This window comes from Curtobacterium sp. 1544 (genome assembly GCF_040544915.1).
Taxonomy (GTDB): domain Bacteria; phylum Actinomycetota; class Actinomycetes; order Actinomycetales; family Microbacteriaceae; genus Curtobacterium; species Curtobacterium pusillum_C.
This window is the reverse complement of the sequence record NZ_JBEPKX010000004.1, coordinates 56,468-112,905: the sequence shown is the minus strand read 5'-3', so window position 1 is coordinate 112,905 and position 56,438 is coordinate 56,468. Positions and strand designations below refer to the sequence as shown.

55 protein-coding genes, 1 tRNA gene and 1 riboswitch (2 of these 57 running past the window's edge) are annotated in these 56,438 nt (G+C 70.9%); of the genes, 25 read left to right on the top strand and 31 right to left on the bottom strand.

What is annotated here, in order from left to right:
* Positions 1-632 carry the 3' portion of a phosphate ABC transporter ATP-binding protein PstB gene (gene pstB / locus ABIC61_RS04145; RefSeq protein ID WP_144753013.1) on the top strand. Its footprint begins 148 nt before the window's first position, so the window shows 632 of its 780 coding nt (coding positions 149-780); the start codon falls outside the window, past its left edge; it ends in the stop codon at positions 630-632.
* 177 nt (positions 633-809) lie between these two features.
* Here the strand turns inward: pstB and ABIC61_RS04140 are convergent, their stop codons facing one another.
* From ABIC61_RS04140 to ABIC61_RS04130, 3 genes are all read right to left on the bottom strand, one after another.
* Positions 810-1,706, bottom strand: a complete 897-nt coding sequence (locus ABIC61_RS04140) for an anti-sigma factor (protein ID WP_354028917.1) — start codon at positions 1,704-1,706, stop codon at positions 810-812.
* Positions 1,703-2,302, bottom strand: a complete 600-nt coding sequence (gene sigK / locus ABIC61_RS04135) for an ECF RNA polymerase sigma factor SigK (protein WP_144753019.1) — start codon at positions 2,300-2,302, stop codon at positions 1,703-1,705. Before sigK ends, ABIC61_RS04140 begins: the two co-directional genes overlap by 4 nt.
* Before the next feature lie 466 nt (positions 2,303-2,768).
* The gene (locus ABIC61_RS04130) at positions 2,769-3,398 is read right to left on the bottom strand and encodes a DNA-directed RNA polymerase subunit beta (RefSeq protein WP_144753022.1); all 630 of its coding nucleotides are present in this window, start codon (positions 3,396-3,398) and stop codon (positions 2,769-2,771) included.
* A gap of 126 nt (positions 3,399-3,524) precedes the next feature.
* Between ABIC61_RS04130 and ABIC61_RS04125 the strand changes: the two genes are divergently transcribed.
* From ABIC61_RS04125 to ABIC61_RS04110, 4 genes are all read left to right on the top strand, one after another.
* Positions 3,525-3,686 (top strand): DUF2207 domain-containing protein, encoded by a 162-nt coding sequence (locus ABIC61_RS04125; protein WP_144753026.1) that lies wholly within the window; start codon positions 3,525-3,527, stop codon positions 3,684-3,686.
* Positions 3,687-3,740: 54 nt separating this feature from the next.
* Positions 3,741-3,813, top strand: a tRNA-Lys gene (locus ABIC61_RS04120).
* Positions 3,814-3,938: 125 nt separating this feature from the next.
* Positions 3,939-4,751 (top strand): SGNH/GDSL hydrolase family protein, encoded by an 813-nt coding sequence (locus ABIC61_RS04115; protein WP_354028916.1) that lies wholly within the window; start codon positions 3,939-3,941, stop codon positions 4,749-4,751.
* 164 nt (positions 4,752-4,915) lie between these two features.
* Positions 4,916-5,236, top strand: a complete 321-nt coding sequence (locus ABIC61_RS04110) for a hypothetical protein (RefSeq protein WP_144753031.1) — start codon at positions 4,916-4,918, stop codon at positions 5,234-5,236.
* A 264-nt stretch (positions 5,237-5,500) separates the two neighbouring features.
* Here ABIC61_RS04110 and ABIC61_RS04105 read toward each other — a convergent pair whose 3' ends face one another.
* Together ABIC61_RS04105 and ABIC61_RS04100 are read right to left on the bottom strand one after the other, a co-directional pair.
* Positions 5,501-6,433, bottom strand: coding sequence for an aldose 1-epimerase family protein (locus tag ABIC61_RS04105; protein ID WP_354028915.1), 933 nt, complete (start codon positions 6,431-6,433; stop codon positions 5,501-5,503).
* The gene (locus ABIC61_RS04100; protein ID WP_354028914.1) at positions 6,430-7,299 is read right to left on the bottom strand and encodes a DeoR/GlpR family DNA-binding transcription regulator; all 870 of its coding nucleotides are present in this window, start codon (positions 7,297-7,299) and stop codon (positions 6,430-6,432) included. Before ABIC61_RS04100 ends, ABIC61_RS04105 begins: the two co-directional genes overlap by 4 nt.
* A gap of 64 nt (positions 7,300-7,363) precedes the next feature.
* Between ABIC61_RS04100 and galT the strand changes: the two genes are divergently transcribed.
* Positions 7,364-8,461: a galactose-1-phosphate uridylyltransferase gene (gene galT / locus ABIC61_RS04095; RefSeq protein WP_354028913.1), complete on the top strand. Its 1,098-nt coding sequence runs from the start codon at positions 7,364-7,366 to the stop codon at positions 8,459-8,461.
* Entirely contained in the window at positions 8,458-9,597 is a 1,140-nt protein-coding gene (gene galK, locus ABIC61_RS04090; protein ID WP_354028912.1) for a galactokinase, read from the top strand. The genes galT and galK overlap by 4 nt, the downstream gene beginning before the upstream one ends.
* Positions 9,598-9,608: 11 nt before the next feature.
* Here the strand turns inward: galK and ABIC61_RS04085 are convergent, their stop codons facing one another.
* From ABIC61_RS04085 to glyA, 4 genes are all read right to left on the bottom strand, one after another.
* Positions 9,609-10,091, bottom strand: a complete 483-nt coding sequence (locus ABIC61_RS04085; protein ID WP_354028911.1) for a hypothetical protein — start codon at positions 10,089-10,091, stop codon at positions 9,609-9,611.
* A complete protein-coding gene (locus tag ABIC61_RS04080) occupies positions 10,088-10,540 on the bottom strand; it encodes a hypothetical protein (protein ID WP_144753048.1) in 453 nt (150 codons plus the stop codon). The genes ABIC61_RS04085 and ABIC61_RS04080 overlap by 4 nt, the downstream gene beginning before the upstream one ends.
* Positions 10,541-10,758: 218 nt before the next feature.
* Entirely contained in the window at positions 10,759-11,670 is a 912-nt protein-coding gene (locus ABIC61_RS04075) for a tetrahydrofolate dehydrogenase/cyclohydrolase catalytic domain-containing protein (RefSeq protein ID WP_354028947.1), read from the bottom strand.
* Between the two features lie 17 nt (positions 11,671-11,687).
* Entirely contained in the window at positions 11,688-12,971 is a 1,284-nt protein-coding gene (gene glyA / locus ABIC61_RS04070) for a serine hydroxymethyltransferase (protein ID WP_313957238.1), read from the bottom strand.
* A gap of 56 nt (positions 12,972-13,027) precedes the next feature.
* Positions 13,028-13,113: riboswitch (ZMP/ZTP riboswitch) on the bottom strand.
* 37 nt (positions 13,114-13,150) lie between these two features.
* Here glyA and clpS point away from each other — a divergent pair.
* From clpS to ABIC61_RS04025, 9 genes are all read left to right on the top strand, one after another.
* Positions 13,151-13,450: an ATP-dependent Clp protease adapter ClpS gene (gene clpS / locus ABIC61_RS04065; RefSeq protein WP_144753051.1), complete on the top strand. Its 300-nt coding sequence runs from the start codon at positions 13,151-13,153 to the stop codon at positions 13,448-13,450.
* Entirely contained in the window at positions 13,447-13,917 is a 471-nt protein-coding gene (locus ABIC61_RS04060; RefSeq protein ID WP_144753054.1) for a DUF2017 family protein, read from the top strand. The genes clpS and ABIC61_RS04060 overlap by 4 nt, the downstream gene beginning before the upstream one ends.
* Positions 13,918-14,018: 101 nt before the next feature.
* The gene (locus ABIC61_RS04055) at positions 14,019-14,444 is read left to right on the top strand and encodes a MarR family winged helix-turn-helix transcriptional regulator (RefSeq protein WP_354028910.1); all 426 of its coding nucleotides are present in this window, start codon (positions 14,019-14,021) and stop codon (positions 14,442-14,444) included.
* Positions 14,445-14,448: 4 nt separating this feature from the next.
* Positions 14,449-15,870, top strand: a complete 1,422-nt coding sequence (locus ABIC61_RS04050; RefSeq protein ID WP_354028946.1) for an MFS transporter — start codon at positions 14,449-14,451, stop codon at positions 15,868-15,870.
* 72 nt (positions 15,871-15,942) lie between these two features.
* The gene (purU, locus tag ABIC61_RS04045; RefSeq protein ID WP_354028909.1) at positions 15,943-16,821 is read left to right on the top strand and encodes a formyltetrahydrofolate deformylase; all 879 of its coding nucleotides are present in this window, start codon (positions 15,943-15,945) and stop codon (positions 16,819-16,821) included.
* Between the two features lie 8 nt (positions 16,822-16,829).
* Positions 16,830-17,228: a YrdB family protein gene (locus tag ABIC61_RS04040; protein ID WP_144753066.1), complete on the top strand. Its 399-nt coding sequence runs from the start codon at positions 16,830-16,832 to the stop codon at positions 17,226-17,228.
* Positions 17,225-18,406, top strand: coding sequence for an N-acetylglucosamine-6-phosphate deacetylase (gene nagA, locus ABIC61_RS04035; RefSeq protein WP_354028908.1), 1,182 nt, complete (start codon positions 17,225-17,227; stop codon positions 18,404-18,406). Before ABIC61_RS04040 ends, nagA begins: the two co-directional genes overlap by 4 nt.
* Positions 18,407-18,456: 50 nt before the next feature.
* Positions 18,457-18,675: a hypothetical protein gene (locus ABIC61_RS04030; protein ID WP_144753072.1), complete on the top strand. Its 219-nt coding sequence runs from the start codon at positions 18,457-18,459 to the stop codon at positions 18,673-18,675.
* Entirely contained in the window at positions 18,672-19,580 is a 909-nt protein-coding gene (locus tag ABIC61_RS04025) for an alpha/beta hydrolase family protein (protein ID WP_354028907.1), read from the top strand. Before ABIC61_RS04030 ends, ABIC61_RS04025 begins: the two co-directional genes overlap by 4 nt.
* A gap of 65 nt (positions 19,581-19,645) precedes the next feature.
* Here the strand turns inward: ABIC61_RS04025 and ABIC61_RS04020 are convergent, their stop codons facing one another.
* Positions 19,646-20,374, bottom strand: a complete 729-nt coding sequence (locus tag ABIC61_RS04020) for a G5 domain-containing protein (protein WP_354028906.1) — start codon at positions 20,372-20,374, stop codon at positions 19,646-19,648.
* Positions 20,375-20,700: 326 nt separating this feature from the next.
* Here ABIC61_RS04020 and ABIC61_RS04015 point away from each other — a divergent pair, with 326 nt between their 5' ends.
* Complete coding sequence (locus tag ABIC61_RS04015) at positions 20,701-21,888, top strand: MalY/PatB family protein (RefSeq protein WP_354028905.1); 1,188 nt, start codon at positions 20,701-20,703, stop codon at positions 21,886-21,888.
* A gap of 19 nt (positions 21,889-21,907) precedes the next feature.
* Here ABIC61_RS04015 and nagB read toward each other — a convergent pair whose 3' ends face one another.
* Positions 21,908-22,693, bottom strand: a complete 786-nt coding sequence (nagB, locus tag ABIC61_RS04010) for a glucosamine-6-phosphate deaminase (protein ID WP_354028904.1) — start codon at positions 22,691-22,693, stop codon at positions 21,908-21,910.
* Positions 22,694-22,752: 59 nt separating this feature from the next.
* Here nagB and ABIC61_RS04005 point away from each other — a divergent pair, with 59 nt between their 5' ends.
* Entirely contained in the window at positions 22,753-23,232 is a 480-nt protein-coding gene (locus ABIC61_RS04005; protein WP_354028903.1) for an NUDIX hydrolase, read from the top strand.
* Between the two features lie 165 nt (positions 23,233-23,397).
* On the opposite strand, the gene ABIC61_RS04000 is transcribed toward ABIC61_RS04005, so the two are convergent.
* The 4 genes from ABIC61_RS04000 to ABIC61_RS03985 are packed head-to-tail and all read right to left on the bottom strand — an operon-like array spanning position 23,398 to position 27,414.
* Positions 23,398-24,468, bottom strand: coding sequence for an ABC transporter ATP-binding protein (locus ABIC61_RS04000; RefSeq protein ID WP_144753087.1), 1,071 nt, complete (start codon positions 24,466-24,468; stop codon positions 23,398-23,400).
* Positions 24,465-25,301: an ABC transporter permease gene (locus ABIC61_RS03995; RefSeq protein ID WP_354028902.1), complete on the bottom strand. Its 837-nt coding sequence runs from the start codon at positions 25,299-25,301 to the stop codon at positions 24,465-24,467. Before ABIC61_RS03995 ends, ABIC61_RS04000 begins: the two co-directional genes overlap by 4 nt.
* Positions 25,298-26,263, bottom strand: coding sequence for an ABC transporter permease (locus ABIC61_RS03990; protein WP_354028901.1), 966 nt, complete (start codon positions 26,261-26,263; stop codon positions 25,298-25,300). The genes ABIC61_RS03995 and ABIC61_RS03990 overlap by 4 nt, the downstream gene beginning before the upstream one ends.
* 5 nt (positions 26,264-26,268) lie before the next feature.
* Positions 26,269-27,414: an ABC transporter substrate-binding protein gene (locus tag ABIC61_RS03985; RefSeq protein ID WP_354028900.1), complete on the bottom strand. Its 1,146-nt coding sequence runs from the start codon at positions 27,412-27,414 to the stop codon at positions 26,269-26,271.
* A gap of 194 nt (positions 27,415-27,608) precedes the next feature.
* Between ABIC61_RS03985 and ABIC61_RS03980 the strand changes: the two genes are divergently transcribed.
* Both ABIC61_RS03980 and ABIC61_RS03975 read left to right on the top strand, forming a co-directional pair.
* The gene (locus tag ABIC61_RS03980; RefSeq protein WP_354028899.1) at positions 27,609-28,046 is read left to right on the top strand and encodes a YdeI/OmpD-associated family protein; all 438 of its coding nucleotides are present in this window, start codon (positions 27,609-27,611) and stop codon (positions 28,044-28,046) included.
* Positions 28,047-28,248: 202 nt separating this feature from the next.
* The gene (locus ABIC61_RS03975; RefSeq protein ID WP_354028898.1) at positions 28,249-28,866 is read left to right on the top strand and encodes a TIGR00645 family protein; all 618 of its coding nucleotides are present in this window, start codon (positions 28,249-28,251) and stop codon (positions 28,864-28,866) included.
* Between the two features lie 15 nt (positions 28,867-28,881).
* On the opposite strand, the gene ABIC61_RS03970 is transcribed toward ABIC61_RS03975, so the two are convergent.
* From ABIC61_RS03970 to ABIC61_RS03935, 8 genes are all read right to left on the bottom strand, one after another.
* Entirely contained in the window at positions 28,882-29,847 is a 966-nt protein-coding gene (locus ABIC61_RS03970; RefSeq protein ID WP_354028897.1) for a hypothetical protein, read from the bottom strand.
* A gap of 366 nt (positions 29,848-30,213) precedes the next feature.
* Entirely contained in the window at positions 30,214-33,324 is a 3,111-nt protein-coding gene (locus ABIC61_RS03965) for an alpha-mannosidase (RefSeq protein WP_354028896.1), read from the bottom strand.
* Between the two features lie 37 nt (positions 33,325-33,361).
* Positions 33,362-34,261 carry a carbohydrate ABC transporter permease gene (locus ABIC61_RS03960; RefSeq protein WP_144753110.1) on the bottom strand — a complete coding sequence of 300 codons (900 nt, stop codon included), beginning with the start codon at positions 34,259-34,261 and terminating at the stop codon, positions 33,362-33,364.
* The gene (locus ABIC61_RS03955) at positions 34,261-35,211 is read right to left on the bottom strand and encodes a carbohydrate ABC transporter permease (protein ID WP_097181192.1); all 951 of its coding nucleotides are present in this window, start codon (positions 35,209-35,211) and stop codon (positions 34,261-34,263) included. The genes ABIC61_RS03960 and ABIC61_RS03955 overlap by 1 nt, the downstream gene beginning before the upstream one ends.
* A gap of 113 nt (positions 35,212-35,324) precedes the next feature.
* The gene (locus ABIC61_RS03950) at positions 35,325-36,680 is read right to left on the bottom strand and encodes an extracellular solute-binding protein (protein WP_144753113.1); all 1,356 of its coding nucleotides are present in this window, start codon (positions 36,678-36,680) and stop codon (positions 35,325-35,327) included.
* Between the two features lie 275 nt (positions 36,681-36,955).
* Positions 36,956-37,798: a PhzF family phenazine biosynthesis protein gene (locus tag ABIC61_RS03945; RefSeq protein ID WP_354028895.1), complete on the bottom strand. Its 843-nt coding sequence runs from the start codon at positions 37,796-37,798 to the stop codon at positions 36,956-36,958.
* 149 nt (positions 37,799-37,947) lie between these two features.
* Positions 37,948-40,329 carry a lamin tail domain-containing protein gene (locus ABIC61_RS03940; protein WP_354028894.1) on the bottom strand — a complete coding sequence of 794 codons (2,382 nt, stop codon included), beginning with the start codon at positions 40,327-40,329 and terminating at the stop codon, positions 37,948-37,950.
* A gap of 200 nt (positions 40,330-40,529) precedes the next feature.
* A complete protein-coding gene (locus ABIC61_RS03935) occupies positions 40,530-41,771 on the bottom strand; it encodes an ROK family transcriptional regulator (protein WP_354028893.1) in 1,242 nt (413 codons plus the stop codon).
* A gap of 98 nt (positions 41,772-41,869) precedes the next feature.
* Here ABIC61_RS03935 and ABIC61_RS03930 point away from each other — a divergent pair, with 98 nt between their 5' ends.
* Genes ABIC61_RS03930 through ABIC61_RS03920 form a run of 3 tightly spaced genes read left to right on the top strand, consistent with a single transcriptional unit; the run spans position 41,870 to position 43,996 of the window.
* Complete coding sequence (locus ABIC61_RS03930; RefSeq protein WP_144753125.1) at positions 41,870-42,328, top strand: GNAT family N-acetyltransferase; 459 nt, start codon at positions 41,870-41,872, stop codon at positions 42,326-42,328.
* Positions 42,325-42,660, top strand: a complete 336-nt coding sequence (locus ABIC61_RS03925; RefSeq protein WP_354028892.1) for an MGMT family protein — start codon at positions 42,325-42,327, stop codon at positions 42,658-42,660. Before ABIC61_RS03930 ends, ABIC61_RS03925 begins: the two co-directional genes overlap by 4 nt.
* Before the next feature lie 37 nt (positions 42,661-42,697).
* Positions 42,698-43,996 carry a cytochrome b/b6 domain-containing protein gene (locus tag ABIC61_RS03920; RefSeq protein WP_354028891.1) on the top strand — a complete coding sequence of 433 codons (1,299 nt, stop codon included), beginning with the start codon at positions 42,698-42,700 and terminating at the stop codon, positions 43,994-43,996.
* A 47-nt stretch (positions 43,997-44,043) separates the two neighbouring features.
* Here the strand turns inward: ABIC61_RS03920 and ABIC61_RS03915 are convergent, their stop codons facing one another.
* The 8 genes from ABIC61_RS03915 to sucC form a co-directional block, all read right to left on the bottom strand.
* Entirely contained in the window at positions 44,044-44,469 is a 426-nt protein-coding gene (locus ABIC61_RS03915; RefSeq protein ID WP_354028890.1) for a DUF805 domain-containing protein, read from the bottom strand.
* Between the two features lie 121 nt (positions 44,470-44,590).
* Positions 44,591-46,399 (bottom strand): ABC transporter ATP-binding protein, encoded by a 1,809-nt coding sequence (locus ABIC61_RS03910; protein ID WP_502908781.1) that lies wholly within the window; start codon positions 46,397-46,399, stop codon positions 44,591-44,593.
* 92 nt (positions 46,400-46,491) lie between these two features.
* The gene (locus ABIC61_RS03905; RefSeq protein WP_354028888.1) at positions 46,492-48,315 is read right to left on the bottom strand and encodes an ABC transporter ATP-binding protein; all 1,824 of its coding nucleotides are present in this window, start codon (positions 48,313-48,315) and stop codon (positions 46,492-46,494) included.
* Positions 48,316-48,994: 679 nt separating this feature from the next.
* Complete coding sequence (purH, locus tag ABIC61_RS03900; RefSeq protein ID WP_354028887.1) at positions 48,995-50,632, bottom strand: bifunctional phosphoribosylaminoimidazolecarboxamide formyltransferase/IMP cyclohydrolase; 1,638 nt, start codon at positions 50,630-50,632, stop codon at positions 48,995-48,997.
* A complete protein-coding gene (gene purN, locus ABIC61_RS03895) occupies positions 50,629-51,222 on the bottom strand; it encodes a phosphoribosylglycinamide formyltransferase (RefSeq protein WP_079237315.1) in 594 nt (197 codons plus the stop codon). The genes purH and purN overlap by 4 nt, the downstream gene beginning before the upstream one ends.
* 42 nt (positions 51,223-51,264) lie before the next feature.
* Positions 51,265-53,202, bottom strand: coding sequence for a cell division protein PerM (locus tag ABIC61_RS03890; protein WP_354028886.1), 1,938 nt, complete (start codon positions 53,200-53,202; stop codon positions 51,265-51,267).
* A 104-nt stretch (positions 53,203-53,306) separates the two neighbouring features.
* Positions 53,307-54,194 carry a succinate--CoA ligase subunit alpha gene (gene sucD, locus ABIC61_RS03885; protein ID WP_354028885.1) on the bottom strand — a complete coding sequence of 296 codons (888 nt, stop codon included), beginning with the start codon at positions 54,192-54,194 and terminating at the stop codon, positions 53,307-53,309.
* A gap of 15 nt (positions 54,195-54,209) precedes the next feature.
* Positions 54,210-55,379 (bottom strand): ADP-forming succinate--CoA ligase subunit beta, encoded by a 1,170-nt coding sequence (sucC, locus tag ABIC61_RS03880; protein ID WP_354028884.1) that lies wholly within the window; start codon positions 55,377-55,379, stop codon positions 54,210-54,212.
* Positions 55,380-55,756: 377 nt separating this feature from the next.
* On the opposite strand from sucC, the gene ABIC61_RS03875 reads away from it, so the two are divergent.
* Together ABIC61_RS03875 and ABIC61_RS03870 are read left to right on the top strand one after the other, a co-directional pair.
* Positions 55,757-56,179 (top strand): ester cyclase, encoded by a 423-nt coding sequence (locus tag ABIC61_RS03875; protein WP_354028883.1) that lies wholly within the window; start codon positions 55,757-55,759, stop codon positions 56,177-56,179.
* A gap of 31 nt (positions 56,180-56,210) precedes the next feature.
* On the top strand, positions 56,211-56,438 hold the 5' portion of the coding sequence (locus tag ABIC61_RS03870; protein WP_144753159.1) for a hypothetical protein. The gene runs 57 nt beyond the window's last position; only the first 228 of its 285 coding nucleotides appear in the window; its start codon is at positions 56,211-56,213; its stop codon lies beyond the right edge, outside the window.

Genomic DNA, 56,438 nt, shown 5'->3' with positions numbered 1-56,438 from the left:
TGAACCGCATGCACGAGGTCATCCCCGGCGCCTACGTCGAGGGCTCGGTCAAGATCGACGGCGACGACCTGTACGGCGCCGGCGTCGACCCGGTCATCGTCCGCCGCCAGGTCGGCATGGTCTTCCAGCGGCCGAACCCGTTCCCGACGATGTCCATCAAGGACAACGTGCTGGCCGGTGTGAAGCTCAACAACAAGCGCGTGTCCCGCTCCGAGGCCGACGACATCGTCGAGCGCTCCCTGCAGGGTGCGAACCTCTGGAACGAGGTCAAGGACCGCCTCGACAAGCCCGGCATGGGCCTGTCCGGTGGCCAGCAGCAGCGTCTCTGCATCGCGCGTGCGATCGCGGTGCAGCCGGACGTGCTCCTCATGGACGAGCCCTGCTCGGCGCTGGACCCGATCTCGACCCTCGCGATCGAGGACCTCATCGAGGAGCTCAAGAAGGAGTTCACGATCGTGATCGTGACCCACAACATGCAGCAGGCCTCGCGCGTGAGCGACAAGACGGCGTTCTTCAACATCGCGGGCACCGGCGCTCCGGGCAAGCTCATCGAGTACGACGACACGGCGACGATGTTCTCGAATCCGTCGGTGCAGGCCACCGAGGACTACGTCTCGGGCCGCTTCGGGTGATCGGCGCACGCTCCGTCCGCTGACCCGGAACGACAAGACCGACGTCGTACGACAGCGGAGTTGTCGTTCCGAGTCCGCGCGGGGCAGCACGCACCGCCACCCGCCAAGCACGCCCCGCGGCACGACGAACTCCCCGCCCGCGGACCGTGCCACGCGAGCGGGGAGACGTGAACCGCGTCAGGCGGTGGGGACCGCCATGATCGGCGTCGTCGTCGGCTGCTCCGAACCGCCCTCGGGCTCCACGGTCATGCCGATCGTCACACCGTGCGACCGCGTGCCCGTGAGCACCGCCGAGTGCACGCCGTCCGCGACACCGTCCATCAGGCCTGCCGAGCTGATCTTGCCGCCCGTGCCCTCCGAGCCGATGTACCAGAGTTCATACGTCTTGCCCTTCGGTGCTGCGGCGACACCGTCGAGGATCACGGCGGACTTGCCGAGCGAGTTCGACCACACGACGGTGGCCGTCCCGCCACCGGAGACCTTCGCGGTGCTCCGCTTGAAGTCCGACGCAGCGTAGATCCGGTCGAGTCCACTGCTCGCCTGCGTCGTGCCCGGACCCGGCTGGTTCGAGGGCGTGAACGCCGTGCCCACGCCGAGACCGACACCGAGGAACACCACGGCGACCGCGGCTGCGGTGGACAGGACGGCTGCCGGACGCTGGAACCACCGACGCTGGGCGGCGGCAGTGGCGCTGCCACCTGCACGGGTGCGGCGCGTGGCGGGGGTGAACCGTGCCTCCTGGCCGGCATCACCGTCGGCGTCCGGAACGGAAGCCGAAGGAACGGAAGCCGAAGGAACGGAAGCAGCAGGAGCGGAACCCGAAGCAGCCAGCGGCGCCGCCTGCGGCGTCGACGCGATCTGCGCCATGAGCGACGCCTTCATCGAAGCAGGAGGCTCGATCGGGTCCACCGCGTAGGCCAGCTGCAGCGCGGTCTCGCGCAGCGAGTCCGCCTCAGCCCGGAGCTCGGGAGAGTCGGAGAAGGTGGCCTCGAGCAGCTCGCGCTCGTCGTCCGACAGGGCATCGAGAGCGTGGGACCCGGTGAGCAGGGCAGGGTCGTCGTGGCGTTCGGTCATGACGTCACCCCCATCTCGTCGCGGAGTCTGATCATCCCGTCACGGAGACGGGTCTTGACGGTGCCGATCGGGACACCGAGGTGTGCGGCCATCTCGCTGTGCGAGTAGCCGCCGTAGTAGGCGAGCTGCACGGCCTGTCGCTGGAACTCGGTGAGTTTCGCGAGGGCCCGGCTGACACGTTCGTGTTCGATCCGGATCTCGACGGACTCGGAGACGTCGTCGACGCCCGCCTCGAAGTCGCGGATGCCGATCTTCGTGTCCCGGTCGTGCGAGGACTGCGATGCCCGCACCCGGTCGACCGCTCGGCGGTGGGCCATGGTGAGGACCCAGCTGGAAGCGGTCCCGCGCTGCCGGTCGAACCGTGCGGCCTGTTGCCAGACCTCGAGGAAGACCTCTTGTGCGACCTCTTCCGACTGCGCTCGATCCCGCAGGAGGCGCGTCACGAGGCCGAGCACCCGGCCGGACAGGACGTCGTACAGATCGGAGAAGGCCGCCTGATCGCCGGTCGCCACCCGGGCGAGGAGGTCATCAGGCGACGCCGGAGCGGGCTCGGTCGAGCTCCAGGCCTCGGTGTCGCGTTCCACGATGGCAAGCATTGCAGGTTTCCCTCCTCTCGGTTGCGTTGTGGCCTGACGCACAGGTTCGGTTCACCCGTGTCGGAGCAGGACGAGGGCCCGCGTGACCCGCAGGGAATTGACCGCCAGGGAGCGGACCGGGTCGCGCGGGACCCTCGCTTCGTGACGAGCGGTTCGCCCGTCACGGTGATGATTCGGCACCCTCGCCCCGTCGGATTGGAGCGGTTCTCATCCCTGTTCGGGTCACACGCCCGGGACCTGGTCTGTCCACCGAGAGTGAACACGGTCGTGCGCACGGCAGACGTCTCGTAGACTCGGTGTCGCCGGGCCGCAGCAAGCCCCGGGCTCCAAAATTCGCCGCTTCGAGCGGCCTCGCGCCGAGAGGCGCTTCTGCGGCCCGGTTTTTCTGTGCCCGGTTTCGGCCTGTCGTGTGTTCGGCCTGTCGTTCCGGCCTGGAGGCACGGTGCGGGTCCGCCCCGCCGGTCGCTCAGTCCAGGCTGTCGCGACGCCACAGCGCCGCCGCTTCGGTCAGGTCGGCCGCCAGTTCCGTCAGGCGCAGGGCACGCGTCGTCAGCTCGGCGGCGCGGTCGTCCGCCGTGAGGTCGGACTCATCCGCCACCGCCGTCGCGCCGGCCGCGGTCAGCCTGCAGAACGCGGCTCCGCGATCGAGCGCCACCGCCAGGTCGCCCGTGTACAGGCCGTGCAGGATGCGGTCCGCGAGGGTGAGGATCTCCGCTGGCCCCGTCGGCTGCTCGGCACCCGCGACGGCCTCGTCGATCGTGCCGATGCGCTCCGTGCCGCGCTCGAAGAAGTACGCGATCTCCTCCGGGTTCTGCCGGATCACGACCCGGACGAGGTAGATCCGCCAGAGTGCACCCGGCAGCGTGTGCGCCCCCACACGCGCCCACAGCTCTGCGATCGCATCGATGCCGTGCACGTCCGTGTAGGTCACCAGGCGCTCGACGACCGCCGGGTCCGGGTCCTCGCGCACACGGTGCAGCAGGGCGTTCGCGGTCTCGTGCGCGACACGGTTCACGAGCGCGGGGTCCTCGCCGCCCTGGATCGCGGCGAACTCCTGGTCGGTGAAGTGGACTGGACGGTGGTGATCGCGAGGCACCGCGACAGTGTAGGCGCGTCCGATGACACTCCCGTCCCCCGTTCGCCGAGAACGCAACCGGCTCGGAACGGGTACCGTGCTCCGCCAGGGAGGCACCCCTCCCGGACGTGAAGAAGAGGACACTCCATGAACGCCCTGCTCATCATCCTGGCCGTGATCGCGGTCATCCTGCTGTTCGTCGGTGGTTTCACCGCGAGCCTGAAGTTCCTGCTGTGGGTCGGGATCGTGCTGCTCGTCATCGCGGTGATCGTGTGGCTGCTGCGGACCCTGACGGGTCGTCGCAGCTGACCTCGTCCCACACCGGACGTACTGGAGGCCCTCACCCGCTAGCCTTGCGGGTGAGGGCCTCTAGCTCAGTTGGTAGAGCACCGGACTTTTAATCCGAGGGTCGTGGGTTCGAGCCCCACGGGGCCCACCGTTCCTGAACACCGGCTTTTCATCCGAGGGTCGTGGGTTCGAGCCCCACGGGGCCCACCTGATCCCGGTCGCGTCGCGCACTCACTGACAGGCCACTCCGATGTACTGCCGTACAATCCAGGCGTGGCTCGACGAACCGACGGCGGACGGCCCGACGTTCCTCGGTCCTTCCCCACCAGACGCTTCCGCAACCGACGCACCCTCCCCATGGTGGCGCTCGGTGCGATGGCCGTCGGCACCGCCGGCCTCCTCGTGATGCTGCCCGCCGTGTCGAACGCCTGCCAGGTGGCACCGGACACCGCCCTGGTCCCCGCCGATCGCGTGCGGGACGCAATCGCTCCGGGATCGGACGTCCTCATCGTCGGCGACTCGTACACGAAGGGCAGCGGGTCGACCCGGAGCGAACACGGTTGGGCGCAGGACATCGTCACGGACCTCGGCTGGGACGCCACGATCGACGGCCTGGGCGGCACCGGGTACGTCAACACCGGCACCTACGGCTCGTCCCGCGTGACGTTCTCCGCGCGGATCGCGGCGCATCGCGACCTCGACCCCGAGCTCGTGCTCGTGCAGGGCAGCCAGAACGACTGGCTCGTCGGCACCGACCAGCTCCGGACGACCGTCGAGTCGACGCTGCGCGAAGCCGAGCGCCAGTGGCCGGATGCCGTCATCGTCGCCATCGGCCCGTCGGCCCCGCAGCCGCGCGCCGAGGTCACCGGGGGGATCTCCTCGGCGGTCGCAGCGGGGGCGAAGGCCGCGGGCGTGACCTACATCGACCCGCTCGAGCGGCAGTGGTTCACGACCATGAACAGCCCGGGGTTCGCGGCGTCGGACGGTCAGCACCTCAACGACGTCGGGTACCAGTACCTGGCGGACAAGGTCGCGGACGCCCTGGATGACCTCGCCGCGCCGTCCGACGAACCGCAGTGCCTCTGAGCGCCTGATCGGGGTACAAGCCCTCCACAGCGGACTCATGACGATTCCAGTCCACAGTTCAGTCCGCGTTCAGCAGACTGTTGGCCTGACGCCGATAGTGTCGTTCCCGGATCCGATCGACGGATCCCGCAGAACCGCATCACCAGGAACGAACGGGGTACACCGTGATCGAGCCAATCGAAGCCACGCAGACCAGCAGCACCGGGGACGCGCGCCGCATCGTCGAGCTCGCAGCAGCGACCAACACGACGATGAGCAACGAGCTCCTGCTCGACACGCTCCGCCGCAACGCGCAGGTCACGACCCGGCACATCCGCAAGGACTTCGTCGAGGTCGCGACCGGCACCGCGGTGCTCGGGTACGTGTGCCGCCAGCGCAAGGACTTCATCGCCCTCCGCGGGGACGACCCGGCATGGGCGCAGGAGGTGGGCCGCTACGCCAGCGAGTCCCTCGCGGTCGAGGCGCTGCGCATGCGCCGCGCCTGACGACACGGACGACCACGAAGGCCCCGCTGGACACACCGGCGGGGCCTTCTTCATGCTGGCCCTTCGGCAGGCCGAGCCGGCGCCACGCGAGGCCGCGTCCCGCGCGGCATCACTCCCGAGATCGCACGACGCGCCGTCGGTCATCCTCTGAGGTCGCACGTTCGGCCGCTTCGGGGCGAGCCGAACGGCAGATCGCGCGACTTCGACGCGCGACGTGGGCGCTCGCGGTAGCGCTCGCAGTAGCGGGGGCTCGGCCCTCTGTCGTCAGGACCAGACGCGGCGGATGCCCCAGGTACCCGTCCAGGACTCGTCGGGCTCGAGCCAGCGCAGGCCCTCCCCCGAGTTCAACGCGTTCGCTGGCGCGGTCATCGGTTCGACCGCCACGGCCAGCCCGGTGCCGTCACCACGGGGGAACTCGCGGGAGGTGAAGACCTGCACGTACGGGAACGACGCGTCCTGCCAGAGTTCGACACCGTCGCCCTCGGGACCGTGCATCGTCGTCCGCCGGATCCCTTCGGCATCCGGGGTGATGTCCGTGTAGGCGGTGTCGAGGTCCGAGTCTCCAGCACGTCGGCCGGCGCGGAGGTCGAAGGGCGTCCCCGACACCGGTACCGAGCCGTTCGGCACCTTCCGCTCGTCGACGGTGAAGGCGGTCGCGGCGTCCAGCGTCACGACGAGGTCCTCGGCGGGGGTGTCGCCGGCACGCAGGTAGGGGTGCGCGCCGATCGCGAACGGCGCCCGGACACCGGAACGGTTCACGACCTCGTGCGTGATGCGGATGCCGTCGTCGACGAGCTCGTGGTGCACGCGGGTCTCGAGGGTGAACGGCCACCCGTGCTGCGGGTGGATCGTGGCCTCCTGCAGGGCCGACGACTCCGTCTGGGACACCACCCGGTACGGCGAGAAGCGGAGCAGCCCGTGCGAGGCGTTGCCGTACTTCGGCTCGGAGACGTCGAGCTGCTGGCGCTTGCCGTCGAGCTCCCAGACCCCGCCGGCGACGCGGTTCGGCCACGGTGCGAGGACGATGCCGTTCGCCCCGGGCGGCTGCTCCGACACGGGGAACGGCTCGGTGAGGTCGAAGCCGGCGACACTGAGCTCCCGGATGCCGGCGGCGACCTCGGTGACGACCGCCTCGACGACCCCGTCGGGTCCGGCGTGGCGGAGGTGGTACTGGCCCCCGGTGGGTGCTGCGGTCATGCGGTCTCGTTCCTTCCGTTCGGTGCCGGGTCGACCCCGGCGGAGTCCTCGCTGCCGTCCGCGACGACGACCTCGACCCCGGCCGCCCGGATCGGGGCGACGGCGTCGGACGTGGTCTCGGCGGTGACGACGACGTCGATGTCCTCGAGCGCGCGGACGACCCCGATGTGGGCCCGGCCGAACTTCGACCCGTCCGCGACGACGACGGTACGCCGGGCCGCCGCCGCCAGCATGCGCTTCGCCTCGGTCTCGGGCAGGTTCACGTTCGTCAGGCCGTGCGCGACGTCGAGTCCGGTCCCGCCGAGGAAGACGACGTCGGCGGCGAGCATCGGCAGCAGCGTGTTGTTGAACGGGGCGACGAGGGAGTGCTGGAGCGGTCGCAGCGTGCCGCCGGTGACCACGACGGTGAAGCGCGGCACCGCGGCCTCGAGCGCGAGTGCGGTCGTCAACGAGTTCGTGACCACGGTGACGTCGACGAGGTCCTCTCGGGCGACCAGCGCGGACGCCACGGCGGCGGGGGTCGTGCCGACGTCGAGCAGGACGCACTGCCCGGAACGCACGAGCGCGGCGGCCGCACGGCCGATCGCGGCCTTCGCGACCTGGTGTTCCACGACGGTCTCCTCGAACGCACGCTCGCCGGAACCGACCCCGAGGCGGACGGCACCGCCGCGCACCCGCCTGAGCCGCGCCTCCAGATCGAGGGAGGCGAGGTCCTGCCGGACGGTCACCTCGCTGGTTCCGAGGGCCGCTGCCAGGGCGGCCGTCCGGACCATGCCGGGCGCGCCCTCGACGATGGAGACGATGCGGTCCTGACGCAGCGGCGCGGGGAGCGCGCCGGCGAGGAAGGAGAGGTCGTCATCCGTCATGTGCTCAGTTTCGCTTGCTTCCGGAGTCTTTCGCAATCCTTCGGACGGCCGCTAGGGTGGTGCGGTGATCACCAAGCGCGTGACGAAGCTCGCGGACGGACGCGACCTCATCTACTTCGACGACGCCGACTCGACGCTGCCCGCCGAGCGCAGCATCGACCAGCGTGTGCTCGACCCGCGGCCGGAGACGGCCCGCATGCGGCAGGACGTCCTGACGGGCGAGTGGGTCTCCATCGCCGCGAGCCGACAGAACCGGGTGTTCCTGCCGCCGGCCGACCAGGACCCGCTCGCGCCGCAGACCGCCGAGAACCCATCCGAGATCCCGAGCCGGTACGACGTCGCCGTGTTCGAGAACCGCTCGCCGTCGTTCGGTCCCCTGCTCGAAGCCGAGGACGCACCAGCGTCACTCGAGTCGCTGTCCGACGTGGGTCTGAACCGCGAGTTCCGCTCCATCGGCCGGTGCGAGGTCGTCTGCTTCTCCCCCGAGACCTCCGGCTCGTTCGCGTCGATCTCCGAGTCGCGGGCCCGCACCGTGGTCGAGGCCTGGGCGGACCGCACCGCCGCGCTGTCCGCGATGCCCGGCATCCAGCAGGTGTTCCCGTTCGAGAACCGGGGCGAGGCGATCGGCGTCACGCTGCACCACCCGCACGGGCAGATCTACTCGTACCCGTACGTCACGCCGCGCACCCAGCGACTGCTCGCGAGCATCGACCGCTTCGGGCCGGACCTGTTCGAGCAGCACCTCGTTAACGAACGCGCGTCGGAGCGGGTCGTCCTCGCCGGCGAGCACTTCACCGCCTTCGTGCCGTTCGCCGCACGGTGGCCCATCGAGATCCACATGCTGCCGCACCGGCACGTGCCGGACTTCGCAGGCCTCACCGACGCCGAGAAGGACGAGCTCGCGCACATGCACCTGCGGCTCACCCGCGGCATCGACGAGCTCTACGGCGACCCGACGCCGTACATCGCCGCGTGGCACCAGGCACCGGTGCACACCGGCCGCGACACCGTGCGGCTGATGCTGCAGATCACGTCGCCGCGTCGTGCGGCGGACAAGTTGAAGTTCCTGGCCGGCAGCGAAGCCGCCATGGGCGCCTGGATCGGGGACCTCGTGCCCGAGAAGGCGGCCGAGTTCATCCGAGGAGGGATCGAGCGCGCATGACGTTCCAGCAGGTCTACGGGTACGAGCCCGCCGTGCGGTACTCCGCGCCCGGTCGCGTCAACCTGATCGGCGAGCACACCGACTACAACGACGGGTACGTTCTGCCCTTCGCCATCGACCGTCGGACGACTGCGTCGATCGCCCCACGCACGGACCGCCTGCTGCAGGTGGCGTCCGCCTTCGACGAGGCCGGCGGCGTCGTGTCGCTGTCGCTCGACGACCTCGACCCGTCACGCATGCAGGGTTGGTCAGCGTACGTGCTCGGCATCGCGTGGGCGCTCACCGAGCACGCCGGGGCGGACCTGTCCGACAAGACCGGCTTCGACGTGTTCATCGAGTCCGACGTGCCCGTCGGCGCCGGACTGTCCTCCAGCGCCGCGATCGAGTGCGGCGTCGCGCTCGCGTTCAACGACCTGTGGGACCTGGGGCTCAGCCGGAAGGCCCTCGCCCGTGTCGGCCAGTACTCCGAGAACCACGCCGTCGGCGCTCCCACCGGGATCATGGACCAGTCCGCATCGCTCCTCGGCGAGCAGGACGCGGTCGTGTTCCTCGACTGCCGCACGCTCGACACCGCCGTCGTCGACCTCGCACTCGAGGCGAACGGTCTCGAGGTCCTCGTCGTGGACACCCGCGTCGAGCACGCCCACGCGACCGGCGGGTACAAGGCCCGGCGCGACTCGTGCGAACGGGGAGCTGCGGCGATGGGCGTCGAGGCGCTGCGTGACCTGTCGGTCGACGACCTGCCCCGCGCGCAGGAGCTCCTCGACGACGAGACCTTCCGTCGTGTCCGCCACGTCGTGACCGAGGACCAGCGCGTCCTCGACACCGTCCGCACCCTGCGCGAGCACGGGCCGCGGGCCATCGGGTCGCTGCTCGTCGCCTCGCACGAGTCGATGCGCGACGACTTCGAGATCTCCGTGCCGGAGCTCGACCTCGCGGCCGCCACCGCGATGGAGCACGGTGCGGTGGGTGCACGGATGACCGGTGGCGGGTTCGGTGGTGCAGCGATCGCGCTGGTCGACCGGGAGGCACGTGGCGCGATCGCGGACGCCGTCACCGCCGCCTTCGCCGCGGCCGGGTACCGCGAGCCGAACGTCTTCACCGTGCACGCCGCGCAGGGCGCTCGGCGCGACTGAGGCCCTGCGCGTCAGCGGGTCATGTGGCCCGTGGTGACGGTGACGCCGCCGCCCGGGAAGCCGTGCGGGTGCAGGACCTGGTGATCGATCTGCGCCATCACGACGTGGCCCTGCCACACGGTGTAGACGAGCACCCCGACCACGACGACGACCGGGACGGCCAGGTACGCCGAGTACCGGACGATGTCGCCGAGGGTCCGCTGGCCGTACCGTTCGAGCGTCGGAGGCAGGAACACCCCGACGACGACCACGACGAGCAGCGCCACGAGCATCACGGGCGCCAGGTGCCCCTCGACCTGCACGGTCGGCGGCGCGCTCGTCACCGGGTTGCCGGCGTTGTCGATCCAGTGGCCGTCTGCATCGACCCCGCCGTAGTCGGCCGACGCGCTCCACGTGGTGAACGTCGGGGCGAGCACGATCGCGACGATGCCGATGAGCGCGAGGCCCCAGGCGCGCGGCCGGAGCTTCCGGCCGGTCGGCGCCATCACGCTCACGGCGCGTCCCCGAGCCGCTCGATCGACCACGAGACGTCGCCGATCGTGATCGGGTGCAGGTTGCCGTGCGCCACGGCCCAGAACACCCACAGCCACTGCACGAAGTACACGATCCACACCAGGACGGTCACGCCGATGACCCCGGCGAGACCGAGCGCGAGCACCCGGTCCTGGTCCCACCGCGCAGCACCGCGACGTGCGACCCCGACGACGAAGCCAGCTACTGCGAAACCGATCGTCAGGAGCACCCACCCGATCCACGGCCGCGCCTCGAACTGCACGAAGCCGAGCTGGCGGACGTCGGTGCTGCCGGGCAGCGGCGGGGCGGCGGACCAGTTCTGCGCGAGGACCTGCAGGAACAGGCACAACAGCGTGATCCAGACGAGCTTTCGGGCGTCCCTCGTGAAGAGCGACTCCCGTGCCGTGGGCTCCGCGGCGGTCGTGGTCATGCTCGAACCGTAGCGCGGCGTCGACCCGCACCGGAAGCGCCCGTCCGAGGGGCGGCCCCGAACCGGCCACGTGCGCGGCCGGACCGACGGGGCGGGGCCGAGCCGGGCCTCCAGGCCGCGTCTGGTGAGCAGAAATCGTCGGGTCCCGCGACGGAACCCGACGATTTCTGCTCACACGAACGCTTGCGGCACGCGCGACTCACGCGCGCCCGCGCGCGCTACTTCAGGTGGCGCTCCGCGGCCTCGACCACGTTCTTCATCAGCATCGCGCGGGTCATCGGGCCGACGCCGCCGGGCGTCGGCGACAGGAAGCCCGCGACCGATGCCACGGCGGGGTCGACGTCGCCCCGCAGGCGAGCCTTGCCGGTCTCCTCGGACACAACCCGACTGATGCCGACGTCGATGACCGCGGCGCCGGGCTTCACCCAGTCCGGCTGCACGAGTCCGGCGACACCGGCCGCGGCGACGATGATGTCCGCTCGGCGGCACTCGGCTGCGACGTCCTCGGTCAGGGAGTGGGTGAGGGTCGCCGTCGCCTCGAGCCGGGTGAGGAGCAGACCGAGCGGGCGCCCGACCGTCAGGCCCTGGCCGATGATCGTGACGTGCTGGCCCCGGATCGGGACGCCGTACGCCTCGAGCATCGCGACGATGCCGCGCGGGGTGCACGGCAGGGGCGCGTCGATCGTGCCGGCACCACCGGGGACGGCGAGCACGAGCTCGCCGAGGTTGGTCGGGTGCAGGCCGTCGGCGTCCTTCGCCGGGTTCATCAGCTCGAGCATCGGGATCGGGTCGATCCCCTGCGGCAGCGGGAGCTGCACGATGAACGCGGTGACCCGGGGGTCGTCGTTCATCTGCAGGATCGCCGCGCGGATGTCCGCTGCACTCGCCGACGACGGCAGGTCGATGCGGACCGAGTCGAGCCCGATCTGCGCGGAGTCACGGTGCTTGCCCGCGACGTAGGACACCGAGCCCGGGTTCTCCCCCACCATGATCGTGCCGAGCCCGGGCCGGAACCCGTGGTCGTGCAGGCGATCGATGCGGACCTTCAGGTCGTCGAGCGTGCGGGCGGCGAGTGCGGTGCCGTCGATGCGGACGGCAGAGCCCTCACCTGCCCAGAGCGCCCGCGGCAGATCAGCCACGACGCCGCTCACGCGTACAGCGGGAACGCGTCGGTCAGGGCCTTCACCCGTGCCGAGAGCGCGTCGGTGTCCGGGTTCGGCATGAGCGTCAGCGCGATGATGTCGGCGACCTCGGTGAACTCGGCGTCCCCGAAGCCGCGCGTCGCGAGCGCCGGGGTACCGATGCGGACACCCGAGGTGACCATCGGCGGGCGCGGGTCGAACGGCACGCTGTTGCGGTTCACGGTGATGCCGACCTCGTGCAGCAGGTCTTCGGCCTGCTTGCCGTCGACCTCGGACTCGCGGAGGTCGACGAGCACCAGGTGCACGTCGGTGCCGCCGGTGAGCACGTCGATACCGGCCGCGCGCGCATCGGGCTGCGTGAGGCGCTCCGCGAGGATGCGGGCGCCCCGGAGCGTGCGCTCCTGCCGGTCCTTGAACTCCGGGGTCGCGGCGAGCAGGAACGCGGTGGCCTTGGCGGCGATCACGTGCATGAGCGGGCCGCCCTGCTGCCCCGGGAACACGGCCGAGTTGAGCTTCTTGAAGAGCGACTCGTCGTTGGACAGGATGATGCCGGAGCGCGGACCGGCGAGGGTCTTGTGCACCGTCGACGACACGACGTGGGCGTGCGGGAGGGGCGACGGGTGCAGGCCGGCGGCGACGAGACCGGCGAAGTGCGCCATGTCCACCCAGAGCGTCGCACCGACCTCGTCGGCGATCTCGCGGAACTTCGCGAAGTCGAGCTGGCGGGGGTAGGCGGACCACCCGGCGATGAGGACCTTCGGCTGGTGTTCGATGGCCTTCGCGCGGATGTCGTCGTAGTCGACCTCGAAGGTCTCCGGGTCGACGCCGTACGCGACGGCGTTGTAGATGCGGCCGGAGAAGTTGAGCTTCATGCCGTGGGTGAGGTGCCCACCGTGGGCGAGCTCGAGGCCGAGGATGGTGTCGCCGGCCGAGGCGATGGCGTGCAGGACGGCGGCGTTCGCGCTGGCGCCGGAGTGCGGCTGCACATTGGCGTAGGAAGCACCGAAGAGCGCCTTCGCACGGTCGATGGCGAGCTGCTCGGCGACGTCGACGTACTCGCAACCGCCGTAGTAGCGCTTGCCCGGGTAGCCCTCGGCGTACTTGTTGGTGAGCACGGAGCCCTGCGACTCGAGGACGGCCCGCGGCACGAAGTTCTCGGATGCGATCATCTCGAGGGTGTCGCGCTGGCGGCCGAGCTCCTGCTCGAGGACGCGTGCGATCTCGGGGTCGACCTCGCTCAGCGGGGCGTTGAAGGCGGTGTTGGTGGCTGCGGGGGGCAGATCGGTGATGGACACGGGACTCCTCGTTGTCGTTCCGCCGCGCGTGCGCGACGAGGTGGACGGTGGGGCGCGGCCCAGGCGTACGGCCGCGCACCGTGTCAGGTGTCGCTTCCCGATGGTGACCCATCCAACGCCAGTCGCGACCTGACGATCGTACCGAGCGAGCCGGTTCGTGTCACCCTGGGTGCATGACCCTGCTGACGCCCGACGTCGACGAGCGCACCGACGCCCGCACGAGCGTGCGCCCGGACTCCCCGTGGGTCGCCGTCGTGTGGGACGACCCGGTGAACCTGATGTCGTACGTGACCTACGTCTTCCAGCAGTACTTCGGGTTCCCACGGGCGAAGGCCGAGCGGTTGATGCGGCAGGTGAACGACGAGGGCCGGGCCGTCGTGGCGACCGGCCCACGCGAGGCGATGGAGGCCCACGTCGAGGCGATGCACGGCTACGGCCTGCAGGCGTCGGTGGACAAGGCCCCCACCCCGTGATCCCGTTCGTCCGCCGGGCCGACGGCGTGCACCTCGGCATGTCCTCCGGCGAGCGCTCCGTCCTCACGTCGCTGACGGAGCAGCTGCAGCAGGTGCTCGGCGGGGACCTGTCGTCGGACCCGGTCGCGGCGCGGATGTTCCCGGACGCCTACCCGGACGACGTCGACGCGAGTGCGGAGTTCCGACGCTGGACCGAGGCGGACCTGGTCGCGCAGAAGACGACGAACGCCTCGACGGTGCACGCGTGGTCGACCGGAGCGCGCGAGGGCGCGTTCGAGCCGGCGGACGAGCAGGCCTGGCTGCGCTGCCTGACGGATCTGCGGCTGACGATCGCGGACCGGCTCGGGATCGTCGACTCCGCCTCGGAGGAGCAGTCGTACACGGCCGACGCGGGCGTCGGCCTGCGGGACGTCTACGACTGGCTCGGGTACGTGCAGGAGCACCTGGTCGAGACGCTGACGCGCTGACGGACCGTCGGACTGGAGGCACGGCTCGCCTCCGTTCCGTCGGCCACGATGATCGACAGGTTGCCTTGCAAGTTCACCTGCCGAAGTAGTACCGTGGCGGTATGGAATCACGCGCGTCGGACGAACTCGCCGGTGAGCTGCTCACGCTCTACGGCCAGATCCGACGCACGACCCTCGCCGGCAAGGTCGACGACGTCACCGCCTCGCAGTCGGCAGCGCTCGGCCGCCTGATCCGCGACGGCGCGACGACGACCGCCGAGCTGGCCCGCGCCGAGGGCGTCCGCCCGCAGTCGATGGGGGCGACCGTGCAGGCCCTCGTCGATCTCGGCCTGGCGACCCGCGACCCCGATCCCGAGGACGGCCGCCGCACCATCGTCAGCGCGACCGACGCCGGCCACGCCGCCCGCGAGGACTCGCACCGCTCCCGCACCCGCCTGCTCGCCGAACGGCTGGCAGCACTCGACCCCGACGACCGCGCCACCGTCGCGCGCTCGATCGCCATCCTCGGCCCCGTCGTCGAACCCTGAAGGACTGACCGCCACGTCCACCGCAACCGCCTCCACACCCGTCACCCCGGCGACCGACCCGAAGGGCAGCGGCTTCGGTCCGAAGCTCCTCGTCCCCGTCCTCGTCGGACCGCTGCTCAACCCGATCAACACCACGATGGTGTCGGTCGCCCTCGCCCCGATCTCCCGTGACCTCGGGATCGGTTCCGCGCAGGCGATCTGGCTCGTCGCCGCGCTCTACCTGGCCAGTGCGATCGCGCAGCCGACGATGGGGAAGCTCGCCGACCGGTTCGGGCCGAAGAAGGTGTTCCTGACGGGGCTCGTCATCGTCGGCGTCGCCGGCGTCGTGCCCGAGGTCCTGACCGGCTTCGGCGGCGCGGTGTTCGCCCGCGTGCTCATCGGCATCGGGACGTCGGCGGCGTACCCCGCGGCGCTCACCACCCTGCGCCAGCACTCCACCAGGATCGGGAAGCCGACCCCGTCGCTCGTGCTCGGTGCGCTGTCGATCACGTCGCTCGTGTCCGCAGCTGCCGGTCCGCCGCTCGGTGGCGCGCTCATCGCGGCGTTCGGGTGGCACGCGATCTTCCTCGTCAACGTGCCCCTCGCCGTGTTCGGCATCATCGTGTCGGCGCTCTGGCTGCCGTCCGACAGGCTCCGCCCGCGGAGCGACGAGGACCTGCCCGTCCTCACGGCGCTCGACCCGTTCGGCATGCTCCTCATGACCGGCTTCGTCTCGGCGCTGCTCGTGTTCCTGCTCGACGTCTCGGCCGGCCTCTGGTGGCTGCTGGGCGTCGCGATCGTCCTGCTCGTGGCGCTCGTGCTGTGGGAGCTGCGCGCGGTGAAGCCCTTCGTGGACGTCCGGCTGCTCGCCCGCAACGGCGCACTGTCGCGCACCTACGTCCGGCTGTTCCTGACGTACCTGATGGCCTACACGATGACGTACGGGTTCTCGCAGTGGGTGCAGGACGTCGCCGGTTACCCGAGCGACGTCGCCGGGTACATGCAGCTCCCCGCCGCGGTCGTGGCCGGGGTGGCGTCGTTCCTCGTGGCGCGGAAGACCGCCGTGCGCGGGCCGCTGATCGTGGCCGCGGTCGTGCCGATCGTCGGCGGCGCACTCCTGCTGTTCCTCGGCGTCGGGTCGCCGTGGTGGCTGCTCGTGCTCGCACCGGCGCTGTTCGGCGTCCCGCAGGCCCTGGCGTCCGTGTCGAACCAGGCCGCCCTGTACCGGGTCGTACCGGCGGAGTACATCGGCACCGCCGCCGGCCTCTCCCGCACGAGCGTCTACATCGGCGCGATCGCAGCGTCCTCGCTCATCGGCGGGGTGTTCGGCCAGGCCCCGACCACGCCGGACCTGCACGTGCTCGCATGGGTGATCGTCGGCGTCGCGGTGCTCGTCAGCGTCCTGACGATCGCCGACCGCGCACTCGCCAAGCCGCTCCCCCGCTGACGCGACCCGATCGGCGGGGCCGCACCGTGCCTCCAGGCCGGGCGGAGCCCCCGATCCCGGTACCCTGATCCGGTGACCGACCCGACCGCCGCGAGCACCGCGAGCCCCACGCACTGGACCCTCACCCTGGTCTGCGACGACCAGCCCGGGATCGTTCACGCCGTCTCCGGAGCGGTCGTCGCGGCGAACGGCAACATCACCGAGTCGCAGCAGTTCTCGAGCGTCGACACGAACACGTTCTTCATGCGCCTGCAGGTCATGGCGCCGGTCGACCGTGCCACGTTCGAGGCAGCACTCGCCCCCGTCGCCGAGCGCTACGACGCCCGCGTGCAGCTCGACGTCGTCGGCCGGCCGATGCGCACGCTCGTCCTCGTGTCGAAGGCGGGCCACTGCCTCAACGACCTGCTCTACCGGCAGCGCGGCGGACAGCTGCCGATCGAGGTCCCCCTCGTGCTGTCGAACCACGCGGACCTCGCCGAGCTGGCGTCGTTCTACTCCGTGCCGTTCGAGCACCGGCCGGTGACGGACGCCGCGAGCAAGACGGAGATGGAGCGGAGGATCCTGCAGGCCGTCGAGGAGCACGACATCGAACTCGTCGTCCTCGCGCGCTACATGCAGATCCTGTCGCCGGAGCTGTGCGCGGCGCTCGAGGGCCGTGCGGTGAACATCCACCACTCGTTCCTCCCGGGATTCAAGGGCGCGAACCCCTACCGACAGGCGCACGCCCGCGGTGTGAAGCTCATCGGTGCGACGGCGCACTTCGTGACGAGCGACCTCGACGAGGGCCCGATCATCGAGCAGAACGTCGTCCGGGTCGACCACACGAAGGACCCCACCGAGCTCGTGTCGATCGGGCAGGACGAGGAGTCCCGCACTCTCACCCAGGCGGTGCGCTGGATCGCGGAGGACCGAGTCCTGCTCGACGGCGCCCGCACGATCATCTTCAAGTAGGTCCACGCATGTCAGCACCGCAGTCCCCCGTCGACTGGGGAGACACCCCGGACCCGCACGCGATCCGTCGCCGCCGGGTCGATGCCTGGGGTGTGCTCCGCATCGTGGTCTGCGCCTTCGGGCTGCTCTCGCTGGCGACGTGGGGCTACTTCGCGTGGCCGTTCCCGATGCCCGCGATCCTGTTCATGATCGGTGCGCCGGTGTTCGCGGCCGTGGTCTGGTACTTCTTCCGCTCGTCGGCGTCGCCGATCGAGACGGACGTGGTCGGCAAGACGATCGTCGAGGTGGCGCTGATCGTCGCCGCTGGCGGCTGCTGGATCTCGATCGGGTACCCGGTGGTCGGGTTGGTCTTCATCGTGGTCGCCGCCCTGTCGGGCGTGGTGCAGTTCCGGAAGGAGACGCGATGAGCGTCGGTGCGTCGGTTCCGTCGGTCGGCCTGGAGGCGCGGCGCACCCTGGTCCGGTCGGCCCACGTCGTCGACGCGGCCGGCTCCACCGCGGACGGCTGGGTCCTCGTCGTCGGTGACACGATCCACGCAGTCGGGGCTGGTCCCGAGGCGCCTGCGGCGTCCTCGGTCGACGAGGTCGTCGACCTCGGCGACGCCGTCCTGACCCCCGGATTCATCGACCTGCACGGGCACGGCGGTGCGGGCGCCGCGTACGAGGACGAGTCCTTCGCGGACGCCCTCGCGGTGCACCGGGCGCACGGCACGACCCGGTCGGTGCTGTCCCTCGTCGCGAACCCGGTTCCGACGCTCACCTCGTCACTGGACCGGGTGCGTGCGGTGATGGCGGACGACCCGCTCGTGCTCGGCGTGCACCTCGAGGGGCCGTTCCTCTCCCCGCACAACAAGGGCGCGCACAACGAGTCGTTCCTGATCGACCCGTCGCCTGATCCGGTGGCGGACCTGCTGCAGGCCGGTGACGGCGTCATCCGGCAGGTCACCATCGCCCCGGAACTCCCCGGCGCCCTGTCCGCGACGGAGCAGTTCGTCGCGGCCGACGTGGCCGTCGCCGTGGGCCACACCGTCGGCACGTACGACCAGGCGCGTGCCGCGTTCGACGCCGGTGCGACCCTGCTCACGCACGCGTTCAACGCCATGCCGGGCATCCACCACCGCGCCCCGGGGCCGATCGCCGCCGCCGTGGCCGACGACCGGGTGACGCTCGAACTCATCCTCGACGGGGTGCACGTGCACCCGTCCGTGGCATCGATGCTGCTCCGTGCCGCTCCGGGCCGCGTCGCCCTCATCACCGACGCCATGGGCGCTGCCGGCGCCGCCGACGGTTCCTACACGCTCGGGTCCCTCGCCGTGACCGTGACGGACGGCGTCGCGCACGTCGCCGGGACGGACACGATCGCCGGCTCGACGCTGACGCAGGACGTCGCGCTGCGGAACGCGGTCATGCGCGCGGGACTGCCGTTGCCCGAGGCCGTGGCGGCGTTGACGAGCGTGCCGGCTGCGGCGCTGGGGCTCGGCGACCGGCTGGGGCGGATCGCGCCGGGGTTCGCGGCGGACCTCGTGGCGCTGTCGCCGTCGCTCGAGGTGCAGCGGGTCTGGGGTGCCGGGCGACAGCTCGGCTGATCGGCGTGGACGAAGCCCAGCGGGACCGGCGACGACGGTTGGTGATCGGGATGACCGTGCTCACCATCACGCTGTGGACCGTCGCCATCGTCCTCGCGACGACCGTCCTGGTGCTCATCGGGCGACTCCCCGGCGAGGATCCGGAGCGGACGGCGCGGGGAAACGTCATCGCGACGGGCGCCTTCCTCTCGTTCGCCATCCCGGCGACCGCAGCGACGATCGGTCTCGTCGTGGTGCGCCGTGCGCGGGCTCAGGGCCGCGACTCGTGACCGCACGGCTGCCGGGTGCGGCGTCGAGGGTCGACCCGGCCCGGGCACGCGTCCTCGAGCTCCTCGGGTTGCCGTCCCTCGACTCGCTCCGTCCGACCGCGGTCCGCGTCGAACCCCTCGGAAGCGACGAGGCCGTGGAGTCGTCGCGTGTCGAGCTCGACACTGCAGACGGCGACACCATCCCGTGTCTGCTCCTCACACCGCACGGTCGTCATCGTGCCGACGTGATCGCCGTCCACCAGCACGCGGGCGACTTCGCCGTCGGGAAGCGCGAACCCGCCGGGCGAGCGGGAGACCCGAGTCTCGCCTACGGTGCGACGCTCGCGGCCGCCGGTGCCCGCGTGATCATGCCCGACCTGCTCGGGTTCGAGGAACGCCGACGTGCGTGGACCGACGAACCGGCCGCCGACGAACGACTCGACGCGCTGTTCCGCGTCGCGAACGGGAGCAGCCTCCAGGCGAAGCACACGTCCGACATCGCCACGGTGACCTCCTGGATGACCGAGACGAACCCGACCGAGGCCGGACCCGGCATCATCGGGCACTCCCTCGGCGGGCAGGTCGCACTGTTCGCGCTCGCCCTCGACTCCCGGTTGACGTCGGGCGTCGTGAGCTGCGGGCTCGGCACGCTGGCGTCGTTCGAGGCCGCTCGCATCCGTCACAACCCTGCGTGGTTCGTCCCGGGCCTCACCGCGGCTGGTGACGTCGCCCTGATCGCCGCCGCCGTCGACCGACCGCTCCTCGTGGCTTCGGGGACGGACGACGCGCTGTTCCCGCTCGACGGCGTGCACCACGTCCTCGATGCCTTCCGTCCGGACGTCGTGACGGCCGAGCTGTTCCCCGGCGGGCACACGATGCCACCGCACGTCACCGCGGCGGCCGTCCGGCACCTCGTGCCCGCCTGAGGACCGGTCCGTCGCTGTTCACGTCCGGCGCAGTCGATACTCGCCCGCGGTCGCCCTCTCTCCTCTCAGAGCCAGGCAGCCACCCCGCCATGCCGTGAGCACGTCCCGCTGCGCGACTGGCTGAAGCTGTAGGTGCCGTCGCCGCACTTGGCGGTCGCGCCGCTCGGAGCACTGTTCGCCACCTCGGGCCGACAGACGGTGGTGCCAGCGCTGTTGACGTACGTGCCGTTCGTGCACGTCGACTGCGCAGGAGGGGGCGGTGGCGCGACGTACGTGCCGACGGACGTCACTTGAGCGGTCGGTGGCGTCGTGACCGTGTCGCTCACGAGCGTGCGCCCGGTCTCCACACCGTCCGTCGTGGTGATGCGCCACGTCTTCGTCTGGACGCCGGCTCGCCCAGGCGTCGTGACGACCGACGTCCCTTGCGCGCGCGAGGCGTCCTGGACCGTCTGCGACGCGAAGGGGACCGAGATCGTCTCGGTCACCGTCTTCGTCACGACGACCGGCGTCGGCGTCGGTGTCGGCCTCGGGGTCCGGGACGGCGTCGCGGTCGGCGTCCGTTCGGCGACGAAGGCGTGAGGCCGGCTCGTCGACGTGTGGGCGGCTGCGACGACGGGCTCGGACGGCGTCGGATGCGTCGCGCCGAACGCCGAGCCGGAGCCGATCATCACGACGAGCGCGACGCCGGCGCCGATCGCTGCCGCGGACCGCTTCCGGGGCAGCCGGAGCCACGTCGTCCGCCGGAACACGACGCCGTAGACGGCCGTGACGAGAACGACCAGTGAGACGAGCATCACCGTCCCCCAGAAACCGTTGGACGCGAGCCCGACGAGCACGAGGAGGGCTGTCGCGATGAACCCGATCCACGTGCCGACGGGAATCCGCCGCCGCGTTCGGGTACTGGGCGGGGAGGATGGCGGGACGGACAACAGTGCTCCTTCGGGTCGAGAACTGCGTCAGTCTGCGATGCATCTCACGAGCAGCCCAGTCCCCTGTTCACGGGGCAGGCGCGGACCGGAGCCGGTCGTCCGGGCTCGGAAGCGTTCGGGGACCGGAGATCCACATCCCGCGGCCGGCCCCATCTCCACCTGCTCGGGGCAACGACTGCGAGGATGGCCCCATGAGCGTCATGGTCTCCCTCTTCGATGCGAACCGCACCCGCACCAGCGAGAAGTACACGGCCTACCCGCCGGAGGTGCTGCCGATGTTCGTCGCCGAGATGGACAGCATGCTCGCCGAGCCCGTGCGGGAGGCCCTCGTGGCCGCGGTCACCAACGGCGACACCGGGTACGTCGGGCACGGCCGTGCTCTGCCCGAGGCCTTCGCGGACTTCGCGGAGGCCCGGTGGGGCTGGCGTGTCGACCCCGACCTCGTCCGTACCACCACGGACGTCTCGGTCGCGGCGGTGGAGACGCTCCGCCGGGTGATCGAGCCCGGTGACCAGGTCGTCATCATGCCGCCCGTGTACCCGCCGTTCTGGGAGTACGTCGCCGAGGCCGGTGGCTCCGTGACCGAGGTCCCGCTTGTCGCACCGGAGGGCCCTGCCGACCCGTTCGACACGACGGCCGGGTGGCGGATGGACCTCGACGGGATCGCCCGGGCCTTCGCGGACGGCGCCCGGACGGTCCTGCTCTGCAACCCGCACAACCCCCTCGGCCTGGTGCACTCGCGAGACGACCTCGCCGCACTGGCCCGCCTGGCCGCGGAGTGGGGTGCCGTGGTGGTCTCCGACGAGATCCACGCCCCGCTCGTGCACGCCGACACGACGTTCACGCCGTTCCTCGACTCGTGCCCAGAGGCCGCCGGTCTCGGCGTGGCACTGACGAGCGCGAGCAAGGCGTGGAACCTCGCCGGGACGAAGTGCGCGCTGATGATCGGCGCCTCGGACCGCGCCCGCGAGTGGTTCGACGGCATGCCACGCGAGGTCGTCGAGCGCACCGGGATCCTCGGCTACACGGCGAGTGTGGCGGCGTTCAGCGAGGGCGGCCCGTGGCTCGCGTCGCTGCTCACCGAGCTCGCGGCGAACCGGCGCACCCTCGCCGAACGACTCGGCGACGTGCTGCCCGGCGCCGGGTACCGGCAGCCGCAGGCGTCGTACCTCGCGTGGCTCGACCTGCGGGCGCTCCCGTGGGGCGACGATCCCGCGGCCCTGCTCGTCGACGAGGCGAAGGTCGCGCTCGGCAGCGGACCGGACTTCGGGCGCCAGGGGGTCGGCTTCGCCCGGCTGAACTTCGGGTGCTCGGCGGAGACCCTCGACGAAGGACTCAGCCGCCTGCACACCGCGTGGTCGCGGCGGGCAGACGGCTGATCGGTCGAGCGCGGACGGACTACTCGAACAGCTGCCAGGCCGGCTTGTTCGCGTACGTGTACGTGTAGTAGTCGGCGAGCTTGAGGCCTGCGGCGGCTTCCTCGTCGACGACGACGGTCGCGTGCTCGTGCAGCTGCAGCGCGGACCCGGGGACGAACGACGACAGCGGACCCTCGACCGCGGCTGCCACCGCGTCGGCCTTCGACGAGCCCTGCGCCACGAGGACGAGCTCACGGGCGTCGAGGATGGTGCCGAGCCCCTGCGTCATGCAGTGCGTCGGGACCTGGTCGAGGTTGTCGAAGAACCGGGCGTTGGCCTCGCGCGTGGACGGCGCGAGGGTCTTGATGCGCGTGCGGGACGCGAACGACGACGTCGGCTCGTTGAACCCGATGTGCCCGTTCGCGCCGATGCCGAGGATCTGCACGTCGACCCCGCCGGCGGCGCGGATCGCGGCGTCGTACTCCTTCGCGGCGAACTCCAGGTCGGACGCGCGGCCGTCCGGCACCCGCACGCGGGAGGGCTCGAACCCGAGCGGTTCGATGACGTCACGCTGGATCACCGAGGCGTACGACTCCGGGTGCTCGAGCGGGATCCCGACGTACTCGTCGAGGGCGAACGCGCGGGCCTCGGCGAACGAGATCTCCCCCGCGTCGACACGACGCTTGAGGTCGGCGTAGATGCCCTGGGGGCTGGACCCCGTGGCGACACCGATGACGGCGGACGGCTTCTTGGCGACGACGGAAGCGATCTTGGCCGCGGCGACGCGACCGACCTCAGCCGGCGTGGGCAGGATGATGATCTCCACGGTCACAGCCTACTGGTCATGACCAGTCCGCGACAGGGCGGTGTCGGTAGCGTGGCGACATGCCCACGCCTGACTTCGTCCTGTCCCTCCGCGCGAAGATCGGGAACGACCCGCTCTGGCTCACCGGGGTCACCGCCGTCGTGACGCGCGGCGAGGGTCCTGATCGCGAGCTCCTCGTCGTGCGCCGGGCAGACAACCACGCCGTGACGCCGGTGACGGGCATCGTCGACCCCGGCGAGGAACCCGCGGTCGCCGCCGAGCGCGAGGTCCTCGAGGAGGCCGCCGTCGTCGCGGTCGCCGAGCGCCTGGCGTGGGTGCAGGTGCTGCCGGAGATGACGTACACGAACGGTGACCGGGCGCAGTACCTCGACCTGGTGTTCGCGTGCCGGTACGTGTCCGGTGAGCCCTTCCCCGCCGACGGCGAGAACACCGAGGCGTTCTGGGCCCGGCTCGACGCGCTGCCGGACATGTCGGCGAGCATGCGGGCTCGGATCGACGCGGCCCTCTCCGACGATCCGGCCGCACGCTTCCAGCGCTGATCCCACCGGACTGGAGGCACGGTGCGGCCCCGCCCCGCGCCTCCAGTCCGTCATCGGCCGGCTCCACCACCCGCCGAAGCGACAGATTCCCGCGAACGTTCTGCGGACATCTGTCGCTCCGGCGGGTCCGACCGGAGGGGCCGGCGAGCACTGTCGCCCTCGCGATCAGGTGAGCGGGGCCACCGCCACGGGCGCGCCGAGCAGGCGCACGGCGACGGCGTCGCCAGCCACGCGACGGTCGCCGACCTCGTGCTGGACGGTCACGACGGTGTCGTCGTCGAGCCGGACCGTGGTGCGCCGGATCGAGCCGAGGAAGCTCGACGCGACGACGGTTCCGGTGACGCCCTCTGCCGCGAAGGCGACGTCCTCGGGACGGACGAAGGCGATGACCGGGCCGTCGGCCGCCGCGGCGTCGAGCGCGGGGACGCGGAACCCGTACACGAACACGTCGCCGCCGCGCAGGTCGCCTCGGAGTCGGTTCGACTGCCCGACGAAGTCCGCGGTGAACGCCGACGACGGGGAGCGGTAGAGCTCCTCGGGCGTGCCGATCTGCTCGATGTCCCCGGCGTTCATCACGGCGATGCGGTCGGAGACGGCGAGCGCCTCCTCTTGGTCGTGGGTGACGAACACCGTGGTGATGCCGAGGTCGCTCTGGATGCGGCGAATCTCGTCGCGGAGGGACACCCGCACCTTGGCGTCGAGGGCGGACAGCGGTTCGTCGAGCAGCAGGACCCGGGGTCGGGTGACGAGCGCGCGGGCGAGGGCGACGCGTTGCTGCTGCCCTCCCGACAGCTGGTGCGGGTACCGGTCCGCGAAGTCCGCCAGGTGCACCATGTCGAGCGCGTCGATCACCCGCTCGCGGCGCGCTGCCGCCGGGACCCGGCGCATCTCCAGGCCGAAGGCGACGTTCTGCCGCACCGTCATGTGCGGGAACAGCGAGTACTGCTGGAACACCATGCCGATGTCGCGCTTGTTCACCGGGGTGCTCGCGACGTCGGCGCCGTCGATGCGGATCGAGCCGGCGTCGATGGCCTCGAGGCCGGCGAGCGCGCGGAGGGCCGTGGTCTTCCCGCACCCGGACGGGCCGAGCAGCGAGACGAACTCACCCGGTTCGACGCGGAGGGACAGGCCGGCCAGAGCGCGGTGGGCACCGTAGTGCTTCTCGACGGCCTCGAGCTCGACGGTCGCGCCCGTGGAGGACAGCGACGTCGGGGCGGCGGGGGCGGTGACGGTCATGCGGACTCCTTCTCGCCGGTGCGCCGCGCGCCGATCCGGCCGATGACGACGAGCAGCACGAACCCGAACACGAGTGCGCCGAGCGAGAAGATCGCGGCGACGTACGGGTCGGTCTGCTGCACGAGCACGAGCGCCGTCTGGAACGTCGTGCGGGACAGGAACGAGGCGAGGGTGTACTCGCCGAGGACGACCGTGATGGTCAGGAAGCACGCGGCCGTGATGCCGCGGCGGAGGTTCGGCAGGAGCACCCGCCACGTGACCGTCCACCACGAGGCGCCGAGGGACCGGGCGGCCTCGGACAGCACGGCCATGTCCATCGCGGTGATGGCGGCGGCGATCGGGCGGAACGCGAACGGCAGCGCGATGATGCCGATCGCGAAGGACAGCGTCCACGCGTCCGACCCGAAGACCTGCGCGACGACCTGGTACACGGGGATGAACCCGACCACCAGCACGACGACCGGGACGGTGATCGGCACGATGCAGACGAACTCCAGGACGCGGCGGAGGCGAGGGTACCGGAGGGCGGTGATGACCTGCGCGGGCAGGAGCACCAGCAGGACGATCGCCACCGCGATGACGGCGATGAGGAGCGAGGCGCCGAGGCCGTCGAACACCGGCTGGTAGGTCGCCGCGTTGAGCGGGTCCGCGATCGCCGTGTAGTGCGCGAGCGTCAGGCTCCCCTCCGTCCCCTGACGGAAGGTGAACTGGGCGAGGGCGACGAGCGGGACGGCGAACACGAGGCCGATCACGACCAGCACGATCGCGGCGGTGACCCGCGACGGAGCCGCGCCGAAGCGGGGAACGCGAGTCGTGCCTCCAGGCCGGTTCATCGCTGCCACCTCGCTGCCCGACGCTGCAGCAGCGAGTAGCCGCCCATCACGACGGCCATGACGACGACCATGCCGAAGGCGAGCACCCCGGCCACGTTCTGCAGCCCGATGATCGTCTCGCTCGTGAGCTGCGCGCGGATCGTGAGCGGCACGATCCCGCCCTGCGAGATGAGTGCCGCGGCGGTGGCGAACGACGAGAACCCGTTCGCGAACAGGAGCAGCAGCGAACCCCAGAAGGCGGGGGCGAGCACGGGCAGTCCGATGCGGCGCCAGTACGTCGCGCGGGAGGCGCCGAGCGTGGCGGCGGCCTCGCCCCACTGGGACTTGACGCCCTCCAGTGCGGGCATGAACGTCAGCACCATCAGCGGTACCTGGAAGTAGACGTAGGGGATGACGAGCCCGGGGACCGTGTACAGGAACCCGCCGCTCGCGTTGCGGTCGACGTTGAACGCGGACACCAGCCACGTGGTGACGAGCCCCTGCACGCCGATCGTCGCGATGAACGCGAAGGCGAGCATGACGCCGCCGAACTGGGCGAGGACGCTCGCGGCCGAGTCGATCATCGACCGGACGAGTCCGTCGGGCCGGAGTGCGGCGAGCGCCCAGCAGACGACAGCCCCGATGACGGCACCGATCACGGCAGAGGCGGCGGACAGCGCGAACGAGCCACCGAAGGCGCGGAGCACCGACGGGTCCGCGAAGGCGGCGAGGTTGACGACCGTCGGCCGACCGGAGGCGTCGAAGAAGCCACTGCCGATCGCGATCACCGCGGGGACGGCGAGGAAGAGCAGGACGTACGCGGCGAACGGGGTGAGGCCGAGCCACGCGACGCCGCCGCGTCGCCGGACACGGGGTCCGGCGACGCGGCGGGCGGTGGCATCGGCCGGCTGCTCGCTCGTGACGAGCGTCGCGCCGAGGGCCGGCGCTGCGGCGCTCTTCGCGCCTGCCGATGCGGTGGTCATGCTGGTCAGGAGCCCATCGTCGAGGCCCACTCGGCGGACAGCACCTTGGCCGCGGCCGTGGCCTGCTCGTCGGTCAGCTCGACGGAGTCCTTCGGCGCGCCGCCGGCGGCGTCGAGGGCGTCCTGGTCGACCTTGCCCGACTTCTCGAGCGCGGCGAGCGTGGACGGGAAGGCGCCGGCCTGCAGGTACAGGTTCTGCACGTCGGGGCTGGCGATGTACTCCTGCCAGAGGCGCGCGGCCGCGGGGTGCGGGGCGTCCTTGTTGATCGCCTGCGAGTAGTACGAGGCGAGGGCCTGGCCCTCGGGGACGACCGTCTTCCAGTTCTTGTTCCCGCTCGCTCCGGCGGCCGGACCCCACGCGAGGTTGTTGTAGGACCACTGGATGACGACCGGGGTCTCACCCGAGGCGACCGTCGCCTGCGTCGGCAGCACGTTCTGGAAGTTGCCGGCCTGCTTGAGCTTGCCGAAGTACTCGACGCCCTTCGTGATGTCGTCCGCCGAGCCGCCGTTCTCCAGCGCTGCGAGGTAGACCGCGCTCGCGGCCTGGTTCGCCTGCGTCGGGTCGCCCGAGATCGAGACCTTGCCCTTGTACTCGGAGCCGAGCAGGTCGTCCAGGTCCTTCGGCGCGGACTTCACCTTCGAGGAGTCGTAGCCGATCGACATCAGGCCCGTGTAGTCACGGGTCCAGGCACCGTCCTTCTCCTTCAGGTTCTCCGGGATGTCGCTCCAGTTCGCGACCTTGTAGTCGGTCAGCAGGTCGAGGTTCTGCTGCAGCACCGCGTTGCCGAGGTCGAGCACGTCGGGCGCGGTGGACTGGCCCTTCTGCGACTTCACCGCGGCGACCTCGTCGGCGCTCGAGCCGTTCGGGTTCGCGGAGTTGATCTTGATGCCGTACTTCTTGGTGAAGCCGTCGATGATCTTGCCGTAGTTGGCCCACGACGGCGGCAGCGCGATGACGTTGAGCTGTCCCTCCGACTTGGCGGCCTTCACGAGGGCGTCCATCCCGCCGGCGGACTCGGCGCTGGTGGCGGTCTTCCAGTCGGTGTCGGTGGTGCCGGACGTGCTGGCGGAGCTCGTGGCCGAGCATCCGGCGAGGGTGACGATCGCGGCGGCGGCGAGGGCGATGCCGGCGAGGGTGCGCTTGTGCTGCACGGGGTGTGCCTTTCGGGTGATCGGGAGGAACTCGGGGTCCGGGTCCTGGATGATCGTGGACTCGGCCGGTTTCCGGCCCGTGCTGCGGTGGTGAACGGTGGCGGAACAGCGGGTGCGGCTGTACGGTTTGCTCGCTCTTGCTGTTTTGCTCACGTTGGGCGCGTGGTCGCGTCCGGATCGGCCTGGAGGCACGGATGCAGTTCACGACGACGGTCCTGCAAGCACGGAAGACGGCTACCGGATTGCCCGTCCCACCGTCCGTCATCGAGGCGCTCGGCTCCGGCAAGCGTCCCGCCGTGGTCGTCACGGTCAACGGGGGCTACACCTACCGGTCGACCGTCGGGGTCATGAACGAGCAGTTCCTCGTGCCGCTGTCCGCTGAGCACCGGGCGGCCGCCGGGGTGGCCGCCGGCGACTCCGTGTCCGTGACGCTCGAGGTCGACACCCAGCCCCGGGTGGTCGACCTGCCCGCCGACCTCGAGACGGCGCTGCACGAGGCAGGGGTCCGCGCGGCGTTCGACACGCTCTCGAACTCGCGGCAGCGCGCGCTCGTCGACCCGGTGGTCTCGGCGAAGGCTCCGGAGACGCGTGCACGGCGGGTGGCGAAGGCCGTGGAGGCGCTGCGCACGTAGGGGGCGTGTGGGTGCCGTTCCGCGCGTAGGAGGCCGATCTGCGCGTAGGAGGCAGTTTCGCGCGTAGGAGGTCGCTCCTTCCGGCTGCCTACGCGCGATTCCGCTTCCTACTGCGCGCGCGATGGGACGAACCAGCACTCAGGGAACCTGTCGGACCACTCAGGTAGAGTCCTGCTCCCGCCGATCACCGAGAAGGACTCCCGTGACCGACACGCTCGACGTCGCCCCCGCCACCCCGAACCCCGCCGGTCCGCCGCGCCCCACCCGATCTGGCCCACGTGCGATCGGCTCGCTCATCTTCCTGTCGCGATGGCTGCAGGCACCGCTGTACCTCGGCCTGATCGTGGCGCAGATCGTCTACGTGATCGTGTTCATGATCGAGCTCTGGCACCTCGCCGAGACGGTCATCGCGGACCCGACGCACATCGACGAAGCGACCGTGATGCTCTCGGTGCTCGGCCTGATCGACGTCGTGATGATCGCGAACCTGCTCATCATGGTGATCATCGGCGGGTACGAGACCTTCGTCTCACGCGTGAACACCGAAGGACACCCCGATCAGCCGGAGTGGCTGTCCCACGTCAACGCGAACGTGCTCAAGGTGAAGCTCGCGATGGCCATCATCGGCATCTCGTCGATCCACCTGCTCAAGACGTTCATCGCGGTCGGTGACCTCGGCCGTTCTGGTGGCGGATCGATCGCAGGCGAGAGCTACACGTCAGAGGGCGTGTTCTGGCAGGTCGTCATCCACATGGTGTTCATCGTCTCCGCGGTCGCGCTGGCCTGGATCGACCGGATCTCCCGCCCGAAGTCGCACTGACGACGACGCCCGCGGTCAGGCAGCCAGATCGCGGGCGCTCCGCACGGGTCGCACCGCGCAGGGAAGCCCTGCGGCTCGCAGACGCCGGGCGAGCTGGTCGAGGTCCCACAGGTCACGCCACTCGAGCCGGATGATCCAGCGCACGGCGGGCACGGTGAGCAGCCGCTCGTGCCGACGCTTCTCGTCGACGATGACCTCGGCCGCCGATCGACCGTTCCGGTACCGGTCCTGGGTGTACTTCGCGCGGCCGTCGACCTCGACGATCACGCCGTGCTCCGGGAACCAGAAGTCCACCTCGTAGCGGTGCCCGTCGACCACGAACGCCTGCTGCAGCACGGGCGTTGGGAGACCGAGCTCACGGAAGACCACACGTGTGAACGACTCCGCCGGTGATCCGGACCGGCCGTCCGCGAGGTCGAGGACCAGCGATGCTGTCGCGCGTCCTCTGTCGTGGGCGGTCCCCCCGACCGCTCGGACGATCTGCTGACGGGTGAGCCCTCGGCGTAGGGCAGCATCCGCCACGACCACCGCGGCCCGTACATCGCCGAGGAGCGCGACGTCCGCCACGGTGCGGGCGACCGAGGTGAACCGCACACCGGCGTGCTCGACGACGTCGTCTGCGCCGAACGGTCGCGTGTGGAGCTTGAGCGACTCCGACCCGGACCGGTACTGCGACTTCGGTACGGTGACGTGGACAGTGTCCGGCCACGGGTACAGCCAGGGCAACCCGTGCGCGGCGACGGCTGAGACGTGCGAACCAGCAGCGGCGGCACTCCGCCGCCCGAGCCGCGCGAACACGCGGGTGACGTACCGCTGCCGTGGCCCAGCGGCGTCCCAGTCGGCCCCTCGCACGAAGGCGTTCGGACCGACGCGCACGAGTCGGCCGGGACCGTCACCTGCGGCTCGCCTGCGCATCGTCGCGCCGGAGCGACCAGCATCCCGCGTGGTGCTGGCCCGGTAGATCGCGAGTGGCTGTTCCATGTCTCCACGGTCCTGGACGGACGCCGTCGTTCGGCGAGCCGACAGGCGGACTGTGGACGGGCCTCCAGGCGGACCGCCCTGTGGAGGGGAGAGCTTCCTTCCCATCGCAACCGCGCTTAGAAGCCAGATCGCTCGTAGGAGGCAAGAAGATCCTGCCTCCTACTCGCGATTCGGCGCCCACGCGCGAAACGGCCTCCTACGCGCGATTCGGCAACCACGGCACCCACGGCAACCAAGCTGACCAAGCCAAACAGGGCACCCCAAGGCACCCAAGGCACCAGTGACCCCAGCGCGCGCAACACGGCGCCGGACGGAACGCACCCGTGTCCCGTCCGGCGCCGCGGTCTCCAGCGCGGGCCCGCTGCCTCAGGCCCGACGCACCCGCAGAGTCACGATCTCGAAGGGCCGGAGCGTGAGCACGACCGGCTCCCCCGACTCCCACGAGTCCCCCAGCGGGCGTTCCAGCAGGTCCACCGTCGCCACCGAAGCGACGTCGAACCCGAAGTCCACGCCGACGTCCGAGGCACGCCCTCCCGACGCCTCGTACAGTCGCACGACGACGTCCCCGGAGCGATCCTCGGCGAGCTTCACGGCCTCGACGAGCACCTGCGGCGACGACACCGTCACGAGCGGCTCGACCGGAGCGGAACCCGCGACCGTCCGCACCGGCAGGTTCAACCGGTACCCGGAGTCGGCCGCGTCGAGCACCGAGGCGCCCACCCGCAGGACGGTCCGGAACACGTGGTGCCCCTGGTCGGCGTTCGGGTCCGGGAAGGTCGGCGCACGCAGCAGGGACTCGCGCACGAGCGTGGTGGTGCCCCCGTCGGCCCGGGTGTTCCGCGTGATGTCGTGTCCGTACGTGGAGTCGTTCGCGACGGCGACCCCGAAGCCCGGCTCGGCGACGTGCACCCAGCGGTGCGCCGACGTCTCGAAGCGCGCCATGTCCCACGAGGTGTTCTGGTGGGTGGGCCGGTCGATGTGCCCGAACTGGATCTCGCTCGAGGCCGATGCCGCGCGCACGTCGAGCGGGAACGCCAGCTTGAGCAGCTTCTGGTGCTCGTGCCAGTCGACCTCGGTCTCGATCGTCAGCTCGGGTTGCCCGGCCACCGCCGAGTACCGCGTGGTGAGCGTCGACGACCCGAACGACCGCTCCACCACGAGCGACGAACCGTCGATCGTCACTGACGACGCAGCGAGTACGGTCCCGCTGCGCTGGTACGCGCGGTCGATGTCCCACGCCTCCCACTGGTTCGGGGTGTCCCGGAACACGGTGTACTCCGCGGCGGCCGAACCCGGCGCGACGGCGTCACGACCGGTCGAGTGGTCGACGAGCGACACCACGTGGCCGGCCGCGTCGATGGTCGCGGTGACGACGCCGGTGTCGATGACGAAGTGGTCACCGGAACGGACTGGAGGCACGGCTCGCGGTTCGTCGGTCGGCGAACCTCCCAGGGCGGTCACCCCGTCCGCCGCGACGGGCGAGGCGTTGAACCGCACGACCGTCCCGACGGAGGCCCCGCCACCGACGGTGTCGGACGACGGCGCGTCGAGCAGGCCGCTGCTGCCACCGGCGAGGGACGTCGACGATGCCCCGACCCCGGCGAGCGCCGCTTCCCCACCGTTCGCGAGCGCGGTCGTCGCGTCGCCGATCAGCCCCTCGAGGGTGGCCGCGACGAGCCGGTAGTTCTCCTCGGCGTTCTCGTAGACCCAGGCGATCGAGGACCCCGGCAGGATGTCGTGGAACTGCTGCAGGAGGACGGTGTGCCAGGCCTGCTCGAGCTCCTCGTACGGGTAGTCGAGCCCGAGTCGGACGGCGGCGGTCGCGGCCCAGAGCTCGGCCTCGCGCAGCAGGTGCTCGGAGCGGCGGTTGCCCTGCTTCGTGCGGATCTGCGACGTGTACGTCCCGCGGTGGAACTCGAGGTACATCTCCCCCGACCACACGGCGGGCGTGGGCAGTGCGGCCTCGAGCTCCTCGAAGACCTGCGCGGGGGTGCCGAGGTCGACCCGGGGCGAGCCGTCGAGGTCGTGCTGGCGCCGGGCGGCTGCGACCATCTCGCGGGTGGGGCCGCCACCGCCGTCACCGAAGCCGTAGAGCAGCATCGAGGTGTTGGCGACCCCGCGCTCCTTGTTCTGCCGTTCCCCGCGGTGCAGGTCGGCGGCCGAGACGTCGGAGTTGTAGGTGTCGGCCGGGGGCAGGTGGGTCAGGACCCGGGAGCCGTCGATGCCCTCCCAGTGGAACGAGGTGTGCGGGATGACGTTCGTCTCGTTCCACGACGGCTTCTGGGTGACGAACCACTTCGAGCCGGCGGCGCGGACGATCTGGGGCAGGGCACCCGAGTAGCCGAAGGAGTCGGGGAGCCAGGCCTCGGGGGTGTCGATGCCGAACTCGTCCAGGAAGAACCGCTTGCCGGCGACGAACTGCCGGGCGAGGGCCTCACCACCTGGAAGGTTCGTGTCCGACTCGACCCACATGCCGCCCACGGGGATCCACCGGCCCTCGGCGACCCGTTCCCTGATGCGGGCCCAGATCGACGGGTAGCCGTCCCGGATCCACGCGTACTGCTGCGCCGACGAGCAGGCGAACGTGAAGTCGGGGTCGCGGTCCATCAGGTCGAGCACGTTGGAGAACGTGCGGGCGCACTTGCGGATCGTCTCGCGGACGGGCCAGAGCCAGGCGGAGTCGATGTGCGCGTGGCCGACGGCGATGGCCCGTCCAGCCGAGCCCGAAGCCCCGACGGCGAGCAACGGTGCGAGGACGTCCCGGGTGGCCGCGGCCGTCCCGGCGACGTCGTCCGGGTCGAGGGCGTCGGCGGCCCGTTCGAGTCCGCGGAGGATGTCAGCGCCGCGGGTGCCGTCGGTGGGCACCTCGGCCATGAGCCCCCGGAGGACCCAGAAGTCCTGCTGGAGCTCCCACACGGTGTCGTCCCGCTCGACGATCTCGAGCGCGCGCAGCTTGTAGATCGGCTTCGAGCCGGCGGTCGAGCGCGACCCGAGCGGGGTGGCGCCCTGGAAGGTGTCGCCGCCGATGTCCGGGTTGGCCGCTGCCTCGACGTAGAGCTCGAACGACTCGCCGGGGCCGACCTCGAGCGGGACCGTGTCGTTCTTCGGCTCGACGCCCTTGATGGTCGAGCCGTCCGGACGCCACGCGAGCCCCTCGGCCTGGAACCCGGGGTGCCGCTTCGTGAACCCGAGGTCCACCAGCAGCTCCGCGGTGGTGCCCGGCGCCGTCCCGAAGTCCGCGGGCACGGTGCCCCGGATCCGGAACCAGGTGGTTCCCCAGGGCCGACCGCCCCAGGCCCCGCCGACCGCGAACGGCTCGTAGTCGGCCGCCACCGCGACGTCGAACGGCACCGGTTCGTCCGGCACGGTCCACGCCGCGATCTCCACCGGGGCGGACCGGCGGTGGACCGCGGGGTCGATGCGGTCCCGGACGAGCCGGGCGATGCGGGCTTCGACGAGGGGTTCGTCGTGGTGCATGGAGGTGGTTCCTTTCCAGCAGGGCGGGGACGGACGCTCAGCCCTTGATGCCGCCGGCGAGGGCGTTGCCGCCGCCGAGGCCCCGGGACACGAGCACGTAGAGGGCGATGACGGGCACGGAGTAGATGATCGAGAAGGCCGCGAGCTGCCCGTACGCCACCGCCCCGTACTGCCCGAAGAAGTTGAAGATGCTCACCGCGGCGGGCACCTTGTCGGGCGAGAGCAGCAGGACGAAGGGGACGAAGAAGTTCCCCCACGCCTGGATGAACACGAAGATGAACACCACGGCGATGCCCGGGCGCATGAGCGGCACGACGATGCGCGTCAGCGTGGTCATCATCGAGGCGCCGTCGGTCCAGGCGGCTTCCTCCAGCGAGATCGGCACGGAGTCCATGAAGTTCTTCGCCATCCAGATCGCCATCGGCAGCGAGGTGGCGGCGAGGAAGAAGATGCAGCCCCACACGTTGTCGATGAGGTTGAGCGACACGAACAGTGCGTAGACCGGCACCATCATCGCGGTGATCGGCAGGCCGGTGCCGAACAGGATCCCGTACAGGAACGGCTTGTTGACGCGCATCTTGTAGCGGGACAGCGGGTAGGCCGCCAGCAGCGCGAAGACCACGGTGACGAGCGCCGTGCCGCCGGAGATGAGCAGGCTGTTCGCGAGCGGGATGAACGACAGCTCCGGTGTGAGGACCTTCGTGAAGTTGTCGAGCGTGAACGTCGAGGGCACCTTCACCGACAGCGACGCGTCGGGGTCGACCGAGGCGAGCACGAGCCACAGCAGCGGCACCGCGAAGCACAGCGCGATGACGAGCAGCACGATGTTCGACACCCAGCGCATGGTGCGGCCGCGCGGGGAGGTCATGTGGAGCGCACCCGGGGCGGTCACCGAACGGGTGGCGTTGGACACGGGACGGTCGGCGGTGAGTGCCATCAGTCCACCTCCGGCTTGAGTGCCTTGATGTAGATGATCGAGAAGACCGCGCCGACCACGAGCAGGATCGTGGCGATCGCCGTCCCGAAGCCGAGCTGCGAGAACTTGAACGCCTCTTGGTAGGCGAGGATCGGCAGCGTGGACGAGTCCGTCCCGGGGCCACCGGCGGTCATCACGTAGATGAGGGTGAAGACCGACAGGGTCTGCAGCGTCGTGAGCATGAGGTTCGTCGAGATCGACCGGCGGATGACGGGCAGCGTGATGTACACGAGTCGCTGCCAGCCGGTGGCGCCGTCGACCTCGGCGGACTCGGTGATCTCCTCGGGGACCTCCTGCACGGCGGCGGAGTACACGAGCATCGAGAACGCCGTGCCGCGCCAGATGTTCGCCAGGATCACGGCGAGCATCGGGTACGTGTAGAGCCAGTTCGGCCCGCTGATCCCGATCGACGCGAGGAACTCGTTGAGCGTCCCCTTGTCGTTGAAGAACGCGTACGCCGCGAACGACGCCACGATCTCGGGCAGCACCCACGCGGCGACGACGAAGGTGCCGACGATCGCGCGGACGGCCTTGTGGGCGCTGCGCATGAGGAGCGCGAGTCCGAGGCCGAGCACGTTCTGCCCGACCACTGCGGAGGCGAGCAGGAAGACGATCGTGAGGATGACGGACTTCGGGAAGTCCGGGTCCTGGAACAGCTCGAGGTAGTTCTTCAGGCCGACGAACTGCTGGTCGGCGGCGCCGACACCCGTCAGCGCCGAGTTGGTGAACGACCCGTAGAACGACGAGATGACCGGGCCGAGCAGGAAGATGACGAGGAGGACGACGGCGGGGAGGAGCGGGACCGCTCGTCCCACGTTCCGCAGCGGCTTCCGCTTGCGCGGGACCGGCGGATCGGTGCGCTTCGGCGCACCGGGCGCCGACAGCGTCGGCGCGAGTGGGGTGCTGGACACGGGTTGGTTGCCTTCCGGGTGCGGAGGGGGTTCCGAAGGTGGGGAAGGACGGACTGGAGGCGCGGGGCGGGCGTGCTCCGCGCCTCCAGTCCGTCAGGTGGTCACCGCAGCGATCAGCCGGAGGTGGTGTTGTCCTTGCCGACCACGCCGACGACGCTCTTGTCGTAGGCCTCGGCGGCTTGCTTCGGTGTCTGCTGCCCCGTCATGACCGATTCCATCGCGACCTGGATGGCGTTCGAGACCTGGGAGTAGTCACTCGTCGCCGGGCGGAAGTTCGTGTGTTCCACGAGCCCGGAGAAGAACTTGAACGTCGGGTTGGAGGCGTCGTACGACGGATCCTCGGCGACGTCCTTGCGCACCGCGATCTGGCTGTTCTCGATGTCGTACTTCAGCGAGCCCTCCTTGTTGAGGAAGGTCGAGATGAAGTCGAACGCGGCCTGCGGGTTCTTCGAGTTCTTGCCCACCGCGAGGGTCCAGCCACCGGACATCGAGTTGTAGCCCGGATCCTGACCGTTCTGCGTCGGCATCGGCGCCTGGCCCATCACGTCGGACCACTCGGGCCACGGCGCAGTGCCGGACTTCAGCCACGTACCGGACTGCCACGACCCGTCGAGGTCGATCGCGAGCTGACCCTTGGGGAGCCACGTCTGCGCGATCGTGGTGCCGACCTGGCTGTCGAGCGCCTGCTGCGGTGTCGGGCCGAGGCCGCCCTGGTAGACGTCCTTGATGAACTTCAGGGAGTCCTCGAACTGCTTCGAGCCCGTGACCCACTTCTTGTCCTTGTAGAGCGTGTTGCCGGAGCCGTCCGCCCCGTAGAGGAGCATCTCGAAGCCCTGCATCGTCGACGCCTCGCCCTGGGGCTTGCCGGAGTAGACGTTGAACGGGATGACGCCCGGGTCCTTCTCCTTGATCGTCTTCGCCGCGGCGAGCACGTCGTCCCAGGTCTTCGGCTGCCACGGAACGGGCAGGCCGACCTTCTTGAAGATGTCCTTGTTGTACCAGAGGGCACGGGTGTCGGTGCCCATCGGGATGCCGTAGGTCTTGCCGTCGACGCCCTCACCGGCCTGCTTGGCGTTGTCGTAGAACTGGCTCCAGTCCTTCCACTTCGCCGTGTACTTGTCGAGCGGCAGGAGGTACCCGGCCTGCGCGTCGGCCTTGATGAGGAAGGTGTCCTCGTACATGACGTCCGGAGCGGTGGCCGGCGCCTTGTTCATGAGCGCGAGCTTCGTGTAGTAGTCGTTCTCCTGCGCCTGGATCGGCACGAGTTCGACCTTCTTGCCCGGGTTGTCCTTCTCGTACTCCTTCTTGACGACCTTCATCTGGGCGTCGAGTTGCTGGAAGGCGCCGAACTTCTGGTACGCGATCTTGATCGTGTCGCTCGAGGCGGACCCCGAGCTCGAGCAGCCTGCCAGGCCCACCGCGGCGACGGCCACGGCTGCGAGTCCGGCGATGATTCGGGTGCGTTTCATCGGTGCTCCTTTGCACAGGTGGCGGGCTCCATCGCCCGCTCGCACACTTAGTCCACCGTATTGACTTATTGCTGTCAAGAGGTTTTTCGTGACGATGCGGTCACGGAGCGGGGCCGGGGCTTCCGGGCGCCGGGCGCTTCCGGGCGCGGGCCCGCGCGCCGGGCGCCGGGCGCTTCCGGGCGTACCGGCACGAATCGGGCGTACCTGGTCGGAAGTTCTGACCAGGTACGCCCGATTCGACTTCCCATCGCAGATGTCCTGGGAAGGAACGCCCGTCAGCGGATCGGCGTGGCACCGCCCGTGACCGTGATGCCGCCGGTCGCCGGGACATCGACGAGCAGCACGCTCGGTCGGCCGACGTGCCGCCCCTGCCGGATCACGACGCGGTCATCCGGTGCAACGGCCCCGACCTCGCGCAGGTACGCACCAGTGGCCGCCGCTGCTGAACCGGTCGCCGGGTCCTCGGTGATGCGGCCGACCGGGAAGAGGTTGCGGGCCTCGTACTCCAACGGTGCGGTCTGGTGCAGCACCGTGACCGTCCCAGCCCACCCGGCCTCGTGCGCGAGCTCCGCGAGAGGGCTCGGTGCGAACCGGAACTGGTGGAACAGTTGCTCGTCGGCGAGGACGACCACCGGGTGCTGGTTCCCGGCGAAGGACTCCAGGACGGGGAACCCCTCGGCGACGTCGTCCGGCACCAGGCCGAGCAGCCCGAACAGCCGGTCGCGCAGGGTCGGGTCGAGCGGTCGCACGCTCGGCTCCACGCTCGTCATCGCGACCTGCACGGTGCCGTCCGGCGCAGCCGTCGCGTCGAGGGCGATCTCCCCCGCGCCCGTCGTGAAGACCCGTCGCCCGAGGCCGTCGCGCTCCGCCAGGACCACCGCGGTGGCGATCGTGGCGTGGCCGCAGAACGGGACCTCGGCCCCCGGGGAGAAGTACCGGACGTGCGGGCCGGTGGGGGTGTGCCCGACGACGAAGGCGGTCTCGGGGTAGGCGACGTCGCGGGCGATCGCCTGCATCTCGTCGTCGGAGAGGTCGGCTGCGTCCAGCACGATGCCCGCGGGGTTGCCACCGCCCGGCTCGGAGGCGAACGCGGTGTACCGGAGGATCTCGATGCTCACGGTCTCGACGGTACTGCCCGGCGCCGACGTCGCTCGCGGGCCGATCGGGAGCGCGTGGCCTGCGCTCGGGGGTCGGCTGCCCAGGCCGCGTTCAGTGAGCAGCAATGGTCGGGTCCGCATCGCGAACCCGACCATTGCTGCTCACTCGATCACACCGACACGCGCGCTCCGCGACGACGACGGGCCACCAGGACGCCCGCGCCGGCCGCGAGGAGCAGGAACGCCGCCACCGCGCCGGCACCGAGCCCCTCGGCGCCGGTGTACGCCAACTCGCCCGTCGCCGGGTCGATGCGGATCGTCGTCCACCCGAGCACCGTCCCGTCCGCCGCCGTCACCACGATCCGGTGCGTCCCGGCCGGAGCATCCGCCGGGATCGTCGCCCGCACCGTGCCGTCCGCGGCGACCGTCACCGTCCCCAGCAGCGTCGGCGTCGAGAACATCCACACGTTCACCCGGTCGCCGGCGTACTGCGTGCCGACCGTGATCGTGATCGTCTCCCCCGCACGACCCGACGACGGCGCCGACACCGAACCACGGTTCGCCTCGGTCAGCGACGACTCCGACGGAGCCACCGGAGTCGTCGGCGTCCCCGCCGGCCCCGAACCGGGGTTCGGGGCGGGCGTCGACCCACCACCACCCGGAGTCGGGGTCGGGGGCGGGGTCGTCCCTCCATCACCAGGCGTCCCACCGTCCCCCGGCGTCGACCCGTCGCACGGGTACGTCCCCGTCCGGAGCGAGAACCCGTCCGTGTCGTTGTCGTCCGCGTAGAAGGTGGCTCGTGAGCCGCTCGCGCACACGCCCGAGATCGCGAAGCCCTCGTTGGCCAGGGTGCGGTCGGCCGCCGACGGTGCCTCGTACACGGTCGACGCGGTGAACGCACCGTCAGACACCTCGTACAGCGCGGTGCGGCCGGAGCACGCGTCGTCGCAGACCACCCAGAGCGCGTCGAGCGTCGGGTCGAACTGGACGTCCGCGACGATGGAGAACGGCGTCGCGATCGTGGCCACCCGCTGGAACGAACCGTCGTCCATCAGGGCGTAGGCGTAGACGCTCGCGGTGCCCTCGACCCCGACGAAGAACAGGCCGTCTCCGTGCCCCGCGTACGTGGCAGGGGCGTAGGCGGCGCCGGTGTGCTCGTCCGCGAATCCGTGCGCGGTGAGCCAGGAGTCCGGGATCCAGGTGACGCCCTCGAGGCCGGCGTTCGCCCCGAGACCCGGGAAGTCCGCGGCGAGGTTCCACTCGTCCGTCGCGTTCAGCGTCGACTCCCCGCCGGACGTCGTCGCGAACCGCAGGACCGCCGGGCGGCTCGTCGACGACACGTCGTTGTTGCGCTCGGTCGACACGTACACCGCGCCGGGGTCGTCCGACGTCACGGTGACGCCCTCGGCGTCCGGCGTCCCGGAACCGTCGGCGTAGTGGAGCTTCGTGCCGACAGCGTTCGACGGAGCCCAGCCGCCCCTGCCGTCCGACACGAGGTGGTAGAGCAGCCCGTCGCCGTTCTGCACGGCCCAGACCTGGCCCTGCGCCGAGGTCGGGGAGGTCGTCCAGTCGATGCCGCTCAGGTCGCCCGTGAAGGTGTCCTCGTCGTCGAGCACGGTCTCGTCCGGGCCGCCGGGCCAGGGCTCGGCCGTGACGACACCGGCGAACCGGTTGGCGGCGCCCTTCGTCGGCGCGGCGGTGTCCGCGAAGGCGCCGGTGCCGTCGGGGTTCCGGCCGTACGTCGACGCGGCGTGCGCGGTCCACGAGTACGAGTCGACGAGCTGCCCCTGCGGGTCGAAGACCCGGGCGGAGTCCGCCTTGCCGAGCCCGAAGCCGAAGGAGGCCTCGTCGAGCACCGTGAAGCCACCCGGGGCCACCGTCGTGCCGGCGGGGATCGGGTACGTGTGGTCGTCCTCACTGTCCTTGAGGACGTAGCCGCCGAGGTCCACCGTCCTCGTGCCGACGTTCGTCAGCTCCACCCAGTCACCCGGGGTGCCGCCGTCCGACTCGACCTCGTTGATGCGCACCGGCGAGGAGCAGTCGTTCGCCGCGCCCTTGGTCGACGCGGTGGTGTCCACGAGGGCGCCGGTGCCGTCCGGGCAGCGGCCGTACGTGACCGCCGCGTGGGTCGTCCAGGAGTACCGCAGCACGAGGTCCCCGGCCGGGTCGTACACGCGTGCGGTGTCCGCTCCGCCGAGGCCGAAGTCGAAGCCGGGAGCGGTCGCGGACAGCTGGTCGATGACGAAGTACCCGCCGGCGGCGATCGTCGACCCAGCGGGCAGGACGTAGGCGTCGTGGGAGCTGTCGTCGTCGAGGAACGCGTACCCGGACAGGTCGATCGCGGCGGACGAGGTGTTCCGCAGTTCGACCCAGTCGGTGTCGTCACCGTTCGACTCGACCTCGTTGACGACGAGGCCGTTCGCGGCGGCGGGCCCGACGTTCGGGTCGTCGTCACCGACGGCAGCGGAGGCGGGCGTCGCTGTGAGGACGCCGGCGGCGACGACGAGGCCGGCTGCGACGGACGCGCCGAAGCGCAGGGCACGGGGATGCATGCAGGGTCCTTCTCGGGAGGTCAGGGGCGGACCTGCACGACTGTTCAGCACCCGGGCGTCCGCCCGGTGGCGACCAGGTGAACGACAGGTGTCGCGGGCACCGGACGCAACCAGACGACGGACTGGAGGCACGGTGCGGGCCCGCCCCGCGCCTCCAGTCCGCCCCTGGTCGCGACCACCCCGCGGCGCGAGCCGGTCGATCAGCGTCGGATGAGGAGCGCGCTGGCGCGCGGCGACAACGCCGCGTCGAGCACGAGGCAGGCAGCCCCGACGGCGGCGACGTCCGCGCCCCGGTCGCTCTCGTCGACGACCACCGGGTGCTTCGGCACCAGCAGCGGCGACTCGACGATCGCGGCACGGGCGGCCGGCAGCGCGGCACTCGCCACCCGCGACCAGAACGGTCCGCCGAAGACCACGCGGTCGATGTCGAGCAGGTTGACGATGAGGACGACGGCGTTGCCCATCACGGTGCCGGCGTCCTCCGCCAGGCCGATCGCCACCGGGTCCCCGGCGTCGATCGCGGCGGCGAGCCCGTCCCACGCGCGGTCCACGGACTCGACGTCCGAGGGGGCGTCGAGCTGGAGCCCGCGGTCCCGGGCGATCTGCACGAGTCGGTCCGGGGCGACGGCCGCGCCGACCTCACCCCGGGTGCCGGCACTGTCCGGGGTGCCGGCGAGGGCGCCCTGGTCGACCATGATGTGTCCGGCGTCACCGGCGTTCGAACCCACACCGCGGACCGGTTCGTGGTCGACGGCGAGCCCCACGCCGAACCCGGTGCCGAAGTACACGAAGGCGAAGTTCCGCGCCGAGGACTCCCCCGCCAGGAACATCTCGCCGACCACCGCGGCCGTCACGTCCTTCTCGAGGAGCACCGGGTAGCCCGTCGCCTCGGACAGCGCGTCACGCAGCGGCACGTCCCGCCAGCGCGGCAGGAACGGGGGGTCGAGCACCACGCCGGCGTCCACGTCGATCGGGCCCGGGCTGGCGATGCCCACGCCGAGCACCGCGTCCATGTCGACCTCGGCGTCGCGCACGAGCCCGTCGATCGCGGTGGCGATGGTGCGGACTACCTCGGACGGATCGTCCGCGGTCGGCGTGGACGTCGTGGTCGAGGCGACGACCGTCCCGGCGAGGTCGAGCAGCACGTAGGTCACGACGGCCGGGTCGACGTGCACTCCGACGGCGTACCGACTGGCTGCCTCGAGCCGCAGGATGGTCCGGGGCTTGCCGCGTCCGGACACGATCGTGCCGGACTCGGCGATCATCCCCGCCTCGATGAGGAACCGCGTGACGTTCGACACCGTCTGCGCGCTCAGTCCCGTGCGCGAGGCGAGTTCGACGCGGCTGAGTCCGTCGGGCGAGCGGCGCACCGCGTCGAGCACGACGGTGCGGTTGAACCCGCCGATCGACGGGAGGTTCGCCCCGCGCCGATGTTCTGCCATTCCGCGACCATACCGCGCGGGCGGCTCCGGCAACGGTGCGGTGACGTTCTCGACGCCGCGCTGGCCCCCGCACGGGTACCACCGTTAGCCTGAGCGGCATGACGGACCTCCGCCTCGAAGAACTCTCCGCGTCGACCGCTGCGGCGGCGAACTCCCTGACGCTCAAGCCCGGGCAGGAACAGTTCGTGCAGCCGACGACGTACGGCGTCGCGGAGTCCGACGTGAAGCCCAGTTCCGCGTGGACCCGTGTCGTGCTCGACGGCGACGAGGTCGTCGGCATGATCATCGGCACCTTCGACGAGGACAACTCCGAGGAAGAACTCCGCAGTGCCATCTGGCGTGTGAACGTGTCGGCGACGGCGCAGGGCCGCGGTGTCGGTCGGTTCGCCGTGCACGGTCTGGCCGACGAGGCCCGGAGCCGTGGCCTCGAGCGCCTCACGGTCGTCTACGAACCCGGCGGCGACGACAGCCCCGAGCCGTTCTTCCGCGCGGTCGGGTTCGAGGTCGTCCGTGAGACCCAGTACGGCGACCACTTCGCGGTGCTGAAGCTGGTGTGACCGAGGGCGCGCCTGACGACTTCGGCGCGGCCGTCGCCGAGGTCGTCCGCCTCATCCCCGCCGGGCACGTCATGACCTACGGGGACGTCGCTGCCGCGCTCGGTTCACGGGCGTCGCGCGCGGTCGGCAAGGTGATGGCGCACGAGGGCTCCGACCTGCCGTGGTGGCGGGTGGTCCGGTCCGGTGGGTTGCCGCCGGTGCACCACGAGGCGCGGGCGCACGAGCACTACCGAGCCGAGGGGACGCCGCTCGTGCAGGGGACGACGACCTGGAGGATCGACATGCGCCGGGCGCGATGGTCACCCTCCACGGACGCGGACGACCCGTTCTGACCACCGTGGAAACGTCCGCTGACGTTAGGCTCCGAGGGTGGGGTCACGATCGGGGCAGCAACGGACGTCGGCGGAGGCGCTCGATGCGATCGCGGCCACCATCTACCGTGAGTACGGCATCGACCCGATCAGCTTCGTTTCAGACGGAGATTCGGCGCTCCTCGGGTACCAGCGCCCGGACGGCACCCGGGTCTCGCTAACCCAGCACCCCGTCGAGTGGCACATCGTCGTCGTGGATCGAACCGGGCAGGTCATCGACGACCAGCGTGGCCGTGGGACGCCAGCACGCTCCTTCGTCGCCGGACAACGGCTCGATCTGTTGCTGCGGCCGCCGACGCCACGAGCGCGACCCCTCACCATCACGCCGTCGCTGCCCATCGTGACGAAACTCACCGGCACGCTCTTCGCGGTCGCCGCGTTCGTGGTCGTGAAGGCGCTCGCGATCGCCGCCGGACCGGACGGGTCCTGGTCGGGAGAGCGGCTCCCTGTCGTCCAGGCGATCCTCGGCACCATGGACCTCGGGACCCTCCCGGCGGCCGTGTTCGGCGCGTTCGTCAGAGATCCATTCCTCGGGCTCTTGGTCGTCCTGTCGCTCACGATCACCCTCATCGGCTCGTCCATGCCGAGTCTGGTGCGATCCATCGATGTCCTGCACTGGAGGATCGGCATACTCTTCCTCGTCGCGTGCACCGCTGGATTCCTCGCCTTCACCGTCGCCCCGTCGTGGTGGCACCGTGTCGGCCTCGCCTCGGCGCTCGTGATCCTGCTCTGGGCGTCCTTCCCGCTGTGGACCGTCGAGTGGCGACTCCGCCGTTGGCAGCGGATGGCTCGGGACGTCCAGCTCAGGAACCGTCACGCGCCGAGACCGCTGAACCTGGCGGTCACGGACCAGGAACGGGTCGCCGATACCGTCGTCACATCATCGTCGCTCGCGCTGCAGGCATTGGACCGCAAGAAGGCCCGTTGGGGAAGGTCTCGGCGTTTCAACGAGGCGTTCAGCGCGGCGGCGGACGCGGCGGCGGAAGTGCGCGCGCGGCAGCGGTCGGCGAACAGCCACAGAGTCGTTCGGGCGAAGCGGCGATCTGCGCAGATCTGGGACGTCCAGATGAACATCGTCCAGTTCGTCGTCCTCGTGTGCCCGCTCATCACGGGGGTGGGGCTGGCCACCTCGCCGACTCCGTGGGTTCCCGAGCAGTGCGCGCGCGTCGCTGCAGGGAGCGCCGTCGACTTCTACGAGTTCCCGGGCTCGCCGAGCGTGCGGATACGGAGCGACGACAGGACGCTGCTCCAGCCGTCCGACCTCGGAACGGGAGAGCCGGACTACGGGCGGTGCTGACCGGCCGTCGAGGTCACCGCCGCCAGCTCAGAGGTCGCCGCCGACCGTCACGCGTCGAAGCGTGCGCCCTTCGGGTTCGTCGGGAGCAGGAACATGACGAACAGCACGAGCGAACCGATGCCGGCGAGTACGTGCAGGAACTGCCAGAAGCCGGACAGGTTCGCGTCGTGCAGCCGTCGGGCGCCGAGGGCGAGCGAGCCGATCAGGGTCGCGAGGGCCCACAGCACGAACAGGTACGAGCCGACCGGGTTCTCGAGCATCGGGGTGTCCGGCGTGAACGCCTGCGGCACGAGCTGCAGCACGAGACCGATCGCCAGCGACGTGATCCACCACCACCAGAACTCGGCACGGGACGCCCGCCCGGTGAACACTGTGTACTTCCGCCAGAACCGGCGGACGGCCTCGGTGAAGGGTGCCCCGTAGAAGGGGTCGCGCAGGGCCACTCCGCCGGGCTGCACGCAGTCGTCGCTCATGGAGCAAGCCAACCACGTGTCGCCGGTCGATCGCGCCCCGCAACGAACATCGCGCCCCGTCGGGACGGGGCGCGATGTTCAGGAGGGGGCGCGAACGGTGGTCGTGCAGCCCGGAGAGCCGCTACACGAGCGAGTCGCGCCAGGCGGCGTGCAGCTGGGCGAACCGCCCGGTGCCGGCGATGAGGTCGGCCGGGGTGCCGTCCTCGACGATGCGCCCGAACTCCATCACGAGCACCCGGTGGGCGATCGCGACCGTGGACAACCGGTGCGCGATGATCACCGCGGTCCGGTCGGCCAGGAGCGTCTCGAGCCCTTCCTGCACGAGCCGCTCCGACGGGATGTCGAGCGACGCCGTGGCCTCGTCGAGGATGAGCACCTTCGGGTCCGCGATGAACGCCCGGGCGAACGACAGGAGCTGCCGCTGCCCGGCCGACACCCGGCCACCGCGCTTGTTCACGTCGGTGTCGTACCCGTCGGGCAGCGCCATGATGAACTCGTGCGCGCCGACCGCCTTCGCCGACGCCTCGATCTCGGCGCGGGAAGCCCCCGGCTTGCCGAGCGCGATGTTGTCCGCGACGGTGCCGGAGAACAGGTACGCCTCCTGCGTGACCATGACGATCGCCCGGCGCATGTCCTTCGCGTCGAGTTCCCGCAGGTCCACGCCGTCGAGCTTGACCGAGCCCTGCGACGGGTCGTAGAAGCGCGCCATGAGCTTGGCGAGCGTCGACTTCCCGGCACCGGTGGACCCGACGAGCGCGATGGTCTGCCCCGCCGGGATGTGCAGGTCGAACTCCGGCAGCACGACCTTGCCCGCGTTGTACGCGAACACGACGTCGTCGAAGTCCATCTTCCCGGTGGCGTCCGGCAGCTTCACCGGCTTCGCGGGGTCCGGCACGCTCGGCCGTTCCTCGAGCACGCCGGAGATCTTCTCCATCGCGGCCGAGGCCGACTGGTACCCGTTGTAGAACATCGCGAGTTCCTGTGCCGGGTCGAAGAACCGCTTGGCGTACAGCGCGACCGCGAGCAGCGCGCCGACCTCGAGCGAGCCGTCGACGATCCGGAAGCCGCCCACGATGACGACCGCCGCGAGGGTGGCGTTGCCGATGAGCACGAGCACCGGGTCGAACGTCCCGAACAGGTTGAACACCTTGGTGTTCGCGACGCGGTAGTCCTCGACGAAGCCGCCGTACTCGTCGCGGTTGCGGTTCTCCTTGCGGAACGCCTGCACCGCGCGGATGCCCGTCATCGTCTCGACGAAGTGCACGATCACGCGCGCCGAGGCGACACGGGTGGCCCGGAACAGGGTCTGCGAGTTCGACTGGAACCAGCGGATCAGGAACCACAGCGGCACGAGCGACACGGCGAGCACGAGCCCGGAGGTCGGGTCGAGCGCCACGAGTGCGACGGCGGTGAACACCATGTACAGCACGCCCTGGATGAGCTGGTTCAGGCCGGAGTCGAGCAGCTCGCGGATGGAGTCGAGGTCACTCGTCTGGCGGGAGATGATCCGGCCGGACGTGTAGGTCTCGTGGAACTCCAGCGAGAGCCGCTGCGTGTGCAGGAACACCCGCTTGCGCAGGTCGAACAGGATCGCCTGGCTGATGCGCGCCGCGAGCACCGTGTACCAGGCGGTGAGGACCGCGCCGAGGATCGCCACGACGATGTACGTCGCGACGACCCCGAACGCCGGGACCCAGTCGTTCTGGTCCATCACGGCCGGCAGGGCGTTGTCGATGCCCCACGCGATGAGCGCCGGTCCCGCGACCGTCCCCGCGGTGGAGACCACCACGACGATGCCGAGCAGCACGAGCCGGAGCTTGAGCGGCGCGGCGAGGGAACCGAGCAGGGCGAGGGAGCGGCGGCGCAGCCGCTTGCTCTCGGCCTTGGTGAAGTCCTCACGCTCCTCGCCGCGCACACCGAGCGTGGTGATCGACGCGGTGACGGGCGCGGCAGTCTGCGCGCCCTCGGCGGTGTCGTCGACGGAAGCCGTGCCTCCAGGCAGGTTCTGGTCTGTCTGCTGGCTCATGCCATCGCCTCCTCTCGTGCGGTGGCGTCGTCGTCGTCGAGCGACGAGATGACGTAGCGGTAGTGGTCGTTGTCCGCCATCAGTTCCGAGTGGGTGCCGACGGCGGTGACGACGCCGTTCTCCATGAGCGCGACGCGGTCCGCGAGCGTCACGGTGGACGGACGGTGCGCCACGATGAGCGACGTGGTCTCGGCGAGGACGCGACGCAGGCCGGCCTCGACCCGCGCCTCGGTGTCGACGTCGAGGGCCGACAGCGGGTCGTCGAGGACGAGCACCGACGGCCGCGCCGCGATCGCGCGGGCGAGTGCCAGGCGCTGCCGCTGGCCACCGGAGAGGGACAGGCCCTCTTCCCCGACGCGCGTGTCGACGCCGTCCGGCAGGTCGTCCACGAAGGACGCCTGGGCGATGTCCAGCGCCTCGCGCATCAGCGTCTCGGCTTCCTCACCCGACACGTCCGGACGCCCGAGCAGGACGTTCTCCCGCACCGTCGTCGAGAACAGGGTGGCGTCCTCGAACGCGACGCCGACGTGGCGACGCAGTTCCTCCCTGGTGAGGTCGCGGATGTCGACCCCGTCGATCGTCACGGAACCGCCCGTGACGTCGTACAGCCGGGGCACGAGCGACAGCAGCGTGGTCTTGCCGCAGCCGGTCAGGCCGACGAGCGCCATGGTCTCGCCCGGACGGAGCTGCAGCTCGACACCGTTGATCAGGTCGGCGTACTGCGGCGGGGAGTCCTGGTACCGGAAGTGCACGGCGTTGAAGGACAGCGCACCGTGCGGCTCCGCGATCGTCTTCGGCGACGCCGGGTCCGTGATCGTGTTCTCGGAGTCCATGACCTCGAAGAAGCGGTCGACGGCAGTGCGCGTGTCGAACGTCATCGAGAGCAGGAAGCCGATCGACTCGATCGGGAACCGGAGCACCGTCGCCGTTGCGAAGAACGCGAACAGCTGCCCGACCGTGAGCTCCCCCTGCGAGGCGAGCCAGATGCCCGCGAGCAGGCAGAGCGCGAACGCGACGTCGGGCACGAGCAGCAGCCACAGCCAGATGCCCGCGATGGCCTTGGCCTTCTCGATCTCGGTGCCGCGCAGCGCCTCGGCCTGCTCGCTGAACTCGTCGAGCTTGTACCGGCCACGGCCGAACGCCTTGAGCACGCGGATGCCGTGCACCGACTGCTCGACGCTCGTGGCGAGGTCGCCGACCTGGTCCTGGCTGCGGCGCGCGACGACCGAGTACCGGCGCTCGAACAGCAGCCCGTTGATCCACAGCGGGATCGACGCGACCAGGAAGACCAGGCCGAGCAGCCACCCGAAGGTGAACAGCACGACGAAGCCCACGACGATCGTCACGATGTTGACGACCAGCAGCACGACGCCGAAGGCCAGCCAGCGGCGGATCAGCGACAGGTCGGAGACGGAACGGGACAGCAGCTGCCCGGACTCCCACCGGTCGTGGAACGCCACCGGCAGGTCCTGCAGCTTCGCGTAGAGCGCGTTCCGCATGCTCGTCTCGATGCGGGTCGACGGGCGCATCACCATCCGACGGCGCGAGGCGATGAAGAACGCCTCGAGCACGCCGAGCGCGAGCACGCCCAGGCCGGCGGGCCAGATCTGTGCGGAGTCCTTCGAGGACAGCGGGCCGTCGACGAGCCACTGCAGGACGTAGGGGATCGCGAGCGCCACCAGGGAGGCGCCCATGGCGGCGAACATGCCGCCGATGAGCCGGCCCTGGTAGGGCTTCACGAAGGGGTAGATCCGCGCGATCGCGCGGAAGGTAGAAGGGCGGTCGGTGGACGGGCGCGCCTGGTCTGGCGTCTTGGACATGGGGGTTGCGTCCTCGTGCGTCGTGCCGGGGCCCCGGGGCCGGCCGCTGCTGTCGCAGCCGTCGGTCTGGAGGCTCGGTGTCCGTTGCGTGGTGGTCGTCGGCCGAGCGGGTCGGTCGCGTCTCGGGCCGTGCTCGCCCTGGTCGGGCGTGCTCGGTCCGCGTCGCGGTCGCCCGCCGCCGCTGGTCGAGCGGCGTCGGTTCGGTCGGAGTGCACCGGGAGACAGTCGTCCCCCGGGTTTCAGGCGTGGGCTCGCGCGGGCCCGTGCTCGTCGTCGTCGCGGCTGTCGCGGCGGCTCGTCGCGTGCTCGTCGTCGTCGGGCGGTGCCGACGACTCGTCGCTGGCTGTGGGAGGCAGCCCTACGCGGACAGCGGTGCCGTGACGGCGGGCGCACCCCGGAAGGGGTGCGGCGCGACGGCCGCGTGTGCGGGACGCGGCCGTACGCCGCGTGCTCCGCCGAACGGTCGTGCGTCGGGAGCGGTCCCCACGAAGATCACGAGACCCGCACGGGCAGCCGTCGCCACGGTTCCGGTCGTCGTGTTCATCGTCACTCCAGTCGTCGTCTTCGTCACCGTTGTGTCCGCGGTGCCGCCGACCCGGTTGGAGGTCGTCGGCGTGCCTGTCGCGGAGCCTTACAGACTATTCAGAGGAACTCACAGGGCGCAACCACTTTCCTCGAATCAGTGGAAGAAGTGCCGCTCGCCGGTGAAGTACATCGTCACGCCAGCAGCCTTCGCGGCCGCGATGACCTCGTCGTCGCGGACGCTCCCGCCGGGCTGGGCCACGGCACGGACACCGGCGTCGAGGAGCACCTGCAGACCGTCCGCGAACGGGAAGAAGGCATCCGAGGCCGCGACGCTGCCCGCCGCACGCTCACCGGCGCGGTTCACCGCGAGGTGGCACGAGTCGACGCGGTTGACCTGGCCCATGCCGACGCCGACGCTCGCGCCCAGGTTCGCCAGGAGGATCGCATTCGACTTCACGGCACGGCTGGCCTTCCACGCGAACGCGAGGTCGGTGAGCGTCTGCTCGTCGGCCGGCTCGCCCGCGACGAGGGTCCAGGTGGACTGGTCGAACGCCGTGAACCGGTCGGCGTCCTGCACGAGGAACCCGCCGGAGATCTGCTTCACCTCACGCTCGGCCAGCGCGAAGTCCGTCTGCAGCGTGAGCAGGCGGATGTTCTTCTTGCGCGAGAGGATCTCGATCGCCTCGGGGTCGAACGCCGGAGCGACGACGACCTCGGTGAAGATGTCCTTGACCGTCTCGGCCATGGCGACCGTGACCGGGCGGTTCGCGGCGATGACCCCACCGAACGCGGACAGCGGGTCGCAGGCGTGCGCGGCGGCGTGGGCGGCGGCGATCGGGTCGGCGGCGTCGGCCGGGGCGATCGCGATGCCGCACGGGTTGGCGTGCTTGATGATCGCGACCGCGGGCTCGGCGAAGTCGTACGCCGCGCGGACCGCTGCGTCGGCGTCGACGTAGTTGTTGTACGACATCTCCTTGCCGTGCAGCTGCGTGGCCTGGGCGATGCCGGTGCCCTGCGCGCTCGTGTACAGCGCGGCGGCCTGGTGGGCGTTCTCGCCGTACCGGAGCGTGGCGGCGAGGTCGGCGCCGAACGACAGGTGCTCGTCGAAGGCGCCGGGCGTCTCGACCTCGCCGGCCGTGGTCGGTGCCGCTGCCTCGGCCGCGACGACGTCGCTCGCGAAGTAGGACGCGACCGCGGTGTCGTACGCGGCGGTGTGCGCGAAGGCCTGGGCGGCGAGGCGCTTCCGGAGCTCGAGCGTGGTCCCGCCCGCACGGACGGCCTCGACGACCTCGGCGTAGGACGCCGGCGAGACGACGATCGCGACGTTCGGGTGGTTCTTCGCCGACGCGCGGACCATCGCCGGGCCGCCGATGTCGACGTTCTCGACCACGGTCGCGGTGTCGGCACCAGAGGCCACCGTCTCGACGAACGGGTACAGGTTGACGACGACGAGCTCGAACGGCTCGATGCCGAGGTCGGCGAGCTGCTGCTCGTGCGACTCGAGGCGCAGGTCGGCGAGGAGACCCGCGTGCACCGACGGGTGCAGGGTCTTCACCCGGCCGTCGAGCGACTCCGGGAAGCCCGTGACGCTCGACACGTCGGTGACGGCGTACCCGGCGTCGCGGATGGTCTGCGCCGTGGACCCGGTCGACACGATCTCGACACCGGAGTCGGCGAGCGCCCCGGCGAGCTCGAGCAGGCCGGACTTGTCGCTCACCGAGATGAGCGCCCGCCGCACGGGGACGGTGTCCCGGTCGCGGTACAGGCTGGGGTCGGCTGCGTGCACGCTCATGCGCTCGGGGTGCCCTTCAGGTCGGTGGTGCCGTTGGCGATGTCGAGGATGGTCTGGATGAGCAGGCGTCGCTCGACCGGCTTGATGCGGTCGTGCAGCGTCGACTCGGAGTCGCCCGGCAGGACGGGGATGCGCTCCTGCGCCAGGATCGGGCCGCTGTCGACGCCGTCGTCGACCTTGATGACGCTCGCCCCGGTCTGCTCGACTCCTGCGGCGAGGGCGTCCCGCACGCCGTGGGCGCCGGGGAACTCGGGCAGGTACGCGGGGTGGGTGTTGATGATCGCCGGACCGAACTCGGACACGACCGCCGGCGGCAGCAGGCGCATGAGGCCGGACAGCACGAGGAGGTCGGGCGACCACGGGCGGATCTGGGCGGCGAGCTCGTCGCCCCAGGCCGCGCGTGAGTCGAAGCGGGAGAACGGCACGGTGAACGTCGGGATCGAGAACTCCTCGCCGAGCGCGAGCCCCTCGGCGTCGCGGTCGGCACCGATGGCGACGACGCGTGCGGGGTACTCGGCGTCGAGGGTCGCTTCGAGCAGGGCTCGGAGGTTCGAGCCGGTACCGGAGATCAGGACGACCAGTTCGAGCACGCTGACAACCCTACCGGGCCTGGTGTCGTGCGACGGCGGTCGCTACCGGTCGTCCTTGGGGCGGCGCCACCAGGGCAGCTCGTCCTCGGGGATCTGGTCGGTGGCGTCCCACTTCGGCGTCGCCGGCTTCGTAGAGGCGGGGGCCTCGGGCTCGTCGTCGCGCCCGGCGACGAACTCCTCGGTGCTCCACGGGAACGCCGGCTGCGCCTCGGTCCCCGGTGCTGTCGGCGCCGGCACGGAGGGCTGCTCGCGCTCGACGTCGGCTCCCGTGACGCGGTCCCGGAGTTCGCCGGCGCGTCCGCGCACGCCGTCGGCTGCTCCGCGCAGGCGGTCCCGGATCGAACCGAGCCGGCCACGGGCGGCCGGCTCCGGCTGGTCGGTGACACGGGCGGCCGCGACGGCGTCGGTGCGTGCCCAGTCCGGCAGCTCGACGTCCGCATCGGGGTCGCGGTCGGGCCTGGAGGCACGGACCGGCTCCACCGGCACGCTCGGCTCCGGCACGTGGTCGGCTCCGCGCCCGTCGGCTGCGTGGCCGTCGGCTGCGTGGTCGTGGATCGGCTCGGTCGGCTGGTCGGCGGGTGCTGCAGCGGTGGTCGATGCCCCAGCGTGGGCCTCCTCGACGACGAACCGGTGCACGTCCGTGGTCCGGCCGGCGCCGGCCTGGTCGAGCGCTGCGAGCAGGGAGGCCTCGCGGTCCGCGGTCTCGGGCGCGTCCGACTCGTCGCTCTCGTGCCAGCGTTCCCGCGACCACCCGCGGTCGGGCAGCCGGACGAGGTCGCTCCCGGCAGCCAGTGCCACGACGGCCGGGAGCCCGACCTCGAGCGCTGCGAAGGCCCCCACGACGAGGGCGTGCGGTCCGACGTCGGCCAGTCGACCGGGGCCGAACGAGCCCGACGTGACCCAGGCGATCATCCCGGTGAGCAAGCCGGCGGCCAGGCCCGCAGCGACCCCGCCGAGGGCGCGGCGCAGGGCGGAGTTCGCGGTGCCGAGCGCCTGCACGAGCCGCGGCCGGAGCAGCCCGCCCACGGCGAACCCGGCGATCACCGGCACGAGCACCCAGACCAGCCCGAAGGTGTGGCCGGAAGCGGGCAGCGCACCGAAGACCGGGATGCCGGGGATCGGCCCGAGCGTGGTGCCGATCGGCGAGACGCTCGAACCGGTCCCGATGGCGAAGCCGGGTCCGACGAGCCACGACGTCGCCCAGCCGACGAAGTCCGGCAGGAACGCGAGCTGCCCGACGGTCAGGGCGATGCCACCGACGACACCGGCATGCGACCGCTCGTAGAGGGAGATGACCTCGGCGAAGGAGCCGAAGAGCAGGAAGGCGACCACGATGCCCGCCACGGCGACGACCGCGGCCGTCGCGGCGGTGCCGGCACGGAGTCCGAACGCAGCCACGGCGCGCCACACGGACGGCACCCGGTCGAGCAGGTCGAGCACGCGCTGCGTCACCGGGTCGGCGGAGAGCCCCCGGCGACGCCGGCAGACCTCGGACGTGACGAACGCGGGGATGCCGAACCAGAGCGCGGGCAGGACGATCGCCTGCCAGACGGAGGGATCGGTCGCGGCGGACCGCGACGAGAGCGCGACCGCGAGTCCGAGGGCAGCGACCACGCCGGTGCCGACCAGGAGCCCCGTCGTGCGGTGCTCGGTCTCGGCGAAGCGTCGTCCGGCGCGACCGGCGAGCCAGGCGGTGACGATCGCGAACCCGAGCGCAGCGAGCGTGACGTGGATCGGGTCGGTGGCACCGCTCACTCCGGAGGACTTCGCCAGCGCCGAACCGAGCAGGAACGACACGTCGACGCCGTGCCCGACGAGCCAGACGCTCCCGGTGGCCTTCCAGAAGACGTCCCAGTCGATCTGCAGGCCGTACTCGAACCCCCACAGCAACGTCAGCGGCACGAGGGCGATCCCGAGGCCGACGCCGACCGTCACGACCGCCTCGATCGCGGCGAGCAGTGCGGTTCCCAGGCGGTTCATCGCAGCGAGGATACGTGAGCCGACCCCCGAACGACGGGAGGCTCGGCGCGGAACCCGCACCGAGCCTCCCGGCTTCGTCCCGATCGTCTGCCGGGCGGTGGTCGCTAGCGGGCGGCGACCACCTCGCGCAGCAGCGCCGCCGTCTCGGACGGCGTCTTGCCGACCTTGACGCCGGCGGCCTCGAGCGCCTGCTTCTTCGCCTCGGCCGTGCCGGCGGAACCGGACACGATCGCGCCGGCGTGGCCCATCGTCTTGCCCTCGGGCGCCGTGAAGCCCGCGACGTAGCCGACGACCGGCTTGGTGACGTGCGCCTTGATGTAGTCGGCCGCACGCTCCTCGGCGTCGCCACCGATCTCGCCGATCATGACGATCGCCTCGGTCTCGGGGTCGGCCTCGAACGCGGCGAGTGCGTCGATGTGCGTGGTGCCGATGACCGGGTCGCCGCCGATGCCGATGGCGGTCGAGAAGCCCAGGTCACGGAGCTCGTACATCATCTGGTAGGTCAGCGTGCCGGACTTCGAGACGAGACCGATCGGACCCTTGCCGGTGATCGTCGCCGGGGTGATGCCGACGAGCGACTCCCCGGGGGTGATGATGCCGGGGCAGTTCGGGCCGATGATGCGGGTCTTACCGCCGAGGGCCTTCGCGTGCGCCCAGAACTCCGCGGAGTCCTGCACGGGGATGCCCTCGGTGATGACGACGACCAGCGGGATCGCGGCGTCGATGGCTTCGAGCACGGCGTCCTTCGCGAACGCCGGCGGTACGAAGACGATCGAGACGTCCGCACCGGTGGTGTCGATGGCTTCGCGCACCGAGCCGAACACGGGCAGGGTGACGTCGCCGTGGGTCACGGTGGTGCCGGCCTTGCGGGCGTTGACACCGCCGACGACGTTGGTGCCGGCCTTGAGCATGAGCGCCGTGTGCTTGGTGCCCTCGCCGCCGGTGATGCCCTGGACGATGACCTTGGAGTCCTTGTTGAGGAAGATCGACATTGTTCTGAGCGCTCCTTACGCCGCGGCCGCGGCGAGCTCGGCGGCCTGCTCGGCCGCATCGTCCATGGTCGCGGCGACGGTGACGAGCGGGTGCGCCGCCTCCGCCAGGATCCGACGACCCTCTTCCACGTTGTTGCCGTCGAGGCGGACGACGAGCGGCTTGGTGGCCGCGTCGCCGAGGATGCCCAGCGCGGCGACGATGCCGTTCGCGACGGCGTCGCAGGCGGTGATGCCGCCGAAGACGTTCACGAAGACGCTCTTCACCTGCGGGTCGCCGAGGATGACGTCGAGGCCGTTCGCCATGACCTCGGCCGACGCACCGCCGCCGATGTCGAGGAAGTTGGCGGGCTTCACGCCGCCGTGGCGCTCACCGGCGTAGGCGACGACGTCGAGGGTCGACATGACGAGCCCCGCACCGTTGCCGATGACGCCGACCTGGCCGTCGAGCTTGACGTAGTTCAGGCCGTGTGCCTTCGCCTTGGCCTCGAGCGGGTCCTCGCTCGCGGTGTCCTCGAGCGCCTTGTGGTTCTCGTGCCGGAAGTCGGCGTTCTCGTCGAGCGAGACCTTGCCGTCGAGCGCGAGGATCTGTCCGTCGCCCGTGCGGACGAGGGGGTTGACCTCGACGAGGGTGGCGTCCTCGCCCTTGTAGACGTCGTAGAGCTTCACGAAGACGTCGGCGACCTGGTCGCGGAGTGCCTCGGGGAAGTTCGCCTGCGTCGCGATCTCGAGCGCCGCCGCCTTGTCGATCCCGGTCAGCGGGTCGACCTCGACGCGGGCGAGTGCCTCGGGCTTCTCGACCGCGAGCTGCTCGATCTCCATGCCGCCCTCGACGCTGGTGAGCGAGAGGTACGAGCGGTTCGCCCGGTCGAGCAGCACGGAGAAGTAGAACTCCTCGGCGATGTCGGCTCCCTGGGCGACCATGACGCGCTTGACGGTGTGGCCCTTGATGTCGAGGCCGAGGATCGCCTGCGCGTGCTCGAACGCCTCGTCCGGGGACTTCGCGACCTTGACGCCGCCGGCCTTGCCGCGACCGCCGACCTTGACCTGCGCCTTGACGACGACGACGCCACCGATCTTCTCGGCCGCTGCCTTCGCCTCCTCAGGGGTGTCGGCGATGATCCCCTGCAACACGGGGACACCGTAGGACTCGAAGAGGTCCCTGGCCTGGTACTCGAAAAGATCCACGCTGTTCTTCTTCCCGCACGGTTCGTGCGATCGGCATCGGTTACCCGGTCGCCACACTCCACATCGAGGGTCGCTCGATGTCGAGACAACGGCCGACGACCAGACTAGCGCTGGCTCGGTGTGCGCCCGGTCCATGCGCGAGATGCCCGGTCGGGAAGGCGCGGTCGCTCGACCACCCGTCGGCGACCGCGCTCCACTCCCCCGAGCACGGCGAGTGTGCCCCGCCGGGGTGACCCCGAGGTGGCCGCCAGGTGAACGGGCACCCTCGGTGCGCCCACCGGACAGGTGTCCCCCGGACTGTGCGGACCTCGGACACCGGCCCGGGTACGCAGGTCGAGGGCCCCGGAACAGTCCGGGCCCCTGACGGGAGGACCCCCATGACCACGGACGCGAACCAGGCAGCGCAGGAACGCCTCGGCGGCATCATCGGCGACCGCGCCTTCGACCGCTTCGGCGAGGTGTGGGCGGAGGACGTGGTCGACCACGACCCGGCGCCCGACCAGGCTCCGGGGCTGACGGGCATCGTCGACTTCTGGCGTGCCTTCACGACGGCGTTCCCGGACCTCGAGCTCACGCCGGACCCGCTGGTCGTGACCGACGACTTCGTCACAGCGGTGTTCACGATCCGTGGCACGCACACGGGGCCGTTCCAGGGTCACGAACCCTCCGGCCGATCGTTCGAGGTGCGCGGGATCCAGGTGTCGAAGTTCCGCGACGGCAAGATCGTCGAGCGCTGGGGTGCGACCGACGAGCAGGGTCTGGCACAGCAGCTGCAGCTCGGCGGTCAGCAGGACGCGTAGACAGGGACCGGATTCGACGAGAGGAACCACCATGAGCGACCCCGGCATCACCCCTGACGACGGAACCGACGAGTTCCGCGACGACGACGTGGACACCGAGCACGTCGGACCGTACGAGTACGACGACGCCGAAGAGTCCCTGGAGACCGTGACGAACGACGCGGTCGCCGGCGAGACGGTCGACCCGCAGCCCGGCGACGGCACCGACGACGGCCCGACCGGCGGCGCGCCCGGCGAGGGCTCACCGGACCTGTGGGAG

Bases quoted from the DNA above. Each gene is read 5' to 3' on its own strand.
- ABIC61_RS04140 (WP_354028917.1), bottom strand. From the start codon at position 1,706: ATGACCGAACGCCACGACGACCCTGCCCTGCTCACCGGGTCCCACGCT.
- sigK (WP_144753019.1), bottom strand. From the start codon at position 2,302: ATGCTTGCCATCGTGGAACGCGACACCGAGGCCTGGAGCTCGACCGAG.
- ABIC61_RS04125 (WP_144753026.1), top strand. From the start codon at position 3,525: ATGAACGCCCTGCTCATCATCCTGGCCGTGATCGCGGTCATCCTGCTG.
- ABIC61_RS04105 (WP_354028915.1), bottom strand. From the start codon at position 6,433: ATGACCGCAGCACCCACCGGGGGCCAGTACCACCTCCGCCACGCCGGA.
- ABIC61_RS04100 (WP_354028914.1), bottom strand. From the start codon at position 7,299: ATGACGGATGACGACCTCTCCTTCCTCGCCGGCGCGCTCCCCGCGCCG.
- galK (WP_354028912.1), top strand. From the start codon at position 8,458: ATGACGTTCCAGCAGGTCTACGGGTACGAGCCCGCCGTGCGGTACTCC.
- ABIC61_RS04080 (WP_144753048.1), bottom strand. From the start codon at position 10,540: ATGACCACGACCGCCGCGGAGCCCACGGCACGGGAGTCGCTCTTCACG.
- clpS (WP_144753051.1), top strand. From the start codon at position 13,151: ATGACCCTGCTGACGCCCGACGTCGACGAGCGCACCGACGCCCGCACG.
- ABIC61_RS04055 (WP_354028910.1), top strand. From the start codon at position 14,019: ATGGAATCACGCGCGTCGGACGAACTCGCCGGTGAGCTGCTCACGCTC.
- ABIC61_RS04040 (WP_144753066.1), top strand. From the start codon at position 16,830: ATGTCAGCACCGCAGTCCCCCGTCGACTGGGGAGACACCCCGGACCCG.
- nagA (WP_354028908.1), top strand. From the start codon at position 17,225: ATGAGCGTCGGTGCGTCGGTTCCGTCGGTCGGCCTGGAGGCGCGGCGC.
- ABIC61_RS04030 (WP_144753072.1), top strand. From the start codon at position 18,457: ATGACCGTGCTCACCATCACGCTGTGGACCGTCGCCATCGTCCTCGCG.
- ABIC61_RS04020 (WP_354028906.1), bottom strand. From the start codon at position 20,374: ATGCTCGTCTCACTGGTCGTTCTCGTCACGGCCGTCTACGGCGTCGTG.
- ABIC61_RS04015 (WP_354028905.1), top strand. From the start codon at position 20,701: ATGAGCGTCATGGTCTCCCTCTTCGATGCGAACCGCACCCGCACCAGC.
- ABIC61_RS04005 (WP_354028903.1), top strand. From the start codon at position 22,753: ATGCCCACGCCTGACTTCGTCCTGTCCCTCCGCGCGAAGATCGGGAAC.
- ABIC61_RS04000 (WP_144753087.1), bottom strand. From the start codon at position 24,468: ATGACCGTCACCGCCCCCGCCGCCCCGACGTCGCTGTCCTCCACGGGC.
- ABIC61_RS03995 (WP_354028902.1), bottom strand. From the start codon at position 25,301: ATGAACCGGCCTGGAGGCACGACTCGCGTTCCCCGCTTCGGCGCGGCT.
- ABIC61_RS03990 (WP_354028901.1), bottom strand. From the start codon at position 26,263: ATGACCACCGCATCGGCAGGCGCGAAGAGCGCCGCAGCGCCGGCCCTC.
- ABIC61_RS03980 (WP_354028899.1), top strand. From the start codon at position 27,609: ATGCAGTTCACGACGACGGTCCTGCAAGCACGGAAGACGGCTACCGGA.
- ABIC61_RS03970 (WP_354028897.1), bottom strand. From the start codon at position 29,847: ATGGAACAGCCACTCGCGATCTACCGGGCCAGCACCACGCGGGATGCT.
- ABIC61_RS03965 (WP_354028896.1), bottom strand. From the start codon at position 33,324: ATGCACCACGACGAACCCCTCGTCGAAGCCCGCATCGCCCGGCTCGTC.
- ABIC61_RS03960 (WP_144753110.1), bottom strand. From the start codon at position 34,261: ATGGCACTCACCGCCGACCGTCCCGTGTCCAACGCCACCCGTTCGGTG.
- ABIC61_RS03950 (WP_144753113.1), bottom strand. From the start codon at position 36,680: ATGAAACGCACCCGAATCATCGCCGGACTCGCAGCCGTGGCCGTCGCC.
- ABIC61_RS03940 (WP_354028894.1), bottom strand. From the start codon at position 40,329: ATGCATCCCCGTGCCCTGCGCTTCGGCGCGTCCGTCGCAGCCGGCCTC.
- ABIC61_RS03935 (WP_354028893.1), bottom strand. From the start codon at position 41,771: ATGGCAGAACATCGGCGCGGGGCGAACCTCCCGTCGATCGGCGGGTTC.
- ABIC61_RS03930 (WP_144753125.1), top strand. From the start codon at position 41,870: ATGACGGACCTCCGCCTCGAAGAACTCTCCGCGTCGACCGCTGCGGCG.
- ABIC61_RS03915 (WP_354028890.1), bottom strand. From the start codon at position 44,469: ATGAGCGACGACTGCGTGCAGCCCGGCGGAGTGGCCCTGCGCGACCCC.
- ABIC61_RS03905 (WP_354028888.1), bottom strand. From the start codon at position 48,315: ATGTCCAAGACGCCAGACCAGGCGCGCCCGTCCACCGACCGCCCTTCT.
- purH (WP_354028887.1), bottom strand. From the start codon at position 50,632: ATGAGCGTGCACGCAGCCGACCCCAGCCTGTACCGCGACCGGGACACC.
- ABIC61_RS03890 (WP_354028886.1), bottom strand. From the start codon at position 53,202: ATGAACCGCCTGGGAACCGCACTGCTCGCCGCGATCGAGGCGGTCGTG.
- sucD (WP_354028885.1), bottom strand. From the start codon at position 54,194: ATGTCGATCTTCCTCAACAAGGACTCCAAGGTCATCGTCCAGGGCATC.
- ABIC61_RS03875 (WP_354028883.1), top strand. From the start codon at position 55,757: ATGACCACGGACGCGAACCAGGCAGCGCAGGAACGCCTCGGCGGCATC.